Source organism: Pseudidiomarina homiensis (assembly GCF_003987225.1).
Classification (GTDB): Bacteria; Pseudomonadota; Gammaproteobacteria; order Enterobacterales; family Alteromonadaceae; genus Pseudidiomarina; species Pseudidiomarina homiensis.
The window spans coordinates 173,014-230,684 of the sequence record NZ_PIPX01000001.1 but is presented as its reverse complement, the minus strand read 5'-3'; the positions used below and the strand labels follow the sequence as shown (position 1 = coordinate 230,684).

Below are 57,671 nucleotides of genomic sequence, written 5' to 3'. Positions count from 1 at the left end.
GCCAAAGCCAGTCGCATTATTGCGATTGATATCAATGAAAGTAAATTCGATATCGCGCGGCAACTCGGCGCAACTGATTGCGTCAACCCGAACGATTATGACAAGCCGATTCAAGAAGTCATCGTTGACATGACCGACGGCGGCGTAGACTTTTCGTTTGAGTGTATCGGCAACGTTAAAGTAATGCGTTCAGCACTAGAGTGCTGCCATAAGGGCTGGGGCGAATCGGTGATCATTGGTGTCGCCGGAGCTGGCGAAGAAATAGCCACACGACCTTTCCAACTCGTAACGGGCCGGGTGTGGCGCGGCAGCGCGTTTGGCGGCGTTAAGGGTCGTACACAACTGCCGGACTACGTGCAACGCTACCTGAATGGCGAATTTGAATTAAGCACGTTCATCACCCACACCATGGGGCTTAATGACATCAACAAAGCTTTTGAACTGATGCACGAAGGCAAATCTATTCGCTCAGTCATCCATTTTGACAAATAACGTCGAACAACTAACGAGAGCCGCTATGACAGACTTAAAATTAGTGTCGAGTGTGCGTTGTTTTGAGGGCGAACAGCGCCGTTATGAACATCAAGCTCGTACGCTAGATTGCACCATGCAATTTAGCGTCTACTTGCCACCACAAGCACTACGTAGTGAGCACGTTCCAGCCGTATTGTGGTTGTCGGGACTAACCTGTACCGATGAGAACTTTAGTGCCAAAGCGGGTGCACAGCGTGTTGCCGCCGAACTCGGTTTAGCGCTCATTATTCCGGATACGAGTCCGCGCGGCGACCAGGTTGCCGATGACGATGCCTATGACTTCGGCAAAGGTGCTGGCTTTTACGTCAACGCTACTGAGCAACCATGGGCAAAGCACTACCAAATGTACGATTACATTAGCAAAGAGCTGATTGAATTGGTGCATAAGGAGTTACCGCTTAATGGCCGTTTAAGTATCAGTGGTCACTCCATGGGAGGGCACGGTGCATTGATCATGGCATTACGTGAAACAGAACGTTTCGAGAGCGTTTCTGCGTTTGCTCCGATTGCGCATCCAAGCGCTTGCCCTTGGGGGCTTAAAGCCTTTACCGGTTACTTAGGCGAAGACCGAGCTAAGTGGCAAGACTACGATGCAGTGTCCCTTATGCGGCAAGGTCAACAATGCCCGCCTCTGCTCGTTGATCAAGGCAGCGACGATAACTTTTTAGCCGAACAACTTAACTTTTCGCTACTTGAAGAAACCGTGAAATCACTCGATAGCCCCAGTCATTTACGCCTGCAAAAAGGCTACGACCACAGCTATTATTTCATTGCTAGTTTTATTGAGGAGCATTTACGCTTCCATCATTCATATCTAACTAGTTAAGAACTTGTAAAATTCGTACTCCTTGCTAAGCTTTACCCAGCGCGACTGATACTATTGTGCGCTTAAGTTAAGGAGTACGCGCTTTATGTCACCCAACCGAGCTGCTGGCCTTATCGCAGCAGCTTATTTGATTCTTGGCCTCGTATGGATTCGTTATTCTGACCAGTTTTTACTGGCGTTTGCGGCTGACTCGAATTTGCTCACCGAATTACAGACATTCAAGGGCTGGGCATATGTTATCGTTACTGCCGTTATGTTGTTTTTTCTGGCGAAATACGCGCTTGATCGAGAGCGCAACCTGTCCGAACGTGACCCACTCACGCGACTACTTAACCGCCACATGTTCAACCGTGAACTGCATAGTGAGCTCGCATTCTGCGCAGAGCACGAACAGAATCTGACGTTAGTCGTGCTCAATATCGATGGTTTTAAACAGCTGAATAGCAACGCTGGTACTGAAGTTGGCGATCGCTTTTTACAGAGTGTCGCCAACCTACTACGCGACCATTTTCAGCAACGCGTGCTTATCAGTCGTTTTGCCGGCGATGAATTTGCCATCGCCATTCCCGCAGCTCGTTGGCCCGATCAGGTTCTCCCCCAAGCGCAACACTTGCAGCAATTGATTCGCACCATCACTATTCCTGAGTTGCCGGAATCTGCGCTATCAGCATGCTTTGGAATCGCACGCTTCCCTCATGATGCAGCAAATAGCGAAGAGCTTATTGAAGCGGCGCTCATGGCACAGGACGAAGCCAAATCCTTGGGCAGTAACCGCCTACGGGTCTATAAAAGTGAATACGGTGAGAATGCTTCGAAGCGCACTAAATTACTGTTTGATCTAAAAGCCGCTATTGCGAACAAAAAGCTAAGTGTCGCCTACCAACCACAATTTCGTCTGAACAATCATGAAATAAGTGGTGTGGAAGTACTCGCCCGCTGGCATCATCCCGAAGAAGGAATGATCCCGCCTGATGTTTTCATTCCGCTGGCGGAACAACATGGACTTATTTGCGACATTACCGACTTTGTGATGCAAACGGCGATCAAGGAATTGATCGAGAGCGATTTATTGTACAAATACATACCGCGTGTTTCTTTTAATGTTTCCGCGGCTGATTTCAACAACTCACAAAGTTCTGAGCGCTTTTTGCATAATTTAGCCGAGCTCCCTGGCCATTGGTCGGTTGTCGAGCTGGAACTTACCGAAACCTCGGCATTGCTTAATTTAGAAGGTGTCAAAAATGTGCTCAGCGTACTAACCCAGCGCGGCGTCCAAGTCTCTCTTGATGATTTCGGTACTGGTTATTCGTCGCTCAGCACGCTGCGCCTTTTGCCGATCCAAGAACTGAAAATCGACCAAAGCTTTGTACGTGATATCGTGAAGAATGCGCAGGACGCGCGGTTGGTGAAAACCATCTTAGCGATGGCTCAGGCACTGCATTTGCGGGTTGTTGCCGAAGGCGTCGAAAGCCAGCAACAGGCCAGTTACTTAGAGCGCGCAGGCTGTGAAGAAGTACAAGGTTATTTGTACGCCCGCCCGATGAGTCTTTCTGCGCTGCAATCCTTTGTAAAAAACATTAACTCGGCAAAAGCGCAGAGTTGATACGGTTTTTCCCTTGCCGTTTACCAACATACATAGCTTGATCGGCAACACGCATTAATTCCGTCACGGTACAGTGCTCTGAATAACGCTCGCAATGACAAATACCAATCGATAATGACACCTGCCAGCCGTGCTGGCGAGTCACTTCAAGAACCTTTGCTCGCACCCGCTCGAGAATGACTTCAGCGTCACCCACTGTGGTACTAGGATGAATCGTGGCGAATTCGTCACCACCAATACGGGCAACAAAATCACTCCCCCTACAGGTTTCTTTAATCGCATTCGCAATAGCTTGCAGCGCACGATCACCTTCGTCGTGACCAAAGTTATCATTAATCAATTTGAAGTCGTCGAGATCGATTAAGGCGACCGAGAACCGATGGAGGCCAGCTCGCAATTCCGCTATATCTTCGTCAAGCTCTTGGTAAAAAGCACGGCGATTCGCCAATCCTGTCAGGTAATCAGTTAATGCTTGTTTGCGTTCACTTTCCAACTCGCGGCGGATTTTGTCTTCGGTTTGTTTGAACTGTGTGGCGTCACGAATAAAAGCAATCGCATAAGGCTCATGCTTGACTTGCACGTGGCTGAGCATGATATCAACGTGAAACGATTCGCCATTTTTGCGCACGCCTAAAAAACGGAAACCGCGCCCCATAGGTCGGTTTTGCTGGGTTTGAAAGAACTGTAACACATGTTTTTCATGTTGCTCTCGAATTCCTTCCGGTAACAGCTTCGCCAAACTCGCACCATTAAGTTCCGCATGCTTATAGCCAAATAGCTCAGCAGCCAACTGATTCACCAGCACTATCTTACCGTCTTTATTGACAACAAGGGCCGCGTCAGGAATTATTTCAATAAGTTCGCTGAGGTCGCGCTCGTCTTTCATGCCCCTCTCGAATACCATGGAATTGATGCCTTAAGCTTAACGGAACTTTACCCTAATGCCCATAGCCCACCGATTATTCGCAGTGTTTTTTTTACCAGCTTTAGCGCTGGTCAGCGCTGTTACGGCGGCGCAAGACTTTCGCCCGTTGAGCGACCGCGCCATGCGCATCTGGGACACCCAGCACGGTCTTCCACATAACTCGATTAACCACATTACCCAAGACAGCCAGGGCTATCTTTGGATCGCCACATGGCAAGGTCCGGTTCGCTTCAATGGCCGCGCATTCGAAATCTTTGACGATGAAACACAGCTTCCGGATCCGGGTGCCCTATTTATTGGCGAAAACCCTTACACCAATACCATTGTTGCAACGGGTGCTCGCGGTGGCGTGAGTTACTTTAAGCCCGCTCTCGCAGGTGGCGAGTGGCAGGCGCAGCCAAGAGTTTTTGACCGTGTCGACTTCGCGCTATTTGCCACACCTGAATGCACATGGTACGCAACTGTCACCACTGGAGTTGTCCGTGATTGTGAAGGCAAACGCACGCAGTATACGATAAAAGAGGGGCTCCCGAGTGACTCGATCCTTGCGCTAACGAAAGACAGCAGTGGCCGAATCTGGGCCGCTACCGATCGCGGCCCGGCTTATTTTCAACCGGAAACCGCGACATTTATCACAGTCGCTGGATTACCCTCGGGCTACAATTTCGGGATTGTCAGTGATCAAAATACCAAAGACCTCTGGTTAAGTATTGACGAGAGTATTTACCGCCTCGATGTCGCTACCCTAAGCTACGAGCGTTGGCCGGTGACCTACCCAAGCACCGTTACCGAGCTCTATCAAGCACCCAATGGCGTGCTTTGGGTTGGAACCCATGAACACGGGTTAACCCAACTCGATGACCAGTCTGCAGTCATGACGACCGTCGCTAACGGCTTGCCGAATAATCACATCCTGTCGATTTTTGTCGATCGTGAAAACACTTTATGGGTCGGCACCCACCGCGGACTTACACAATTTAGAGAAGCCCCGTTTCATAGCCATCGAAAGGAAGATGGGCTCGACTATGACTATGTTCGAGCGCTCATGCAGCTTGACGACGGAAGTATTCTCGTGGGTGGCTTAGGTGGTATCAAACAGATTGCCAATGAAACAATCCTGCCCTTTCCGACCAACAGCCCAGTGGCAAATGAAAGCATTCTAACCCTTGCACAAAGTGGTGATGGCTTCCTTTATGTCGGTACCTTTACCAACGGTTTGTACGTACTTCGTAACGGCGAACAAATAGCCCATTACAATGAGACGAATGGCTTTCCTGGTAACGATATCCGTAGTGTTTTACTTGCCGATGACGGTTATCTGTATGCGGCAACGTCGCGTGGTGTTTTGCGCGCAAAACGGCGCAGCAATGGTGAACTTGATCAGCCCGATTATTTTGGCGTCGCAGAAGGCCTGCCAGACGAAATTATTTACGCCATCCACCAAAGTCCTACCGGCGATATCTGGATTGGCAGTATGCGCGGCTTGTCTGTGCTGAAAGACCAAGGCATACAGCGCATCGACTTAAGCGCGATCACTAACGCCGAGTTTATGTTTGGCTTTCACGAGTCCGGACAGCATTTGTACGTTGCAAGCGACCGCGGACTCATTTTGTACAACAAGCGAACTGAACAATGGCAAGTTTTCGATGATGATAACGGCCTGCCGTTCGTCAAGTTTTTCGATGTCACTCGCGATCTTAACGGCAACGTTTGGCTGGCGACCGGGCGTGGCCTGTATGTCATCGCCGCCAATGATTTCGAAAGAGCTGTTTTTGATGATAACCCCGCAACGCCGATGCCATACTCGTTCTACGAGTCCTTCCATGGCTTAGCGAGTGCCCAAATTAATACGGGCGGACCGCCTATGCTGGTGGACAACGACGGACACTTATGGCTTGCAACATCGCAAGGTGTCGGCCATTACCTGCCCGCAAATTTAGCAGCACTCAACGGTCAGCCACCCACCCCCGTGATTGAAGCGGTCGAAGCCGACGGCAACAAGATCAAGCCAGAAACTTATCTTGATGCACATACGGGGCGGGTCGAGTTTAATTTTGCGGGGCTTGGCTTTCATCATCCGGAGTCGATAAGCTACCGCGTGCAACTCGCGGGCTATGACGACAGTTGGGTAACACCGAATGACAACCAACTTAGTGTTGCGTACACAGAATTACCGCCCGGAGCCTATATTTTTCAAGTGCAAACCGCTTACCCGAACGGGCAATGGAGCGATGCAGCAACCTTCACTTTTCATAAATTACCGACGCTATGGCAACGTCCTACGACTTGGTTAGTTAGCGCCCTACTCTTGCTGATCACCATTGTCGCGATCATTCGCTTACGCTCCTACCAATTGAAACGCAGCAAAGAGCGACTGCAAGATTTAGTCCGCGAGCAGACGAAGTCGCTCGAGCAACTCGCGCACCAAGACAGCTTAACACTGCTTGCCAACCGCCGCGCCTTTGATCAGTTTCTGCGGGAAAAAGTTGCACGCAATGGGGCGCACCAATTAGGCCTGATTTTGCTCGACCTCGACTATTTTAAAGACATCAATGATCGCTATCTACACACCACAGGCGACAAGGTACTCAAACGCGTCGCCCAAATCATTACAACGACCGCACGTGAAAGCGATATGGTTGCCCGTTGGGGCGGTGAAGAGTTCGCTATTTTATTAACCAACACCGATCGCCAACAACTGACCGCAGTCTGCGAACGCATGCGAAACGCACTCGAAACAGCAGATTTGCATGACTTGGTAAGCGACTTGAATGTGACCGGTAGTTTTGGTGCGGCGCTGCACGAACCGAACGAGACCGCCGCAAGCTTGTTACGCCGCGCCGATAAAGCGCTTTACCAAGCCAAAAGCAACGGCCGCAATCGAACGGAACTTGCGCCAACTCGAGATTAGTGGTCGTGATCAGCTGCTATTGCTGGCACAAACAAGCGCGTTTGATGTACCTCACATTCGCTCTGTTCGCGATCACAGTCGCGCAAAGTGAGCTGAAACAGGTCACCGTAGTCACGCTCAGTTAAATCTTCGCTGTGCCCACCCAAGCTGCGTACCAACGCTGGCACTGTATTACTATGGCCAACGACCAGCGCATTCTCACCCGCCTGTTTGAGTTGTTCGACGAGCTCACGCGCGGCTGCTGGGCGATAGGTCTGTACCGTGATACCGAGTAACCTTGCTAGTGGTTGAACTGTTTGTTGAGTGCGTTGGTAGGGCGTGCTGTAAATAGCTTTGATGTGCGCGTTTTGCAGCATGCCTGCGAGAATTTGGGCGCGCTGTACACCTTGCTCACTAAGTGGCGGATCAGACTCTGCCTGCGCTTTTTCGGCATGCCGTACGACATACACTGTGAATTCATTTGCCATCGTTGAACTTCCCCCCAGTACCGCGCACACACCTAGTAAAATACCGATAACATATTGTTTCATTGATTTTTCTCATTGACACTCAAACCGACGCCACCTATGTTCCTAAATGTAGTGTTCAAACACAATCACCCATTGATGAAAGTATAACTATAACGCATAAAAGGACCCTCTCATGGATCATCATGGCTTTGACAGCTCGAGTACCGTTCGCCTTGGCGAGTGGATGCTCACTATTTTCCTTACTTTTATTCCGATCGTTAACCTGATTGCTCTACTGATTTGGGCATTTTCAAGCTCAACCAAACCTTCAAAACAGAATTGGGCTCGCGCTATTCTCATCTGGATGCTTATCGCCATGGTTATCGGTTTTGGTATGGGAGTGCTGGGCTTAGGTGGCGCTATGATGTTGGGGAATACTTAATCCACTTGGAAACCAAACATGCTCCGCGCCGAGGCCATTAGCAAGATTTACCAAATGGGAGAAGTTGAAATTCACGCCCTACGCGGCGTGAGTCTTCAACTTCACAGTGGTGAACTTGTTGTTCTACTTGGTGCCTCCGGCTCGGGCAAATCCACCCTACTTAACATCATGGGTGGACTGGATACCCCGAGTAGCGGTGAGCTCTATTACCGCGATCACGCTTTACATACCGCAAATGAACGTGAACTCACCCGCTTTCGCCGCGACCATGTAGGCTTTGTTTTCCAGTTCTATAATTTAATCCCAAGCCTCACCGCCCGCGAAAATGTCGCTATGGTGACCGACATTGCACGTAACCCTATGGCGCCAGAAGAGGCTCTCGAAAGAGTTGGCCTTAACAACCGTATGGACCACTTCCCGGCACAGCTTTCTGGTGGCGAGCAGCAACGTGTTGCCATCGCCCGCGCTATCGCCAAACGGCCCGAAATTCTCCTCTGCGACGAGCCCACTGGAGCGCTCGATTCAACTACCGGAGGCTTAGTCCTCGAAGTTCTGCAAACGATCAATCAAGAGTTAGGGACTACAACCGCTATTATTACCCACAATGCGGTCATTGCAGAGATGGCCGACCGCATGATTCGATTGTCCGATGGGAGCATCACTGAAGAACAGCGAAACAGTCATCAGCGCGCGGCACGGGAGTTACATTGGTAAGCCCGCATGTAACCTTGCTGGCGAAGTTGCTCCGCGAGGTTTGGCATGCTCGCGCACAACTCTTCGCTATTGCCATTGTCGTGAGTGTTGGGGTGATGGTGTTGTTGATCATGACCACCGCACGACAAAGCTTAGTCAACGCTCAGCAAACGTTTTATGATGAACACCGCTTCGCAGATGTTTTTGTTGAACTAACTCGAGCGCCGCAGAGCCTGTTAACCACCGTACAAGAGTTACCTGGTGTAGCGATGGCTGAGACACGTATTCGCAGTGCCGCGCGTATTGAGCTGGATGGCTTTGCAGATCCTATTCAGGCGCAACTTGTTTCACTGCCGGAGCAACAGACGCAGTTACTTAACACGCTGCATCTACGCAGTGGCGCATTACCCACCAACAGTCGTCAAGTTGTCGTTTCGGAGCCCTTTGCGCAGGCACACCAACTACAACTTTACGACGCGATAACTGCGATTCTCAACGGCCGCCGTACCGAGCTTGAAATTGTCGGTATCGCCATCTCTCCTGAGTTTATCTATCAAATTGGTCCCGCTGACATTATGCCCGACTATCAACGCTATGGCGTGTTCTGGCTGCGTGAAGACGCACTCGCTGCAGCACTTGATATGGATGGCGCATTTAACAGCCTACTGGTTAAACTTGAGGCGCAAGCCAACAGGGCTCATCACACTGACAAGGGCACCTTACAATTACGCTTAGACCAGTTGTTCGAACGTTATGGCGGGCGCGGCAGCTACACCCGAGAAGAACAAATCTCCCATCGCTTTTTGAGCGAAGAGCTGAAGCAACTGCGCACGAATTCTATTTTCCTACCTATCGTGTTCTTGGGAACCTCGGCATTTTTATTCAATATTTTCATGCAGCGTCAGATTCATACCCAGCAGCAAATCATTGCGATTATGAAAGCCTTTGGCTACCGACCAATGGTGATTTTCTTACACTACTTGGGCTACAGTTCTTTAGTCGTGCTGTTAGGGCTGGTCCTGGGCGTCATTCTTAGCCGCTGGCTTGCTGCGACTATGGTTGAGTTATACGGTACCTATTTCAGTTTTATTGAACTGGGCGTAAAACTCAACTGGCGCAGCTTTGCCATTGCCGTGGTCGTGACCTTTGCCGCTGGCTTTATCGGCACGTGGCGAGCGATTTATCAGGCCGTTCAAGTTCCACCAGCACAAGCCATGCGCCCGCCTAGCCCGGCAAATTTCCAGCAAAGCCGCATCAACCACTTCATAGCAGTGATGGGCTTTGGACAAACCTGGCGAATTATTTTACGCAACCTTGTGCGTCATCCATTACGCAGCACGCTTTCGGTGCTCGGCATCGCCTTAGCTGGTGGCCTTTTGTTGTTCGGTAGCTACCAATTTCAAGCCATCAGCACCATGCTCGACCGTAATTATCGCGTCGAGCAACAGATGGATGTGATTGTTCATTTTACCCAAGTCACCGACGCGCACGGGCTAACCAGTCTTGCCGCGTTGTCAGGTGTAAACTATGTCGAAGGCATGCGCAGTGTTCCGGTGCGCCTACACAATGGCCGACAACTCTACAGTACGTCGATCACTGCCTTTGATTCGGCTAGCCAGTTGCGCCAATTGGCGAGTGTGCGCAGCATGCCGACCACGGGACTAATACTTACCGACCACCTCGCCGATTACTTGCAACTGGAAACTGGAAGCAACGTCACTGTTGAATTCATTGGCGAGCGCCGCTTAACGCGCTCAGTGCCTTTAGTTGCAACCACTAATGAATCCATTGGGGTGGGTGCGTATATGGCACTAGGTGAGCTTAACCACATCTTGTTAGAGAGCTCAGTGTTGAGCGGCGCCTGGTTACTCATCGATGATAGCCACAAAGAAGCGCTTTATGCTGAATTGAACAAGATGCCGCAAGTCGCCGGCTACAGTCACATTCGAGAGGCCGAAACCAAGTTACGCAGTTATATGGATGACACCGTGCTAACCGCCATGAGTATTATTTTTGTTCTTGCTGGTTCGTTGACATTCGCTATGGTCTACAACAATGCCCGCATTGCCCTCGCTGAACGCGAACGTGAGTTAGCGACGCTACGGGTGCTGGGATACAGCTATGGCGAAGTCGCCCGATTGTTGTTTGGTGAGCTTTTACTGCTGGTGCTGATTGCCATTCCGTTGGGTTGGCTTTGCGGCTTTATTTTCGCTGCGGGCATGACCGAGCTCATGAGTAGTGAGCTATTTCGCATTCCCTTTGTTATCAGTCGGCAGCTTTTCGGACTCTCGGCGTTCGGCGTATTGACCGCCGCCCTAATAGCCGTCATCTTTATGTTACGTCGCCTTAAGCACATCGACTTGGTGGCCGCGCTGAAATCGGAATAAAAGAGAACACACTATGAAAAAACCGCTGGCGAAAACGCTCCCATGGTTACTACTTGCACTAGTCGTTATTGCACTCGTGTATAGCCTGCGGCCGGAACCACCACAAGTGGTTGTTACCACAGTCTATGAAGGCCCATTGGCAGCAACGGTGAACGACGAAGGCCGCACGCATTTGCGTAACACCTATCAAGTCTCCGCACCAATAGCAGGCTATTTGCGACGCGTCGTTCTCGAGCCTGGCGATCTCGTACAACAAGGCGATACCGTATTTTTAGTTGAACCCAGCCCAACACCAGCGCTGGATCAACGTAGCCGCGAACAAGCCGTACAGACCTTGAATGCAGCCGAAGCCCGTTTGCAAGCTGCCATCGCACTACAACAAAATAGCGAGAGCGAAGCGCAACTGGCAACGAATGAACAACAACGTATTCAGAAACTACACGACGCCGGTATTGCCTCGACAGTGGATATGGAACGGGCACAAACTGCCCTGTTTCGCGCGCAATCGAATTTACGCTCAGCCACCGCTGCCGTTGCAGTTGCACAAGCTGATGTTAGCAATGCCAAACTGGTCTTAGAAATAGCCGAGGGCTCGCGTAACAGTGATAAAAACCGCGTTCTCGAAGTCCCCGCCCCGATTAGCGGAACAGTGTTACAGCGCTATCGCTGTTGCGAAGGCGTCGTCGCTGCCGGCGAAACCATTCTTGAACTGGGTGACTTGCAAGAGCTTGAGGTACAAGTTGATCTGCTAAGCAGCGCCGCGGTAAAAGTACGACCCGGCATGCCAGCAAGAATCAACCAATGGGGCGGCCAAGAGGTTCTCAGCGGTATCGTTCGTCGTGTTAATCCGGCTGGCTTCACCCGCATTTCTGCGCTGGGCATTGAGGAGCAACGCGTAAGCGTTTTTATTGAATTTACCGAGCCAACTCCTGAATTAGGTAACGATTATCGCGTTAATGCCGACATTGTCGTTGAGCAAGCTGCACAAACTTTGGCCGTTCCGATTACCGCGCTGTTTCGACAAGACCAGCAATGGCAGGTTTTCGTGTATCATGACGGACAAATTGAACAGCGTGCGCTCAAGGTTGGATTTCAAAGTGGGATCTATCGCCAGATTCTACAAGGCCTCGAGCCGGGCATGCGCGTTGTGAACCATCCGAGCAGTGATTTAGAAAATGGCATGAACGTACAGTTATGAAGTATTGGTTGGTCAAAACAGAACCTGATGAATGCAGCATCGATGACATCGGCAAAGCTGGCGACAAGGGCATGGTCTGGGACGGTGTACGTAACTATCAGGCACGCAATTTCTTACGCGATATGAACGTTGGTGATCACGTTTTTATCTATCATTCCAGCTGCGCCAAAGTCGGTATTGTCGGCCTAGCTGAAGTCATCGAAGAGGCGTTTGTCGATCCGCTGCAGTTTGAGCCTAACTCACCCTACTTTGATGCCAAATCAACACACGAAGCCCCGCGTTGGAGCGCGATAAAATTGCGTTTCATACGAAAATTCAGTGGCGTGTTAACGTTACAGCAATTGAAGCAGTTGCCGACACTTGCCGACAACCCGCTAGTGCAAAAAGGCTCACGTTTAAGTGTTGTACCATTTGCAAAAGCCGAATATCAGGCTGTACTAAAACAGCTCACCTAGACCGATTCAACACCCGTGCTTTATTCGTCGAGTGAGCATTGCAAGCAACGCTCCTTGCCGGTGATCAATTTTGAAATACGATTGCGATGTTTGGCAAAACCCAAATAACCTTTGTCAGCGAGCCAACGCACAAGAGGCCAACGTAATGGCGCTGTCAGCCAGCCTCTCCCCACTGCGGACCAGGCTGCATGGGTCACATCCAAGCCATAAAGCATCGTGTCGTCAGCTTGCTGGCCGTGTAAAATACGGTTCGCCTGTGCAGTATCAATATGTGGAAAGCGCTCAGTAAAATCATGCGCCCAGATGTCCTCAAACTGCAGCTGCTGCTGTCGTTTTTGAGCAAGCGCTTTAAGTTGACGCATCTCGTGTACGCACAAGGGGCAACCGCCGTCATAGAACAAAATTAACTGTGCCGCCAAGCTGGCCTCCATAAACAATTGGTCACTCAAACAATGGTTACGAAAGCCAGCTTTTTAGCGATCAGTCTTCACCGTTCACCTTCGCGATAAAATAAATCACATAGAAGATGCAAATACCGATAACTACCGCTAGCCCTGTGAACGAGAAAAAATAACTGGATCGGATACAAACTCTTTAAGTAATTGCATAAAACGCCTCCTTAGAAGCTATAGCGAATACCAAACATAGCCACTGTCGGATCGATATCGACCGCAACAGACTCTGCGGTGGCACCATTGATACGTACATCAGCGACCGTATCTATCGCCATGCGACTGACCATTAAGTGCAAGCCCCAATTGTCTGCTAATTCGATGTTCACACCGGCTTGCAGTGCGAATCCCCAGCTGTTTGAAAGTGCAAGTTCAACCTCATCATCAGCCGTGATCACAGCTAAATCGGTCAGCACGCCACCGAGCTCCGGACTAATTTTCTCTTCAAAGAATGTGGTGTAATTCACGCCAAAACCAACAAAGGGGTCAATCGCATCATTCGATAAAGTGAAGTGATATTGCGCCAATAAAGTTGGCGGAAGATGCTTGGTTTCACCAATTTTCAAGCCATCAATTGCGCCGGTGCCATGAATCTCATGTTTGAACGGTGTTGCAGCCACGAGCTCGAGGCTCCAATTAGGACTTAGACGGTAGTCAAAGGTAATTCCTAACTGGGTATTTTCATCTACGGTGACACCAGTACTGCCAGCGTCTAAGCCAACAACCGATTCAATTACCGGTAACGATGCGCTATCATCATTTGGCATGACGCCAATGGCGCCAACGTTAACCGAAAATGTGTCTGCCGCCGCGAATGGCGACGCAAGACCGGCAATGAATAAGCTACTTACGATCAATGAGGTTTTCATACAGCACTCCTTAGTTAATTCCCCTATAGTTTATGGGGTTATGCTCGAAAAACCTTGATCTCGATCAAGCTTGATTTCTGCTCTATACTGAAAAAAACGACGACAAGTTAGAGGCTTATGGGACACCACCACGGACACCATCACGGCCATCACCACCACGGCGATGCGTCGTCAAAACGTATTGGTTTGGCATTTTGGCTCAATTTCTTTTTTACCATCATCGAGTTTATTGGCGGCGTGCTGACCAACAGTACCGCCATCATTGCTGATGCCGTACACGACCTCGGTGACAGCCTGTCATTGGGGCTTTCATGGCTACTCAATAAACTCGGTGCAAAACAAGCGACGACCGGGTTTACCTATGGCTATAAGCGCTTTAGCTTACTCGGCGCGTTGATTAACGCGATTGTATTGCTAGCTGGCTCGACTTGGGTATTGTTCGAAGCGATACCACGCCTTACCGACCCAGTGATGCCCAATACCGAAGGAATGATTTACTTGGCGATTCTGGGTGTGGTGGTCAATGGCTTTGCCGCCTTCAAACTCTCGGCTGGTGAAACACTTAATGAACGTGTGCTGAACTGGCATTTACTTGAAGATGTTTTGGGCTGGGTCGCGGTTCTGATCGGCGCGATTGTCATGACTTTTGTCGACTGGCCGATTATCGATCCCCTACTATCGATCGCATTCACCGCCTTTATACTGATTAATGTTGTACGCAACCTTATCGAGACCTTAAAGCTGTTTAGCCAAGCCAACCCTAATCCTCAGCTCTATCAAGAAGTACAAGACGCGATACGGGCGGTCGAGCAAGTAGCCAACATTCACCACATGCATTTGTGGTCACTGGACGGCGAGTCTCACGTGCTCACCGCACACGTCGAGTTGACCGAAGACTTCAATGACAGCGAACACTACTTCGCCGTCAAAGAAGCCATCAACCAAGCGGTCGCCGATTTTGACATCTTCCACACCACCATCGAACTGGAGTTTAAATCCGAGGCCTGCCGACTAGACTAGTCGGCATTCTCATTGGCGTAACTTAAGTCAGCGATGCTATGCAACTTACCGAAACGCATCACATGGGTAATGCTGCGGAATGCTGAGACGTCTTTGCCTGGGTCTTCTTCGAGCACCACTAAATCAGCGTTCTTGCCAACTTCAACCGTGCCGAGTGTGCCCTCTAGCCCCATAGCTTTGGCACCGTTTTTAGTGGCCATGACAATCACATCACCCGCAGGTACGCCAGCTGCCTGGATGAGTTCCATCTCACCGTAGATCGATGGCCCATGATAAGTTTGGGGATTGCCCGCATCAGTGGCGGCCGCCACCGTCAGGCCAAGCTCATGCAGTTGTTTTAAATTATGTTGTGCGCGAAAGATCCTTGCACCGGTATCTAGAATTAACTCTTCTTCATCCGCTCTTGTGAAGTTCTGCGAAAAAGGTCCAGTCAATTTTTTATAACCATCTCTTACTAAAGCACGGGTACGCGGTGGAATGCAGTGATTGGGATCATCGAAATAGGGTTCGCTACCCGTCATCAAATCAAGCACGCTAGGAGCATCAAACATCACTGTCATGGTTGTCTGATAGACCACATCATGCTGCCTCATTAGTTCTATAAATTCGTCGTCAATAAGGGTATTTCGAACTCCGTGAACCAATACATCTGCACCAGCAACAACTGCAGCTTTAGCATCCTCAAGGCTGTCTGTGTGGACGATAAATAAAAGCTTATTACGTTTTACAGCATCACCAATCACACCCAGACGTTCACGTAATTCCAGCGCACGTTCGGGCGCTGGTCTGGTGAACCAGACCTTCACAGCACTCGCTCCGCTGGCAGCGATAGTTGCCACACTACTCAATGCTGCATCGTCAGAGTTCATCGGCAAGAACTCATGAGTGCCCTCATATTTTTGGTGTGTAAGAACATCTTTACCTATCCAGTTGGTAGCATGCGTAATTAATTGACCAGCCGCAACGAAGCGCGGTTTACTGTCACTCCCAACCGATGTTTGCTGCAATGACACAGTCCACGGAAAGCTCCCAGTGTCAAATACCGCCGTAACTCCTGAACAGAGATAACTTTGATCAAACTCCTCGATGTTGTGCTTTAAAGCATCTTGTGCCTCATTTAAATCATAGGCCCCTCGCAGCATTGGAAATATTCTTCGAGTATCAAACCAACCGCTGGCGGCATAATGCACATGGGAATCGACCAAACCTGGAGTGAGGTACTTTCCTGAAACATCAATAATTTCAGCATGTTTTGGAATAGTACAGTCAGAACCAACGCAGCTAATGGTGCCCTTTTCGACTACCACAACGCTATTTTCGATAGGCTCGCCACCGTTTCCATCGTATAGCGTTGCACCTTTAAGGACTTGTTGTTGAGCAAATGCGCTGGCGGTCATTAAGCCCAGCGTGAGTATAAGAGGTAAAGAAATTTTCATGCTGTTCCCTCGCTTATTTTTGTTCTTTTAAAGCCAAAGAAAAGGCGCCCTACGGACGCCTTTAAATGTTAAAAATAAGCTTAGGAAAGATTACTTAAATTGCAAATTATTCACTTAACAGCATTTCACGTGCTTCATTAATTCATCATAGCCGTGTGGTTTGATCAGCGGCTGCCGCTCAGCCACTTTATAATTACCTTGATGCACGATGGTACCGCGTGCGACTTGCGCTAATGCTTGCCAGAATTGTTTTGATACTTTCATGTCAATCTCCAAAAATTAAATAGTGTGTTTCGACATGAAGAAGTATATTGTTTCTAAATTAAATGATTAGATGGTCTTTATGAATAACATTGTTTCCATTTGGAAACATTATGAGAGGCATTATGCTTGACCGCATGAGTGACATGGCGATCTTCGCTGCGATTATCGACCAAGGTAGTTTTACCCGCGCCGCTGAGAAACTTGAGATCTCCAAGAGTGCGGTCAGTAAGGCGATTACCCGCCTTGAAGCTGAGCTGCAAACCAAGTTGCTGACGCGCACCACCCGCAAGCTCAATCCAACCGTGGCTGGACTCAATTTCTATCAACACTGTCGCGATATCGTCGCCGAAACCGAACAAGCCTTTGAGCACATTAATGCCATGCGCAGCTCGCCAAGTGGCCGCATCACGTTATCGGCGCCGGTGAATTTCGGTTCTACTCAGGTTGCGCCACTGATGCCCGAATTTCTTGAACGTTTTCCTGAAGTCGACGTTGATCTGCAACTTAGTAACAGACTCACCAATTTGGTTGCCGAAAACATCGATATTGGTATTCGCTGCGGCACTTTAAAAGACTCAACTTTGTACTTTCGTAAGCTCGCGCCTTTGCAAATCGTTCTGGTCGGCTCCAAAGGCTACTTTGAGCGCCACGCAAAGCCGCAACATCCCCATGAATTAAGCTACAAAGAAGGCAAACATCAGTGCATCACCGACAGCGCACGCGTGACTGATCGGCAATGGCGTTTCTATGACAACGACGAACTGATTCAAATCACGGTGAATGGGCGCTTTTTCGTTTCCGACAACCGCGCCATGCGCTCCGCATTGCAAGCCGACTTAGGCTTGGCCTATATGCCGAGTTATTCGCTGAATGAACTTATAGAATCTGGTGAGATCGAAACTGCGCTCGAAGACTTTATGCCACAACCGGTGCCCGTGCATCTGGTCTACCCCGAACGCAAATACATGTCCGCAGCCGTTTCTGCTGCGCTTGATTTTTTACAAGAGAAGCTCGGCTAGCTTAGCAGGTTCACCTCGAATAACAATTTACGCAGGCTTTGCCGTGTATCCATAATGAGCAACAGTTCGACCACTTTTCGACTCTCGTCGAGGCGATAAAAAACAATGTTATGTTGGTCGATGTGCCATTGCCGATAGTGTTGCACACCTAACTCTAGAAGCCGTTCACTTACCGGTGCTATGCGCGGATGCTTAGGCAGGGCCTGCCCGATTTTTTGCTGCACCTCGAGTAACGTCTTATCGGCTAATTCGGTTGAGTACTGATGGGACAGAAACCCTTTGAGCCGCTGCACAGATAGCCTAAAAACACGTGAAGCAACAATACGATACTCAGACATCGAAGGCTTCACCAAGACTCAACTCGCCATTTTGCAACGACTTCTCTGACAAACTCAAAAGCTTCAGTAAAGCAATCGTCTCCTGTTGAAACTCATAATCATCATAAGATTGAATGACAAATGCTGGTTTACCCTTTTTGGTCACCAGCAACTCTTCTTTCAACTCAAGATTATTCGCATTTTCTTTTAAATACGTCACTGTTTCAGTTTTCATAGCCGCCTCTTAAAAGTCTTTTTAAAGACCGTTTAATATTAGCAGCAGTTGTTAGATATTCCAATCGCATCCGCCATATAACCAAATCAGATTGATCGCATTGCCCAACAGCGCTGTAATACATGCACCATCAATGGCGCAGAGGTAAGCATGAAAGAAGTCGTAGTGATTCACGAGAACGATGAGTGGTTGGTGCCATTACGTGCTGAGTTCGCAAAGCGTGGCGTTAGCGCAACCGAATGGTTCCTTGACGAAGGTGAAGTGCGTTTTAGTGACACACCAGCCGACGCCATCTACTACAACCGTATGAGCGCGTCGTCGCACACCCGCGGCCATCGATTTGCACCAGAACTAACGAAGGCTGTGTTGACCTGGTTACAGAGTGCTGGACGTACCGTGGTGAATAACACCTCGGTGCTTGCCCTCGAAGTGTGTAAGCTATCGCAGTATGCGGCGCTGGAGCGCGCTGGGCTAAAGGTTCCGCGAACTCATGCTGTGGTCGGTAAAAAGCATTTATTGGCCGCCGCTGACGCTTTTCAACAGTGGCCACTCATTCTCAAGCCCAACCGAGGTGGCAAAGGCCTCGGCGTGCAACGCTTTGATGACTTGGCTAGCCTTGAAAGTTACCTGAATAGTCCGAGCTTAGAAGAGCCCCTTGATGGCACGTGGTTATTGCAAGAATACATTCAGCCACGCGAGCCGTTTATTACTCGCGCTGAGTTCATCGGTCGCAAGTTCCTCTACACCGTGCAAGTCAATACCGAGGACGGCTTCGAGCTATGCCCAGCCGACAATTGCTCGATTGAAGATCAGTTCTGCCCAACGGACCAAACGTCAGAGAAATTCACTATCACTCAGCGGTTTGACGAGCACCCGATTATCGGCAAGCTGGAAGGCTTCTTAAACGACAACGCCATTGACGTTGCCGGTATTGAGTTCATTGAAAATGCCGACGGTGAATTGTTTGTCTATGACGTGAATACCAATACTAACTACAACCAAGGCGCGGAGCAACGTGCTGGCGTACCGCGCACTGGTATGGGGGCGTTGGCGGATTACCTTATCGCAAAAGCTATTGCGTAAGGCTCGATAGGCATCATTTCCCGCGCTTTATAGCTGTTTTGTCTTCGTACATGCGTAAGTCGGCGAGTGTTAAAAGTCGCTCAATTGAGTTCTCTCGCTCACTACTGCAAGCTACGCCAATACTGATCGATGGCTGAATAGGAATACCATCGATTACAATCATATCTAGCTCGACAGTGTTACGGATTTTGGTGACAATTCGCTCTAGTTTTCCGGGATCCTTGATACGATTTAAGACAACCAAAAATTCGTCGCCCCCCATGCGCGCCACTTCATCAGCACCGCGAACAGCTGATTGTAAACGACGAGCCACAGCCTGTAGAACCTCATCGCCAATGGCATGACCAAAGTTATCATTTATCTCTTTGAAGTGATTGAGATCTATGGCGAGAAGGCAAAACTGATCGTTGGTCTTCTTCGACGCAAAGCGGCGTGAGAGATAACCTAACATAAATCTCCGATTGGCTAGGTGGGTCAACGAATCTTCGTTCGCTTGTCGTCTTTCAGTTCGGTAAAAAGCCCACAATAAAGTTATGAGACCAAATAGCAAAATATAGACAACGATCAATCCCCCAAGTACTAACTCTAGAAATAATTTTTGCTGTGGCGTTAGCTGAGGTGAAAAATCAGCTGCAACCCACCATTCACCATTGGGGATAATCAGTTTTCCGTTGTAATCCGCCTCGTTAAATAGCGCTTCATTGCCTTCAAATACATCACCAAATTCGCCAGTGCCATCAATACCCCTCAAGGCAATTTTGGTGTTTTTAATCCCAAGCAAACCCGCTTTTTTCATGAGCTTATCGTAATCGATCACTACGCTTACGGTGCCCCAATAATCTAAATTTACTGGATAATCATTAAAGATAGGTATGCGGGCAATAAGAGCTCTTCCGCCCTGGATAAGCTCAACAGGTCCAGACAAGAAGATATCCTCCCTTTCTCGAGCCTTTTGCACGGTTGCATATTGTTTTGGAATCGTACGGAAATCGAGGCCTACTGCTTTTTCATTATGCTTAAGTGGAATAACCCGCTCTATCACATCATTTGGTGCGATACCTACATTTCGAATGTTGTCTGATTTTTGCAGTAAGTGTTGCCCAATTTCATCGAAGTTTACGACAGCCTCAACGGGATCAATATTGAAAATCGTCGCGAGGCTATCGACCAGAAATACATCACGGAATAATTCCGACTCTAAATTTGATTTTGCTAGCAATAGTTCGGCAAGAAGTTCATCTTCACGTTCAGCTTTGAAACTATCGTCAAGTAGATCTACAACTGAATTAGTGAGGTTCAGTACACCAACAAGTCCAACTCCAAATAAGGCCAGCACTCCAGCCTTTGTGCGTTTGCGTATAGTCAAAAGCAATCCTATATCAGGTAATAAAACGATTTCTTTTTAGGTGTACCTTGAAATACAATTTATCGCAACTCTTGTGTCCAATAATTAGACATATCTGGGATTCGAATCCGCAAAACCGTTGTAACTTAACCCTTAAAACTGTATAAATGTACAGTAATCACTTAATTAGCCAGAAGGAAGAACTATGGCAGTCGTAACTCAATACGTTGTTATGCGGGACGGAGAGGAAAAAATGACATTTACCACCAAAGCGGAAGCGGATGCCCACGACAAGATGTTGGACATGGTGGATGAGCTCCTCCCTTTACTCGAACGTAGCGAAACCATTACCGAAGAGAAGCAGCTTGAAGACCTTGCGTTTTTCTTGGCGCGCGAACGCGAGCAAGTGCTTATCGCTCTCGGCGCGAAAAAACCGACTAAGAAAAAAACTGCAAAAGCTGCTGAGCCCGCGAAGCCTGAGGAGCCAGCAAAAAGTAAAGAGAGCGAGGCTGCTTAGCAGTCTCCATACGACTCGGCATAGCTCTTACCAAAGCAGGCCACAAAGCCGTCGACCACTTTTAGGTTCGGCGGCCAATCAATCTCAACTGGGTTGCCGTCAGCATCTGTCATATTCATACCCGAGGGCTTAGGTAAGGCCGCGAGCTGCTCTCGTGCTGTGCTTAACGCTTCGCGATCTTGCTCAAGAAAAGCGATGGTTGCAGCAACATAGTAATTCCAGCCGAAACTGTCGTGTTCTTTATCTTTGTATGTCGTCTCGAACAGTGCAATCGCTTGCTCATTTTGCCCCGCCTCTGCACGCATCTGGCCTTCATGCCAACGCATCGTGCTCAGCATACCCTCGCTTAAGTCAGACTTCGTCGTTCGGTAGTCCTTGATAAGGTCGGCCGCAGCAACCGCGCACCCCTCACGATTTGCAACTTCGCGCCAACCCGCTTCCATGGTTTGATCGAATGCCATAAAGTCGAGTGCCAAGTAATCGGTGCCAGGCGTTAAGCATACGTCAGTCGCTTCGTTGCTCGCCGCTGCGCCCGATAAACAAGCGAGAATGGCACACATTGCGATAGCGCGTTTATCCATCAACATCATTCGTCCTCGATATAATAAGTGTGGCTCACCACCGCTGGCCGAGCCTTTAGCTTCGCCAGATCGTAAATCGGCGTGTAATCCGTTATCTTTAAGGCATCGCTGAAGCTTGCAACCTCGCGAATCTCACCTGCCGTATAGCGATACATCAGCGCTTCGTCAGGCGTTAGCAAACGCGCGCCGCAAGAAAAAGTATTGCCATAATTCGCCTGAATATAAGCACCAAATTTCGCTTTCGCAGCATTGATATTGGCGTCGTGTGCGACCACAGTCTCGGCAGCTTTTTCAGTTGCATTGTCTCCAGATATCGCATTAGCGAAAGCCGGTGTTGTTGCCGCACATGCCATCAGTACTAAGGCGAATTTTCGTATTTCCATAATCCTGCTGTCCTTTATAGCGAACCAAGATTTTTACGACCTTCGATGAAATAACAACATAGTTTTGAATGGATTGCAGCTATTTGTGAGCTGTTTTGCTAACTATTCCAATTAATTTCATATTTCATCGCTTTAGTTGAATGCTAATTGACGCACCGTGAATGTAATGCATCAATATTGGTTCATGCTCTCCCTTACACCCCAAAATTGACACGCACCGAGCGCATTGCTTCATTTTCGCGGCATGGTTTCAAGAATTTAAAAAGATGAGCCAACAGGTATAGAAGGTTACGGCGGCATTGCTGTGGTGGCGCGACAGGCATAAAAAAAGCCGCTCGGTGAGCGGCTTTTTATGGAATGTGGTGGAGCTGGCGGGAGTTGAACCCGCGTCCGTAATACCTACATCCTCGGTCCTACATGCTTAGTCAGTCTTTTAGTTAATCACCAAGTCGCCGACAGACAGGCTACTTAAGGTGACGATCCCGATTGGTTTTAACGCTTTGGCTACGGGCGAAGCCTCCACGCGAGTCTGCTTTGGGGTGAACCGACTGATCCTAGTCTCACAGACAAAGCGCTAGGGGTCGGACTCAGCGGGTTATTAAGCCGCTAAAGCGTAGTTGTCGTCGTTTGCAACTATTAAGTTGAGGCTTTTTACGAGGCCAGCCTCACCTCGGCATGCACCTTGGGTTTCGTGTATCCCGTCGAATCCAAATCAGCCCCAGGGTTTTCTTTCTACAACGTGCTTACTATACCTAAGACTGCGCTTGAGTGCTAGAAGTTCCGCTCGCAAGCGCAGATTTTTTGCGCACTCAGGCCCCATTAAGAGGCCATGTAGAGCACTTTCTCAACCAGTTTGCTGATGCCCTTCTCGGCATCGACTAAATTCGTCGCCAGCATATAGGCTGGCGTGGTCACCAAGCGGTTGGCGTCATCAACAACGATGTCGTCAACTGGGCATTCGACGTGCTTACCACCCATTTTCTCAATCGCACTGGCGACGTCTTTGTCAAAGCCAATGGTCGCCCGCACGCCTTCGCCATAAATATGCGGTAGCAAGACTGGAGCAATACACATGTAACCTGCGGGCTTGCGCGCCTCTACAAAGGCTTTACCCACAGCTAGCACCTGCTCATTAACGGTCATATCGGCACCGTTTACGGCAAAATCACAGAAATTCTTCGCTACGCCGAAGCCGCCGGGCAGAATCAAGGCATCGAATTCGGCGGCATCGAGTTCGCTTAGTGGCTTCACTTCGCCGCGTGCAATACGCGCAGACTCAACCAGCACGTTGCGTTTCTCTTCAGTCACGTCGCCGCTCAAGTGATTGACCACGTGCAACTGGTCAACGTCCGGAGCGAAGCATTGGTAACTCGCTCCCTGCTTACTAATGTGCAAAAGCGTCAGTACCGCTTCATTGACTTCGGCGCCATCAAACACGCCAGAACCTGAGAGTAATACTGCTACTTTTTTCATGCTTAAATTATCCTTTTCTTGCTCGCTTAACCCTAAATATGGTGGCGGAAACCATCATTTCAAGCCGTATGCTTGGGATTAAAAACCACTTCCCATAAATGTCCATCAGGGTCCGCAAACACACCGCCATAACCGCCCCAGAAGAGTATGCGGGCTGGTTTCACCACAGCCTGCTCCGGCAACGCCGCCATCAACTCGTCAACTTCTGCTGCACTGCTGACATTATGGGCCAGCATCAACGCAGTGGGGTCAGGCGTGCCAACCACGACACCGCAGTCAGCGGCAATACTCTCGCGCGACCACAACGCAAAGGTGAGCCCGCCAGCCATCTTGAAGAAGGCTACAGCACCGTGCTCAAACTCCTCGCCAATAATGCCTTCAGTTGGCAAGCCGAGTACATCGCGGTAAAACGCCACAGAGCGCTCGAGATCATCGACGCCCAAGGTGATATAGCTAATCTGTGGCTTCATCTATAGTCTCCTTTTTTGCTACACGCTCGCGCACTTTAATGTCCTTAATCAGCGTCACCAGTACAAAGCTCAGTAACATCAGCAAGAACCAAGAACTTAACTTCGCCAATGGCACCATTTCCCAGCCATTGCTCTGATTAGGATAAATCCAAATGTTCGCAAAGGTCGCAATGTTTTCCGCAAACCAAATAAACATCGCCACTAAGAACCAGCCCACCAATAACGGCATACTGCGATGCTTGGAAATCACCTTGAAATAGATTGTCGTGCGGTAGAACATCAGCAGTGTCGCCGCTAATAAAACCCAGCGGATGTCCCAAATAAAATGATGGCTGAAGAAATTAACGTAGACCAAGGTCACCAACACTACCGTCGCCCATTTCGGCGGATAATAAGAGTACTGAAAATCGAACAAGCGCCACACTCGCGCTAAGTAACTCCCAACGGCGCTATACATAAAGCCAGTAAACAGCGGTACATTGGCGATGCCGAACACGTAGGCTTCGGGGTAAACCCAGGCGCCAATGGCATCCGAAGTCTTAAACAACTCCATCACCGTAGCGACTAAGTGAAAGACGATAATAACGAAGGCTTCGCGGAGGGTTTCAAGCTTAAAAGCCAATAGGAAAACTTGGAAAGCGATTGCCGCTAAAAAGATAAAATCGTAGCGGTGTAACCCTTCAATGGGATACCAATAGCGGGTGATCAGCATGACGGCGAGTAAAAACCCGCCGAACATGCAGGCGTTGGCTTGTTTTAAGCCAAATCGCCAAAACTCAATAATAAAAGTCTTCACATTTTAATCTTCTTGCTCAGCGCGCCAGCGCATTTCGTTTTCAACGTTGGCGATAGGCTGCAACATGGCAAAGTCCAGTGCGTCAGGCTTGTCGCCGTCTTCTACTTTCTTAACGAACTGCGGATCAGCCAGCGCCGCTTTGCCCAGTGCCAATAACGCGCCAGGATAATGTGCCGCCATCTTGGCATAATTTGTGCCATCAATACCACCGTTCACAATCAAAGGAATGCCAGCATCACGCACCACTTCAGCTAACGAACGCGCGCCATCTTTGAGCGCCGGTCGATTCGCATCATTATCAGTCGTATGAATATAGTCAATACCCGCTTCAGCAAGCGCTTGTACTAACCAGTTAAAGCCCTCTTCGCCTTCTGGCCACTGATAGTCAGGATCAGTAATGGTGATTTGCGACAAACGTATACCCAGCACAAAATCATCGGCAACCATTTCACGGGCAGCTTTTACCACGTCGATGACAAACTGTGCACGGCGTTGCATTTCACCGCCCCACTTGTCGTCACGGGTGTTGAAGTGCGTGCTTAAAATTTCATTGAGCAGATAGCCATTGGCGCCGTGTAACTCAACACCGTCGAAGCCAGCTTCAACGGCGCCACGAATACCATGCAAGAAGCCATTAAGAACCCGCTCAAAGTCACTTTCGTCCATTACTTTCGGCTCGAGCCACGCTTCTTGGTCGCCATAAAGGCCCAACGGCTTGCCCACAGGTTTCTGTGCGGTCACACCCAGCGGTTGTTTATCGAAACGGTTGTATTGCATCTGCGCACCGGCGTGCATCAGCTGCGCAATGATCTTCGCACCTGCGCCATGCACTGCCTTAATCACCGGCACCCACGACTCCACTTGCAATGCATCCGCAAGACCAGGCTGATTCTCATAGCCTTGGCTCGCGTCTTGGTCTGGGTAAATGCCCTCGGTAATAATGAGCGAAAAGCCGCCTTCAGCGTAGCGTTTATAATGATCGACCATCAGCTCATTAGCGCGGCCATTGGCCTGTGCGCTAACTCGTGTCATCGGCGCCAAGGCAAAACGGTTGGCAAGCTTCATGCCGGCAAATTCAATACTCGAAAACTCTGAATCAAACATAACATCCTCAACTTAGAAAAGTTTTAGCATAACTGTACGCTAAGTGAGTTACGCTATTTGATCAAGCACGGTTCAGAACCAGCGCGGCTTTTTGTTTGCGCCGCCCAAAGCCGAAGGCCCGCCGAAAGGTCGCCAACGGAATCGGCAAGTATTGGCGCTCGGCCGGTGACTGCCACGGCAATGAGTCCTGATCAGGGTCATTGATGTAAATATAGTTTTCGTCAGCCGCACAAATCACCACCCAGTGCGGCGCTTTACTCTCGTCAAACACGTAAGTACTGATAAGTGCTACGACAACTTTACCTGCCGCAAGATCTTCCATTAACTGCGCCAAACTGTAGTCGCCTACCACGATCGGTACGCGGGCTGCTCGCAAGGCCGCAATGTCACTTTCTTGAATGCGTGCCATGATTTGTTTCTTTTCCGCACTACGTACCGAGTCCATCAACACCGGACCATCATGACTCACATGCAAGATAACCTTCATGCCCCGCCGCAAGGCCGCGCGAGCAAGCCCGTGAGGGCCACAGCCACCGTGCCCAGAAGTCATGAAAATCGTGGTTGCCTCACGCCAGATCTCCAACTCCTCATGCTCAGGGTCCGTCGAAGGAATATCAAAAAATGCCATGGCCATCAGCAAGCTTGCTGGGCCGCAGGTAAAATCCGTCGTTTGGGTACGATACGGCACTAAACGTTGCTCGCCATTTTGCCCTGCTAGCGGCTCAAATCGCGGCAATAGCTTTTGCAATACCACGGCATCAGAATCGTCTTCGTAATATTCCGGACGGATTTCCATATCGTAGTAACCAGCGCTATGGTAAAGCGCGAGCGCAGCTTCGTTGTCGGTTTTTACTTCAAGCCGCATAAATAAACAATGACGTTCATCCGCTGCATGTTCTGCCGCAGCGAGTAATTGCCGGCCAAGCCCCCGACGACGGTACGCAGGATCAACCGCTAATGAATAGAGGCGCGCCAACTGTGTCGCCTGCCGATACAGCACAATGTAGTAACCCACCACCTCGCCGTCCTCCATTACGACTTGGAAATCACCAATACCTTGGTCGATAAAACGACGGAAGCTGCGACGACTAATACGGTCGGTGCTAAAGCTTGCTTCTTCAATACGCTCAAGGGCGTCAAGGTGATGACGCTGGGCGGCAAGGAGTTCGGTATGCATAGGGCTGTGTGCCATGAAGTGGAAATGCCTGCTTAGTATATCGCAGTTGTGAACAGAAAGTGCTAAACTAGCGCGCAAATTTTTCGCACCAATTGAGGACCTTTCCGTGAGTGATCAAAAAAGCGATCAAAAACCTTCTTTGAGCTACAAAGACGCCGGCGTTGATATCGATGCAGGTAATGCTTTAGTCGACCGTATTAAAGGTGTTACCAAGCGCACTGCGCGCCCAGAAGTCATGGGCTCAATTGGTGGTTTTGGCGCCTTATGTGAACTCCCTACCAAGTATAAGCAGCCGGTACTCGTAGCGGGCACCGACGGCGTCGGTACCAAACTACGACTGGCTATCGACCTTGGTAAACACGATACCGTCGGAATCGACTTAGTTGCCATGTGCGTGAATGACCTTATCGTGCAAGGTGCAGAGCCGCTTTTCTTCCTTGACTACTACGCCACCGCTAAGCTCGATGTCGACGTTGCTGCAGATGTGGTAACAGGGATCGGCGAAGGCTGTGTGCAAGCTGGCTGCGCCTTGATTGGCGGTGAAACTGCCGAAATGCCAGGCATGTACGAGCAAGGCGACTATGACATCGCTGGTTTCTGCGTTGGCGTCGTCGAAAAAGCAGACATCATCGACGGTAGCAAAGTAGCACCTGGTGACGCCTTGATTGCGCTAGCATCAAGCGGTCCACACTCCAACGGATACTCGCTTATTCGTAAGATCATCGAAGTCAGTGGTACCGACGTTGCGAACGAAGAACTCGATGGTAAACCGCTCGCAGAGCACTTAATCGCACCGACGCGGATTTACGTGAAATCAGTACTGAAAGTGCTTGAGCAACATAGCGTGCACGCTATCTCACACATCACCGGTGGTGGCTTCTGGGAAAACATCCCGCGCGCATTGCCTGACGATGCCAAAGCGATGATTGATGATAGCAGTTGGGAATGGCCGGCGGTCTTCAACTGGCTCCAGCACAATGGCAACGTTACGACTAAAGAAATGTACCGTACCTTCAACTGTGGTGTTGGCTTAATTATGGCAGTGCGTCAGTCGGAAGCTGACGCTATTGTCGAAGAGCTGCGTGCGCAAGGCGAAGATGCTTGGGTGATTGGCCACGTTGCGGCTCGACAAGGTGACGAAGCACAGGTAGAAATCACCGAATGAAGCGCATCGTTGTCTTAATTAGTGGTTCTGGCACCAATATGCAGGCTATCGTTGACGCCTGCGCGCAACAGCGTATTGATGGCGAGGTTGTTGGCGTCATCAGCAACAAAGCCGATGTTGGCGGCCTTGAAAAAGCCGCAGCTGCGGGTATCCCTTCAGCAGTTCTATCCCATAAAGATTACGAGACCCGCGAAGCCTACGATGCCGAATTGCAACAACTCATCGACGGCTTCAAGCCTGACATTGTAGTGCTGGCTGGCTTTATGCGCATTCTAACCGCCGAATTTACCAAGCATTATCATGGCCGCATGCTGAATATTCACCCGTCGTTGTTACCGAAGTACCGCGGCATCAACACGCACCAGCGTGCGCTCGATAACGGTGACAAAGAACATGGTGTATCGGTGCATTTTGTCACCGAAGAACTCGATGGTGGGCCGGTTATTCTGCAAGCGCGCGTGCCCGTTTTCGAAGGCGACGAAGCAAGTGACCTGCAACAACGGGTACATGCGCAAGAGCACCGCATTTATCCGCTGGTGGTGCAATGGTTGTGCTCAGGTCGACTGAAGCTGACGGATAAAGGTGCAGAACTTGATAGCACCTTACTCGGCCCGCAAGGTTACGCAGCCGACTAATCCAACTGCTGCAATAAGAGGGTGGCAACTTCATCACCCTCTTTGCGTTGCTGCATTTTCACCAGCACGTAATCTAGTTCTGGCGCAAACCAATACATCGTTTCACGTTTTTTGGATTCCCGTACGCGTTCAACTTTTAATGCTGCAATGTCACCATAGGGCAAGCTCAGTTGCTCGATTGCTCCGCGGCGGAACTTCTGCACGTCATTATTCCCTTTGTCATCAATAATTTGAAAACTAAAGTCTTGTGCGTCCGTATGCTGCAGCTCATAACGCAACTGCTCCAACATACTTGCCTCATCCAACAGGCCAGCATGCCACGTTACCGGTAACGGCGCTTCTGCCTCAACATCGATAACTTGCTTTGCCACAGTATCAAAACGCACGCGAATGCCCTTATTACGTCCAGTTCCTGAACGCTTGAAAGCAAAGGTTTGCGGTTCTACTCGGCCGTCGCTAAAACCGAAGGTCGAAGCGTAACGCCGCACATCCGACAAGAACAAAAACGAGATCTCGGTTTCATTTTCGAGTTGATAGCGGCCACTGTCATCACGCACAAGCGCGCGCAAGGCTTCGCCATAATTCGAGCCACCACGCTGAACCTCGTATCGCGCGTCGTAAGTGCTCAGTTCTGGTTGCTTTTCAGCAGCCGCAACCACGCTGTTCGCAAGTAACAAAGACAGACTCAAAAATGGGACTACACGTTTCATATTCACTCCTGTGCGTCGATCTTCAGCACGTTCATCCACGTATGGATTTATACTAACTTGAAAGGTCTGACCTTAACATCGTGAAAAAGTGCAATCAGGGTTGAAAATGCCGCCCAAATTGACTACTCTCAATGCATAACTTTACTGGTCAGACCTCTAACCACAACGACGGAGTATCAATATGAGTGTCGCCTTATGGATCATCGCCACCTTGCTAGTGTTTGGTGGCTTACTTTACTACCGCAGCTCGCTACTCGTGACCAGCCTTGGCTTGGTCGCAATGTTTGCGATTGGTAGTTTCTTCGATATCGTCGGCCCAGTGCTATGGATACTGTTAGCGATTGTCTTAGTGCCGCTTAACATCACTGCCGTACGCCGTGGTTTTATTAGTAAATCACTGCTGGCGATGTATCGCAAAATCATGCCAGAGATCTCGGAAACCGAGAAAGACGCTATCGATGCTGGCACGACCTGGTGGGAAGGAGAACTCTTCCGTGGTGCACCTGAGTGGAAGAATCTACATAGCATTCAAAAAGCTGAGTTGAGCCGCGAAGAACAAGCTTTCCTTGACGGCCCAGTCGAGGAAGTTTGCAAGATGCTCAACGATTGGGAAGCCACCCATGAACTTGCGGACATGCCAGAAGAAGTTTGGCAGTACCTAAAAGACAACAAGTTCTTCGCCATGATTATCAAGAAAGAGTATGGCGGTTTGGAATTCTCAGCTTACGCGCAATCACGCGTATTACAAAAGCTCGCGGGCGTTAGTACTATCCTAGCCAGTACCGTTGGCGTGCCAAACTCTTTAGGCCCAGGCGAGCTATTACAGCACTACGGTACCAAGGAACAGAAAGACTACTACTTGCCGCGCCTCGCGACCGGTGAAGAAGTACCGTGCTTTGCCTTAACCAGCCCAGAAGCAGGTTCAGATGCTGGCTCTATTCCTGACACCGGCGTGATCTGTAAAGGCGAATGGGAAGGCAAAGAAGTTGTGGGTATCCGCTTGAACTTCAACAAGCGTTACATCACCTTGGCCCCAGTTGCCACCGTACTTGGTTTGGCGTTCAAACTGTACGATCCCGAGCACCTTATTGGCGACAAAGAATCATTAGGCATTACCGCGGCTCTCATTCCGCGCGACACCAAAGGTGTTGAAATCGGTCGACGTCACTTCCCGCTAAACGTGCCTTTCCAGAATGGTCCGATTCGCGGTGAAGACGTATTTGTACCACTTGATTTCATCATCGGTGGTAAAGACATGGCTGGTAAAGGATGGCGGATGCTGGTTGAGTGTTTGTCGGTTGGTCGGGCGATTACCCTGCCGTCGAACAGTGCTGGTGGCGTCAAATCGATCGCTTTGGCAACTGGCGCCTATTCTTACATTCGTCGCCAATTCAACCTGCCAGTCGGTAAAATGGAAGGTGTGCAAGAAGCCATGGCCCGCATTGGTGGTAACGCTTACCTGATGGACGCGGTGACCAGCTTCTCCACCAAAGGCATCGACTTAGGCGAAAAGCCGTCTGTCATTTCGGCGATTGCCAAGTACCACATGACCGAAAAACTCCGTGCCTGTATGGATGACGCCATGGATATACATGGTGGTAAAGGCATCTGTTTAGGCCCTAATAACTACTTGGGCCGCGGTTACCAAGGCGTACCTGTTGCTATTACCGTGGAAGGCGCGAACATTCTTACCCGTAGCTTGATGATTTACGGTCAAGGCGCAATCCGCTGTCATCCTTACGTGCTCGAAGAAATGCTGGCGTCAGCCGAATCAGGCTCTGAAGCCTTGAATCGCTTCGACAAAGCTATCTTTGGTCATATTGGCTTTGCGATGAGCAATTTTGTGCGCTCATTAGCGCTCGGTCTTGGCGGTTATCGCTTCAGCAGCGCACCACACAAAGACAGCACCAAGCAATACTACCAGCAAATGAACCGCTTCAGCGCTAACTTAGCATTGTTATCAGATGTTGCCATGGGCGTACTTGGTGGCTCATTGAAGCGGAAACAGCGTATTTCTGCACGCTTAGGCGACATGTTGAGCTACTTGTACATTGGCTCGGCAACCCTGAAACGCTTCGCTGACGAAGGCCGTCAACACGAAGACTTACCGCTGTTACATTGGGCGATGCAAGACACCCTGCACAAGTTGCAAGAGTCGCAATTGGACCTGCTCGATAACTTCGGTTTCGTCGGTAAAGCTATGCGCGTCATCATGTACCCGTTTGGTCGCTTCGTGAAACGCCCATCGGATCGCTTAGACAGCAAAGTAGCGAAGATCTTATTGAAACCAAATGCGAGCCGCGAACGCCTAGGCGCCGGCCAGTTCTTGGCGCCAGAAGGTCAGTTCGGCTATCTCGAGCAAACCCTGCTCGACATTATCGAAGCCGAACCGCTGCATGACCGTGTACAACGTGCCGCGAATAAGCGCATTCCGTTTATCTTCTTGGACAAAGTGGCCGAGCAAGGTAAAGAACTTGGCGTCTTAAGCGACGACGAAGTTGCCCTACTCAAACGTGCCGAAGAAGGCCGTCTGCGTGTTATCAACGTTGACGACTTCGCTCACGAAGATCTCATGGCCGGCAAAGCCGCACGCGAGTGGGCCCTCGAGAATCAAGGCAAGAGTCAAGGAAAGAAGTCTGACGCAGCTTAAGTGCTAACTTAAGTGCTCGTTATAGACAAATAAGAACGGCGCCTATTGGCGCCGTTTTTTTATGCTTGCTGTTGATCTATTTCACGAACTTACTTCACGGTGGTATAACGCAAGTAAGGCTTAACGGTTTTGAAGCCCTGCGGGAATTTCTTCTCGGCTTCTTCCATCGATACACTTGGTGGAATGATCACGTCGCCGCCAAGTTCCCAGTCTGCTGGCGTCGCCACACCGTGTTTATCACCGGTTTGCAAAGCGTCAATCACCCGCAAAATCTCGGCAAAGTTACGTCCCACGCTCATTGGGTAAGTCATGGTTAAACGAATTTTCTGATTCGGATCGATAATGAATACAGAACGCACCGCAGCTGTTGTGCTTTCGCCTGGGTGAATCATTTCGTACAACTCGGCAACCTTCTTGTCTTTATCGGCAACAATTGGGAAGCCCACAGTCGTGTTCTGCGTTTCATTAACGTCGTTCATCCAACCTTTGTGTTCTTCCACAGTATCGGTCGACAAACCAAGCGGCTTCACGCCACGTGCAGCAAATTGCTCAGCAAGCTGCGCGGTACGACCCATTTCAGTCGTACAAACTGGCGTGTAGTCAGCCGGATGGCTGAAGAAGAACACCCAAGAACCTTTTGCCCAATCGTGGAAATTGATCTTGCCTTCAGTGGTATCAATCTCAAAGTTAGGTGCTGTATCACCAATACGTAGTCCCATTTCTAATACCTCTCTTGTCAGCTTTCAATTAAAACTTATTCGCCGGAATCTTAAAGTAACGATGACCGTCCGCTTCAGGTTCTGGCAATTTTCCCGCGCGCAAGTTCACTTGCAACGCATGTAACATGCGATCGGGTAACGCTAGTGTTGCGTCGCGTTCGTCGCGTTGTTTTCGATAAGCCGCTTCAGTTACATCACCCGCTAAATGAATATTACTGGCTTTGTGTTGCGCTACTGTGGCTTCCCATGAAGGGTCGCGGCCATTTTTGCCATAATCGTGTCCGACAAAAAGGCGCGTTTCATCAGGTAGCGCTAGAATCCGCTGCAAGCTGTCCCACAACTCTTTCGATGAGCCACCGGGAAAATCTGCACGCGACGTGCCACTGTCCGGATACATAAACGTATCGTGAACAAAGGCCGCATCACCAACAATATAAGTGATCGAGCCCAGCGTATGCCCAGGTGACAACCATACCTCGACGTCTAACTCACCTATTTTGAAGGTATCCCCCTCAGCGAAGAGATGGTCGAAGTCTTCTCGCGGCGCAAAAGCATTCGGTAAATTATAGTAGTCGCGCCACAATTCAGCGATCTCACACACTTTTTCGCCAATCGCGTTTGGCGCTCCTGTTTGCTCTTTTAAGTAGCATGACGCCATGAAATGGTCGGCGTGCGGATGCGTATCCAACACCCAAGTGATTTTCAGATCGTTTTCCTTGGCCAGTGCCAAGACCTGATCTGCACTGCTAAAGTCTGTTTTCGCCGAACGCGGGTCAAAATTCTGCACCACGTCAATAAGTGCAGCTTCATGCGACTTAGGATCTGCTACGATGTACTGAATCGAGCCCGTATCGGCCTCGTAGATGCCCCATACATCAGGAGATCCAGCCCCCGTTGATGGGCTATAACGTACAATGTTCTTCATGTCGCCTCCTTATTTCGCCTTTATCTAAAATAGGAAATCAGTTAGCATTGTTCAAGGCTTACAAGGTTAAAGTAAGGCGATTATAGCAATCGTCTTCAGCGAGTAAGTTTTCGCATATAAAACAAATTGGCATAAGTTAGATAGCTTAAAGCAATAGGGATTCAACATGATTGGAGCAATACTAGGCGCAATTCTGATTGGCATCAGCCTTGGTGTATTCGGCTCAGGTGGTTCCATCCTTACCGTGCCTGTATTGCTTTACTTGGCCGATATGCCGGGCAATATGGCGATTGCTTCATCGCTGATTATCGTCGCCTTTATCAGCTTGTTCGGTGGCCTTATCGCCACTCGCAAAAAGCTCGTATCATGGCGTCACGTCTGGCTTTTCGGCGTACCTGGTATGCTCGGCGCCTACCTCGGCGCTTGGCTCGGTAGCACCGTCGATCCGCGCCTGCAATTACTCGTCTTCGTTATCTTGATGGTCATCGCAGCCTTGATGATGTGGCGGCGCAAAGCGCCACAAGGCGTAACCATTCAAAAAGTGAAAGTCTTCAAAATTACCCTAGATGGCTTAATCGTTGGCGCTATCACCGGCTTTGTCGGCGTCGGTGGCGGATTTTTGATTGTCCCCGCATTGGTACTGCTCGGTGGCGTTCCCATGTTCCTTACCATCGGCACCAGCCTAATGATCATTGCCCTGAAATCCTTCGTCGGCTTCGCCAAATACTTCACCGCACTCACCGATCAAGGCTTTGCTTTCGACTGGACCACCATCGCCATTATTACCGTAGCAGGAATCGCTGGCAGCTTTGCCGGCGCGTGGATCAGCGCCAAACTGCCGCGCGACAAGTTACAAAAAGGCTTCGCAGTTTTCTTGATCATTATGGCCGTGATTGTACTCACTCAATCCGTGCTTTAATCGAACAACAAACAACAAATAGCGAACAACAAAATCTAGCCATTTTCGTGTACAATCGTCGGCTTTGATAAAAAACGACGACAGGAGCCGTATTGCATGACGCAATCAAACTCAGCCGCAGACCAACAGAAACGCGGCGCCTTCACCCGCTTTCTCGACACCGTAGAATGGTTAGGTAACCTCTTACCGCACCCCATTACCTTGTTCGCCCTGTTTGCCCTCGGCGTGATTGTCGCCAGCGGCATCGCCTCCTACTTTGGCGTTAGCGCACAAGATCCGCGCCCCGGCGGTGAAGTCATCGAAGTCGTCAGCTTACTTAATGCCGAAGGCCTACAACGCATCGTCACCGGCCTCGTCACCAATTTCACCGGCTTTACCCCACTCGGCACGGTATTGGTTGCCCTCTTAGGTGTAGGTATCGCCGAACGCTCAGGCTTACTATCAGCCGCCATGCGCGGCCTCGTCATGAACGCCCACCCACGCGTCGTTACCCTAGCCGTCGTGCTCGCTGGCGTTATATCCAACACCGCCTCTGAACTCGGTTACGTCGTGCTCGTGCCCCTATCGGCCATGATCTTCCACTCGCTCGGTCGCCACCCATTGGCCGGCCTAGCCGCAGCATTCTCAGGCGTATCCGCTGGCTACAGCGCCAACTTATTGATCGGGACCGTCGACCCATTACTCGCCGGTATCACCACCAAAGCCGCGAACCTGATTGATCCGGAATACTACGTCGGCCCAGAAGCCAACTGGTACTTCATGATGATCTCAACCTTCCTGATCGCAGCAATGGGTACCTTTGTAACTGAGAAAATCGTTGAACCCAAACTCGGCAAATACGATACCAACGAAGCCAGCATTAACCTTAGCGAACAAAAAATCGAAGCCCTCACTCCGCAAGAGAAACGCGGGCTAAAAGGCGCAGGTTTGAGCTTCTTATTACTTGGTGCCCTCCTCGCGCTAACCATCGTTCCAGAATGGGGTATTTTGCGTAACCCAGAAGATGGCAAAGTCGCCGGCTCACCGTTCCTGAAAGGCATCGTCACCTTTATCTTCATCACCTTTGCCATTCCAGGCTACGTCTACGGGCGCATCACCAAAGTCATGAAAACCGACCGCGACGTCATCGACGCCATGTCCGAATCCATGAGCACCCTCGGCATGTACATCGTGCTGGTATTCTTTGCCGCCCAGTTTGTCGCCTTCTTCGGCTGGACCAACTTCGGCTCCATTTTTGCCATCAAAGGCGCCACATTCCTACAAGAGGTTGGCCTCACCGGCCCATCAGTGTTCATCCTATTCATCTTGATGTGCGCCTTCGTCAACCTCATGCTCGGCTCCGCATCTGCACAATGGGCCATCACCGCGCCCATCTTCGTACCCATGCTCATGCTCATCGGCTACGCCCCCGAGGTCATCCAAGCGGCCTACCGCATCGGTGACTCCGTCACCAACATCATCACGCCAATGATGAGCTACTTCGGCCTCATCCTCGCCGTCGCCGCGCGCTACAAAAAAGACATCGGCATCGGCACCCTCATCGCCACCATGCTGCCGTACAGCATCATGTTCCTACTCGGCTGGAGCGTCCTATTCTTCATCTGGGTCTTCGCCCTCGGCATGCCAGTCGGCGTCGAAACCCCAACCTACTACACCCCGTAGGTTGGGCGGCTTTGCGCTTCGCGCTTACGTTCCGTTCGAGGGTCTAGCTTAACGGGACGCCGTGAACCCATCCATGGGGGCTTGTGTGCCGCATCCCTGCGGCACGCACCCGTTAAGCTAAACCCTCGAACGAAACTCCGCCCTCCGCACAACTAATGCCATCTAAATTAAATTCCCCTCTCAACCCTCAACGCCGCCAGCCAAAGCCCAGAAACCACCCTCGAGAAATAAATCCCGAAGATGCGAGTGTGCGTGGCTCGGAGCTGGAGTTCCAATTCCTAGGGTGTCTGCCGCATGGATGCGGCAGGCAAGCCCCCAGGGAAGGGTTCACGGCGTCCCTTGGAATTGGAACTCCAGCTTCGAGCTACAACGCACGCGAAGTATCGAACGGGTTTATTTCTCGAGGGTGGCTTCTGGGCGACGCAGCAGGCGGTAAAGTAAAGTGGCGGTGAGGCCGCAGGCGCCGATGACAAAGAGCATGCCGAGGGGGTGTTGGTGGCCGACGATGTTGACGACGGCGGAGATGATGCCGGCGATGAGGAATTGCAGGCTGCCGGTGACGGCGCTGGCGGAGCCGGCGCGTTCTTGTTGTTCGGCTAGGGCGCCAGCCATGGCGTTGGGGAAGACCATGCCGAGGGTGCTGACGTAGGCGAAGACGACGAACAACACGAACCAGAAATTGGCATTGAGAAGCCCTAGGGCTATGGTCGCGATTGAGATCAGCGCTAGTACTGGCAACGATTTGTTGAGAATCTTGCGGGCGTCGCGGCGGCGCAATAGCCACGCGTTGAATTGCGCCATGCCGATAATGCCAATGGCGTTGAAGCCGAACAGCCAACTGTAATGAGTTGGGTCGAGGTCAAAATGTTCGATGAACACTAGCGGTGAGCCGGTGATGTAGGCGAATAGGCCCGATTGGGCAACGCCGCCGGCGAGCGAATAACGCAAGAAACCGCGATCCTTGAGCACATCCCAATAGATTGGCAGGCTGCGCCGCATACGCACAGCGCCATTGTACGAACGCGTTTCTGGCAAACGAATATGCACGATCGCCATACAGGCGACCGCAAGCGCAGCTACGATTAGAAAAATCGCCTGCCAGCCGAATGCTTTCGTGACATAAGCACCCGCCAGTGGTGCTAGTACCGGCGCGATACCCATGACCAAAATCAAGAACGAGAACACTTGCGCTGACGCCTGCGGCGTATAGAGATCGCGCACCATCGCGCGGGCAATCACTAAGCCAGCGCAGGAACCAATGGCCTGTAAAAAGCGCAAGACGATTAAGCTTTCAAGATTTGGCGCGTAAGCACAGGCCAGCGACGACAAAATATAGATCGTCAGGCCAAAATACAGCGGCGGTTTGCGCCCCCATTTGTCGGACGCAGTGCCATACAATAGCTGGCCGATAAACAGGCCAAGAAAAAACGAAGTAAGGGACAATTCGACACGATTAGACTCAGTGCCGTAGCTGGCGGCGATGTCGCCAAACGCTGGCAAATACATGTCAATCGACAATGGCCCAAACATGGTAAGTAGGGCCAGAACAACAACGACGAGATCAAATTTTGCTTTATCAGAGACCGGCGTTACTGTCATTCGTCCGCCGTCCGATAGCGCTGCGTGCTATGTTCGGTCGGCCGTTTTATTGTTTTAGTTTTGCGGGCCCAATCGACGAACGATTGTGCGTAATTAACGTAAGTATCTTGCACTAAACCAGCTTGTTTCAAGTCGCCCAACAAACGCCAACCATCAGCACCACCCGCCAAGAAGCTATTAGTGATCATGGTATACGTCTGCTCAGCCTGCATGGGTTGCCAACCCGTTTTAGTTTTAACTTGAAGGTTGCTAAAACGCTCACCATTCGCGGCACTACTATCAACGTTAAAACGAATTCCGGCACCATGCGGATAAGCACCGTCAGACCCCGAGTCTGACAACGCATACTCAACCGCTTGCTCGAGCACCGTTTTCACCTCTGCGCCGCTGATCTGTACTTCTACCAAAGTATTTGCGAACGGTAATAACCGATAGGCATCAGCAATAGTTAACGCGCCCGCATTTAAGTCCGTACGCACCCCACCGCCGTTTTGCAAAGCGAAATCCGCTTGTGGTGCGCTCGCCAAGAAAGCTGCGGCCACGACCGCATGTACGTCAGACTGGCGACCTAAGCCACAGTCCGCAATGGTCATCGGGCCCATACGCTTCATGCACAGCCGCTCGTCGACCGTGGCAATGGTTGTTTGGGTAAGCTCATCCAAGCTTTCTTGATAAGTTTCCAATAATTTCTGTGCCGCAGGATCCTTAGCGACAGCGGTGAAACCTAGTGATTCTGTAACTGCCGCAGGTGCATCCGTACCGACCAGCAAGTGAGCTTCGCCGCCACAACTGGCCACTTCGTCTCCTGCGAAGCTTACCTTAAGTTCGCCAACGACTTGGCTGTACTGCCAAGCATGGGCAACACAAACCGGCGCGCCATCGGCGTTGGTCACTCGCATCGGATACGGGCCAACGGTCGGCAACCCATATGCGGCGTAGTCACCGAGCAAGGTATGTGAATCACCGCCGACAATAAAATCAACGGCAGGTAAAGCTTCGGCTAAGCGTAAATCGTTTTTATATTGAATGTGCGTCAGTAAGCCAATTTTGTGAATGCCTTGGTTTTGCAGTTCGGCAATATAGTATTTTGCAGTTTCGAGCTCGTCTGCAAACATGGTCGTCGCATCAGGCTGCGATGAATTCTTCGTTTTAACCGCAATATCAAGGCCAATCAAACCAATCTTTTCGCCACCAACATTGAAAATCGTATAGGGCTTAAAGCTGTCCCAACGGGTCTTCGGGGTTAGTGGTGAAACACCAACTTCTGGCTCAACATTCGCCGCTAACACTTCGGTACGACAGTCTTGCGTCAACGCTAAGCTGTCCAAGAAGTGCTTTAAGCCAGCATCGCCGTTGTCGAACTCATGGTTGCCAAGAGCAAACGCATCAAAACACACTTCATTCATTAGTGCGGCGTCAGCTTCACCGTTGAAGATGGTATAAAACAAGGTGCCGGTAATAGCATCACCTGCATGTAATGCCAGAACATTGGTGTTCGCTGCACGAATTGCATCAACTTGACTGACGACGCGGGCAAAACCACCGGTTTCAACCTCGTAGTCCTGCCCTAACACATTGATTTTCGTAGCTTGGCGTGGCAACAGGTTGGAATGGTGATCGTTCACATGGGCTACGGTAAGCTCAAACGCCGCCGATGGCGCTTCGCTCGGTGCCTGTGCACACCCCACCAGCAACAAACCAGCACATGCCAGTGTACCTAACTTACCTAACCCATGTTGCCGCATCATCGTCGCCCTACTTAACCAAGCCAATTTCGCGTAAACGTTCCATCAGATAGTCATCAGAAGAAATCGCGTCCCAACGCTTCGGGTTCTCTTCAGTAATGCAACTGTCCAGAGGGTCAATCACCACGTCTGGATTAAAGTGCAAGAAGAACGGAATGGAGTAACGTGATTTCGAACTGTACGGCGCTGGCGGATTTACCACACGGTGCGTGGTTGACGGCAATACGCCATTGGTCATGCGTTGCAACATATCGCCGACGTTACAAATGATCGCACCCTCAATAATCGTCACTGGGATCCATGAACCATCTTTGGCCAACACTTCCAAGCCGGGTTCACGTGAGCCTACTAATAAAGTCAATACGTTGATGTCTTCGTGCGCACCGGCGCGTACCGAAGGTGTTCCTTCGTCAACAATCGGCGGATAGTGCAACGGGCGTAAAATCGAGTTGCCTAAATTAACTTTATCGTTAAAAAAGTCGCGCGGCTGGTCAAGAAATACCGCTAAAGCTTCTAATACACGCAACCCTAACGCGTCGAGCGAGCGGTAAAGCTTAAGAATCTTTTCTTTAAATTCAGGCAGCTCTTTTGGCCAAATATTAGGAGTAAGTTGCTTGAATGGCGGCTCACCTTCAATTTCACGACCCACATGCCAGAACTCTTTTAAATCAACATGTTTCGCGTCTTTGGCAATTTCAGTACCGAACGGCGTATAACCACGCGCACCACCACCACCAGGAATATGATATTGCTTTTTCACGTCTTCAGGCAGCGCAAACAAGTCGCGACACGTATCCAGCGCTTCTTCAATAAGCTGCTGGTCAACGCCATGCTTGGTTAATGCTACGAAGCCGTTTTGTTCGTAACCTTCGCCAACGTGCTTGGCAAACGCCTCAAAATCTTGGTCGTAGAGGCTCATATCAATGTGTGGAATGGATTTCATCAGTAACCTTTCGAAACGAGTAAAAACAGCCGTCTATGGTATGAATTTTAGGGGCTTTTGACAAATAAAAACGGCAAAACCCACTGGGTAAATCTTTGGTAAACCGTCTTTTCAAGTTGCCATTGTCTTTGCACACTTAGATTCGAATTCATTGCAACGAGGTAAACAACCATGAAAACGTTCAGCAAAGTGTTATCAATTACTGCAGTTACCAGTGCCTTAGCCTGCGCTGCACCGAGCTTTGCGCAGACGCAAGACAATACCCCGTTTGAAACACCGCAAACGAACCGCGCCTTCAATTTTCTGAGTGCAGGTGTGGCGGATCATGATGGCGGTGGTGACAGTATCATCTTAGAAGGTAGCTACCAATTTAACTCTCCCTGGTTTATTAGTGGCTACCTTCGCGATGGCGATGACGGTCCATTTGGCGACAGCCGTGACGCCCAAGGCCTAAAACTAGGCCGCTACGTTTGGCTCAGCGACAACCTAGTTGCGGACTTTTCAGGTCGTTTCGGTCACGTTGATTTTGGCCCTGAAGACAGTGCATTCTGGGGCGTAGAAGGTAACTTACGCACCCGCATCGACCGCTTCGAAATCTACGGTGGTTTGGGCTGGGTCGATTACACCGATGCCGGTAGTGATAACCAATACCAATTTGGTACACGCTTCTACATTACCCCTGAGTTTGCTGTAGGTGCGCGTTACCAAGATAGCGAATTTGGTGACGGCATCCGCATCGAAGCTAGTTATCACTTCTAATAAAATCGGGTATGCTGTGACATTCCACACGCAAGTTCTGGAGTTTTGTGATGTCACAGCTACCCCCGTTTCTGACCCTTTATCGTGAACTTATTGCGACGCCATCGGTGTCGTGCCTTGATCCACATTGGGATACCAGCAACAAAGCTGTCATCGATAAACTTGCCAATTGGCTAACCACCCTCGGTTTTCAGGTTTCCGTGAACGAACTCACCCGGCAGCAAGGCAAGTACAACTTGCTTGCCAAGTACCTTCCCACCGGCTCCGATGGCAAAGGCGGTCTCTTACTCGCCGGTCACACCGATACGGTGCCATGGGATGAGGGCCGTTGGACCAAAGATCCCTTTCAACTGCATGAGGCAGACGGCAAACTTTACGGATTAGGTAGCGCCGACATGAAAGGCTTCTTCGCTTTTGTCCTCGAAGCTTTGCGTGACCTCGATTTAAGCAAATGCACCAAACCCTTATACGTACTGGCCACCGCAGACGAAGAGACGACGATGGCCGGAGCGCGGGAATTAGCTGCATTCGGCGAATTGAAACCCGACTTTGCTATTATTGGTGAACCCACTTCGATGACGCCAGTGACCATGCACAAAGGCCACCTAACTGAAGGTATTCGGGTTACCGGTAAGAGTGGACATAGTTCGAACCCTGCCGGTGGCATAAATGCCATTGAAATTATGCACGACGTCATCACTGGCTTGCGTGAATTACAACGGGACTTCCAACAGCGCTATCACGACGATAACTTTGCGGTACCCTACCCAACCTTAAATTTTGGCAATATTCATGGCGGGGATGCCGCTAATCGCATTTGTGCCTGTTGCGAGATGCACATCGACTTGCGTCCGCTACCGGGTATGCGCATGGATGAGCTTTACGGTTTACTCGACGCGAAACTTAAGCCTTTACAGCAGCAATTCCCTAATGCCATCTGTCTTGAACACCTGCATGAAGCCATTCCCGGCTACAAATGCGACCCTGATTCCGCAATTGTGCAACTGGTACAAGACGTCACCGGCAACAGCGCCGAACCAGCGAATTACTGTACTGAAGCGCCGTTTGTGCAAGACCTCGGCTGTCAGACAATCGTCATGGGCCCTGGTTCTATCGCCCAAGCCCACCAACCCGATGAATTTATTCGCTTGGACGAGATCGCGCCAGCGCAACAACAACTGCGCCAGATCATTACTCGGGTATGTGGCCCAGCACGCGCATAACAGGTTTAAAACTACGGCGGTGAATCGGACACACGCCGTGTTCTTTAATAAGCGCTAAATGAGCCGGTGTGGGATACGCTTTGTGTTTCGCAAAGTCGTAGTGCGGGTAGAGCTCATGCCACTCGAGCATCTGCCGGTCACGTTCAACTTTCGCCAGAATTGACGCAGCACCAATGCACGCATGCAAAGCATCACCACCGACCACAGCCTCGGCAGGCACGGCTAGCTTAGGTAGCTTATTGCCATCGACCAATACTTTCTCTGGCGCAACTGGCAGCGCTTCTACTGCGCGTTTCATCGCCATCAGCGAAGCTTGCAGAATATTCAACTGGTCAATTTCGTCCGCATCGCACTGCGCAATAGCCCAATACAACGCTTTCGCTTTGATTTCTTCACTCAAGGCTTGGCGCTTTTTCTCCGAGAGTTTCTTCGAGTCGTTGATCCCCTCAATCGGTTGTTGCGGGTCAAGAATAACCGCCGCGGCCACCACCGGTCCGGCAATGGGTCCACGCCCTGCTTCATCGGTTCCACAAATCATTTGATCTCACGTTCTTCTGTTGTGCTTCTGGGTTGATGGGGTATGATACTTTCGTCTAACAAATAATAACAATAGAAAAGGGGTATTCTCATGTCCGAATCATCCTCGTTACTCAACCGCATGCTCGATAAAGTCGAGAAGGTGGGTAACAAACTTCCTGATCCGGCAGTCATGTTCTTTGGCTTGCTGATTATTGTTTGGGTATTTAGCTTCTTGCTCTCTGGTATTGAGTTTGATGCCAAGCATCCACTCACGGGCGAAAACGTACAAGTTGCCAACTTACTTAGTGGCGAAGCCATGGCGGATTTCTTAGCCAATATGGTCAACACCTTTATGGGCTTTGCACCGTTGGGCGTGGTGCTCGTCGCAATGCTAGGTGTTGGGGTTGCTGAGCGAAGCGGCTTTATCAATGTTGCGATTAAGCTCATGTTGAACGTCACGCCGAAAGTATTGCTGACACCTGTGCTGATCTTGATCGCGATTGTCAGCCATACTGCAGTCGATGCCGGTTATGTATTGGTCATTCCGCTTGGTGGTGTAATCTACTATGCCGCAGGCCGTCACCCACTCGCAGGTATTGCTGCAGCTTTTGCTGGTGTATCTGGTGGTTTTAGTGCCAACTTTGTACCTTCAGCGATTGACCCACTATTACAGGGCTTCACGCAGTCGGCGGCACAAATTCTTGATCCGCAGATTCAATTAAACCCGCTGAACAACTATTTCTTCACCGCAGCATCATCGATTATCGTTGTGCTTGTGGGTTGGTACTTAACTGACCGCGTAATTGAACCACGCTTAAGCAAAACACCAATTGATGGCGATCAGGAAGACATGCCTGCGCTTGATGATGTCACCCCACGTGACCGCAAAGCATTCTACCTTGGTGTTGCGACTATGGTCGTTGGTTTGATTGGTTTGTACTTTGCGGCGAGCGCAGAAAATACGCCATTAGCTGATCCTGTGACGGGTGAACTGGCATCATTTAGCGCCCCGCTCATGCAAATGATCGTGCCGCTTATTTTCTTGCTGTTTATCTTGCCAGGTATCGTACACGGCTATGTATCAGGTAATTTCACCAACTCGCAAGACGTGATCGGCGCAATGACCAAGTCGATGGAGGGCATGGCCTACTACATGGTTATGGCGTTCTTCTGTGCTTTGTTTATCAAAGCTTTTGGTGACTCAAACCTTGGTATTTTATTATCGATTAAAGGCGCAACCTTCTTGAGCTCGTTACAGCTGTCAGGTGGCGTGACCATGGTCGGTATCATTCTGTTGGTTGCCTTTATTAACTTGTTCGTCGGTTCAGCTTCGGCCAAGTGGGCGCTGATTTCACCGATTTTCGTACCTATGCTGATGCAACTTGGTTACTCGCCAGATTTAACTCAGGCTGCGTACCGCGTTGGTGACTCCACCAGTAACATCATCACGCCACTACTACCCTACTTCCCGCTCGTGGTGTTGTACTGCCAACGTTATGTGAAGAATACTGGTATTGGCTCGTTGGTGGCACTGATGTTGCCGTTTACCGTTAGTCTGTTGGTGATCTGGTCAGCCTTCCTTGTGCTGTATTGGATGGCGGGTATCCCGCTGGGTATTCAAGCCAACTACATCTACCCAGCAGGTTAAACCATGGGTTATTTTTCGGGTAAAACCGTCTGGCTAACCGGTGCCTCCTCAGGCATCGGTTTAGCTATGGCGCAGCAACTCGCTGAAGCCGGTGCGCATTTGATACTTACTTCGCGCCGTGCCGAGGTGCTGGAAGATGTTCGTAGCGAGCTTGCTCACCCCGAGCATCATCAAGTATTAGCGCTCGACTTAAGCCAACCCGAAGCTGCCGCGGAGCAAGCGCGGGTTGCGCTTGGTGACCAAGTGATTGATATCCTGCTCAACAACGCCGGTGTCTCACAACGATCGATGATTCTCGACACTGACCTTAAGGTCTATCGACAGTTGATGGAAATTGATTATTTTGGCGTCGTAGCTTTAACCAAGCTGGTTTTGCCGCGTATGGTAGAGCGTCGCAGTGGACACATCGTCACAGTGTCTTCGGTAGCAGGTAAAGTCGGTACTAAGCTACGTAGTGGCTATAACGGCGCAAAATTTGCGGTGCTTGGCTTTATGGATTCGTTACGTGCCGAAATGAACCAACATGGCTTGGTGGTGACTTCAATTCTACCCGGCTTTATCAATACCGCGATTGCGCACAATTCGCTATCAGGCGACGGCTCTGCGCTTGGTAAAGAAGATCCCGACAACGCTGGTGGCATCTCGGCTGAAGAATGCGCCCGCCAGTCTCTGCAGGCGATAGCAAAAGGCAAAGCCGAAGTCGTGGTTGGCTCCGGCATGTCCAAGCTTGCCCCGTTCTTGCAGCGCATCTCGCCGAGCTTTGTGCGCCGCATGGTGGCTAAGCGTTAATTTGACTTTTGGATACTAAAATCAAGTTGTACGGTTTCGTCTTTCACCTTAATCGGTTGACCATTTTCGTAGGCCGGAACGTACAACCACTTTGATAGCGCCTTAAGTCCCTCGCGACCGAACTCAGGTGCACTCTCAGATTCAATGCGAATATTTTCGGTGCGCCCTGAAGTATTAATATCGAACTTCAATTTAACGTGACCACCGTCATCTGAGTTCAGGTGCTCTTGTGGATAAGATGGATTGACTCGGTACACAACTTCATTTGTCGACTCGACACCTAACTCCGCGCTCATCTCGGCAATGCGGGCCAAGGCACGATCGACAGCTTCTTCATTCTTCTCGTTTGCATAAAGCATTACTAGTCGATGACTTGCCGCTAACTGCAATTGCGATATCGCCTTCCGGCCTTCTGCATCAACCGCAACAACCTGTTCAAGCTTTTCAATTGCATCATCGACATCGCCCTCTCCGGCATCTTCCATTGCCGCATAAAACGCACTGGTGACAGTCATGACATGACTCGCTCCATTGCGTTTCACATAAACTTCGTACAGTGAAGACCAGAGTTCAGGTCGAGTTTGGTTCAAGCGCAAAAATTCTTTTGCCATTGCCGTTTTGACCGCCAAAACCACATCAGGATGGGCCGCTTCTTGCGCTACGAAGACTTCGGTGATGGCCAATTCGTAATGGGATATTAGCTCCTCGTTAGGACTTGGCATGGTCTCAAACGCAAGTAGCAGCGGTTCAAGCAGCTCGATTGCCGCAGAATCGTACTCGCGCTGATAAATTCGCACGACTAAAGCAGCTAGAGCATGTGCTTGCTCACTAACGCGCTCCTTAGCACTCAATAGAAATAGATAATTAAGCGCTAGGTTTGCGGTATTTAAATGTTCGCTACCAAAGTAATCGCGACCCGATAAATAGGCCTCAAAGGCGAGTTTTTGCAATTCGCTGCTAGGTGTCGAAGCTTCAGCATTTGCTGTTTCATAAGCTTTATACGACTGCTGAAACGCTTGTTTTGCGTCGACTTGCTCGAATGCGAATGTTGGTGAGTTAACTTGTAGCGCCAAAACACCGAATACTGCCGCATACAATGCGGTTTTGAATTGAGGAGAAAGAGACTTCAACATGTACACCTTGTTGTTATTTTTCTTTAAAAATTCAACATATCAGAATAAATTTAACAAGTCAGTGTAAAAGAACAAAAAAGCCAGCCTTGAAGGCTGGCTTTCGTTTGCATGCTAGGTAGTTAAACCATATGCACCAACATCGAGGTTGGGTCTTCCAAGTATTCCTGCCAACGCTTGTTGAAGCGGGCTATGGTGCCGCCATCAATGATGCGATGGTCGCCTGACCAGCTCACATTCATGATTTTGCGTGCGACCACGTTACCCTGAGCGTCAAAGCGCGGGAGTTCTTGAACTTTACCCAGTGCCACAATAGCGGCTTCCGGTTTGTTGATGATTGGCGTCGCTACGGTACCGCCAATCACACCAATGTTCGAGATGGAAATGGTGCCACCTTTCATATCTTCTTGCGCGACACGGCCTTCACGAGCCGCTTGCGTTAAGCGCGTGACTTCGTTGGCAATATCGATAATGCTCTTGTTCTGTACCTGTTTGACGTTAGGTACCAACAAACCAATCTTGGTGTCTACTGCCATGCCGATGTTGTGATCATCAAAATAAGTGATCTCGGTGCAATCGGCATTTACTTGCGCGTTCATGATCGGGAACTCTTTCAACGCAAGTGACAACGCTTTGATGAAGAATGGCATCATAGTGATGCGAATACCTTCATCTTTATAGCGTTCTTTCAACTGTTTCTGCAGCGCCATGACGTTGGTCAGATCGAACTCATCGGCATAGGTAAAGTGCGGAATGGTGCTGACCGATTCGGTCATCGCTTTTGCCATGGCCGCTTTCACCCCACGAATGGCTTCGGTGCGGGTGCCGCCAGAAGTGGCAGTTGGTTTTGCCGACACTTGTGCTGATGGTGAAGCTTCCCCCGTGGTAGAACCACGGGCTACGTAATTTTCGACGTCTTCTTTCATCACGCGGCCTTTGGCGCCGGAGCCGGGGACTTGGCTGATGTCGACGTCAAGTTCGCGGGCACGTCGGCGAACCGCCGGGCTCGCAATGGCTTTGCCTTGGCGCGCCGCTTGTGGGGCGTCGGCTTGACTTGGGTTGGCGGCGGACGAGTTGGCGGCGGAAGCTTGAGCATTGCTGGCTTGAGCATTGTCGTTGTGGCTGGTTTGACCCGTAGTAGAACTACGGGCTACTTCGCCTTCGACGCGGACGGCGAAGAGTGGTTCGTGTACTTTGGCGATGTCGCCTTTGGCGTAATAAAGTTTTTCGACGACGCCGTGTTCTTTCGCGGGGATCTGTACCAAAGCCTTGTCGGTCATTACGTCAACGACCGGCTGGTCTTCTTCGATGACGTCACCTTCTTTGACTTGCCATTCGACAATTTCGCATTCGACGATACCTTCACCGATATCGGGAAGGATGAAGTCGGTGACGGTGCTTCCTGAGCTGGCATTGCTGCTGGGTTCAGGTTCCCCCGCAGTAGAACTGCGGGCTACGTCGTTGTCCGCCGATCCATTTGAATTGGAATCGTCGGTGCCGGTGATGGCAAAGAGCGGTTCGTGGACTTTGGCGATGTCGCCTTTTTCGTAATAAAGTTTGCTCACCACGCCGTCTTCTTTGGCGGGGATCTGCACTAAAGCTTTATCGGTCATCACGTCGACCACCGGCTGGTCTTCTTTGATGGTGTCGCCTTCAGCAACAAGCCATTCAACGATTTCGCACTCAACGATGCCTTCGCCGATGTCCGGTAAGATAAAATCTTTACTCATGGTCTACGGCCCTCTTAATAGAACATCGAAGCTTTCACGGCTTCGTACACTTTCAGGTGGTCGACAAAGTATTCTTTCTCGTGACACAGCGGATAAGGCACATCAAGGCCACATACGCGTGCAATCGGCGACTCTAAATACAAGAAGCACTTGTCTTGAATGGTCGCTGCAACTTCACTGGCAAAACCATTGGTCAGTGGCGCTTCTTGCGTCACCACTAAACGGCCAGTTTTCATCACTGATTTCGCTACGGTGTCGATATCCCACGGTAACAAGCTCACCAAGTCGATCACTTCACAGTCAATGCCGTCTTCGGCAGCTTTCTCAGCCGCTTTCTCGGCCATTTCAACCTGTGCCCCCCAAGCGACGATGGTCAAATCTTTACCTTCGCGGACAATGTCAGCTTTGCCGAGTTCTAGCGTGTACTCTTCTTCAGGTACTTCGCCAGTTGACGCACGATACAAACGCTTCGGCTCCATAAAGAGCACTGGATTTGGATCAAAAATCGCGCTTAACAACAAGCCTTTCGCCATGTATGGGTTGCGCGGCATGACAATTTTCAGGCCTGGCGTATGGGCAAAATAAGCTTCTGGTGACTGCGAGTGATAGTGACCACCGGCAATACCGCCACCGTATGGTGTGCGAATGGTAAGTCCGCCGACGTTAAACTCGTTACCCGAACGATAGCGGAACTTCGCCGATTCATTCACGATCTGGTCAAATGCTGGGAAGATGTAGTCACCGAATTGAATCTCAGCAACCGCATAACTACCTTGCGAGGCCAAACCATTGGCAAAACCAAGGATGCCCTGCTCGACCAATGGCGTATTAAAGTTACGGTCACGACCGTACTTATCCGTTAACTTAGACGTCGCGCGGAATACCCCACCGAATGCGCCAGTATCTTCACCAAAGCTATAGACTTTGTCATTTTTTGCCATCGCAATGTCGAGTGCACTATTGATGGCTTGTAATAAGTTCATGTTCGCCATTATTTGTCTCCCCCATCAATACGTGACGCTGTTTTCGGATACGCCTCTGGGTATTTGCGAATGTGCGCCTTCAACTGCTCAAGTTGCTCTTTAAGCTGTTGCGTTGGGGTGTCATAGACGTCATTAATCAACTCATCAATATGCGGAGCTGGAACTTTCTCTGATTTCTTCAGTGCTGCCAAGACTGCTGCTTTCTTCTCGGCGAAGATCTCTTCAGCATCTTTCTCGGTCAGCCATTTTTTCTTGATCAAGTAGGTTTGGAAGCGCGCGAGCGGATCTTTTGCACGCCAAGCGTCTTCTTCATCACGGGTACGGTAACCGGTTGGATCATCTGAAGTTGAGTGCCCAGCCATACGGTACGACATACCTTCAATCAACACCGGCTCGTTCTCTTCAACGGCAAGTTTACGCGCCATTTGAGTCGCTAAATAAACGGCCAAGATATCGTTACCATCGACACGAATAGTTTTCATGCCGTAGGCGACACCGCGTGGCGCAATGCCGTCACCAGCATACTGCTCGCCTTGCGATGGCGTCGAGATGGCATAACCGTTGTTACGGCAGAAGAAAATCGCTGGAACTTTGTAGACCGCGGCCATGTTCAACGCGGCATGGAAGTCACCTTCAGAAGCAGCGCCTTCACCGAAATAACAAATGGTACAGTTGCCGGTTTTGTCCATCTTCTGGCCATAAGCGTAACCCGTCGCTTGCGGGATCTGGGTCGCTAGTGGTGAAGCGATGGTCATAAAGTTAAGGTCTGCACAGCCGTAATGCACCGGCATTTGGCGGCCCTTACCGAGATCGCGCTCGTTTGAGAACAATTGGTCCATGAACTGTTCAACGGTAAAACCACGGTACGCCAACGCGCCCTGCTCACGGTATTGCCCCATGATCATGTCGCCGTCATCCAACGCGGCTGCCGAACCGATACTTGCCGCTTCTTCGCCAAGCGAAGACAAGTAGAAGCTAATACGCCCCTGGCGCTGCGCGGCAATCATGCGTTCGTCCAGAATGCGGATGAATTGCATGGTATCAAACATCTTCAAAGCAAGATCTTTGTCAATCTCAGGTGCCTTAGCACCCTTGTGCACGGTACCGTCTTCTTTGAGGATCTGAAGCATTGGAATCTGCAACGCAGAACCGTCTAAAAAGCTCGGTTTGGTCACGATTTCTAGCTGATGTTGTTTATCCTGTGCCATAACTTTCTCGTTCTCAGAAAAATTGCGCTCACTTTACCTTTACGTCAACTGACATGCAAATAAGCGACTACGCATTTGCGTAAAAATCAGACCAGTTGCAATTGCGCAAAAGGTACTTCGACAACGGTCAACAATGCCCGCTGGCCTAGGGCCACCTTGGCATTCGGGAAAATAATTCGTTCCCCCGACTGTTCCACTAGGTACTCTTGGTCACCATCGGTAGCCAACAACTCCCCCTTCTCAAAGGCAGTAAAATTGGCTACATCATCGGGAAAATGCAGGGTGAAATTCTCAACTGTACGGTTAATTGTACGGCAGACGTCAAAAACGCGGGTACGATTTGCATCAAATTCCGGCAATTTCAGCTCACGCTCGCAAATAAGCTTAGTGAACATTGTTTGTGCGGCGGCAAATTTACTATGGTCATTTTCGCCAAACGGCCGCACTTTACCAAGTTCAACGGTAAAAGCGTCAGCTCCATGGGTACGCACACTGTAATAGCTGAAGGTTGTGGTAGGTGCCTGATTCAGTAGAATCGTTTCAACCCCACATTCGGCTAAGAAAGTGAGTTGCGCTTTTTTATAAGGCGCACCGTGAGTAAACGGATAAACCGCAAACTTCTCAAATTCCGAGTCACGAATTGCCGTGTGCAAGTCGTAATGATAGCGCTCTCGCTGTCCCTCTGGCGCGGCGGCGAAGAAGTCAGTAATCACCTGTTCAAGCTGCGCAGCGCGTTGATGTTCGCGGCTGTTGCCTTCTTGGTGAGCGCCGCTGAATAAACGATTCATGTTCATTTCAACAAAACGTTTGCCAATGGCTATTGCTGCAGGGTTGGCGATCAGAAAGAGCGTGCGTTGCACCGGCTTAAGTTCACCGCGCATAATGCCGTGTATCATGTCACGAACAATCTCTATCGGGGCGGTTTCGTCACCATGCACGGCACACGACAGCACTACATCTTTGCCACTTGGCTGCTCAGGTTCAACGATCACAATGCCATAATCAGGGAAATGAAGTTCGCCACCGTCGTACTTCAAGGTAGCATTGAGCAGCTGTTGATTGGCGGCAACGGTGTTGCCGTTATACCCGGCAAGCGTCCAATCTAAGACGTTCACGGCGGCTAGCTCATTTGTCTTCTGATTCACTTTCTGACTCCTGTTGCTTAATTCGTCCAGGTTCTAACCCTTTGGTCGCTAATAACGCACGTAACACTCGTGAACGATATTCACGGCGGTACAACACGGACACAACCACAATGGTGGATACAATGAAAAGTATCGGGTGTAAGAACCAAGTAAGAAACGCTAAGGCAAAATAGTAAGCGCGCAGGCCATTGTTGTACTCATGCCCGGCTTGGTCTATCACCTTGGCTGATTGCCGCGCAAAGACTTCACGTTGTTCATCAGTGAATTCCGTACTGCGGTATTGAGGTGCGGCGCCAAGCAACACCGAGACAAAGCCAAATTGGCGAATCGCCCAGGTAAACTTGAAAAAGGCAAAAACAAAAATAAGCGCCAGCACGGCCAGTTTGAACTGGACTTTTTCTGGGGATGTATCAGCAGTTAACGGCAGTGATTGCAGCACTGTCACCACTTTATCTGCCGAGGCCAATAAAGTAAGCACACCGGCTAACACCAGTACCGTAGAGGACGCAAAAAAAGTCACCGTGCGTTCGACGTTGCCAAGTAGCGCCGCGTCAGCAATCTGGTGTTCTTTGCGGGTTAAGGTGGTCATCCAATCAATACGCAGTTGCCGCAGAATATGCGACAAACTATAAGTACTGCGCGCACGAATACGCGCAAACTGCGTGTAAAAAACCCAAACCGTCACAAAAAACGCCAAGGTGACGATATCAAGTGTACTTAGGTTCATGCTCTAGACCTTGTGCTAACGTGACACGCACGAAAGCCGCAGTGTGGACCTGATGGTCTTAGCTGCGGCTTCGATAATTAGTTTAAGGTCATTAGTTTACCATTATGTGACGATGTTGTCCGACTCTGATTTTGGTGCCGGCTTCTCAGCCAGACCGTACCATGACAACATGGTTTTGAAGCCACGTTTGGTGTCATCCAAGATTAAATACAAGCATGGAATCAACAGCAACGTAATCACCGTGGCGAACAGAATACCGAACGCCAACGAAATCGCCATTGGAATCACCATTTTCGCCTGCAAACTCTTTTCGAGGACGATGGGCAGCAGACCAAAGAAAGTCGTCAAACTGGTCAGGATGATTGCTCTGAAACGCGCTGAGCCTGCATCTTGTACCGCTTGGCGTAACTTCACTCCATCGCGGCGCGCTTGGTTGACATAATCCACCATGACCAAAGAGTCATTCACCACCACGCCTGCCAAGGCAATGATCCCGAACAGACTCAGAATCGAAATCGGCATGCCAATAATCCAATGCCCGATCACCGCACCGATCATACCGAACGGAATCACCGACATGATGATAAGCGGTTGGCTATACGACTTCAGCGGTATTGCCATTAGTGCAAAGATTGCGAACAACGCCAGCACGAAACCAATGGCCAGCGAGTTCGTGGCTTCAGCTTCATCTTGTGAGGCACCTTCAAGTTGGAAGCTCACTGATGGATAGTTATCTAAAATCGGCTGAATATGTTGTTCACGAACTTGCCGCACAACTTCAAACGGTTCGACGCGCTCTTTATCAACCCGAGCACGCACCCTTACGGAACGCTCGCGGTCGATACGGGTGATGGTGTTATAACCCTTCGCAAAGCGAATGTCGGCAAGCTCAGTAAACGGTATCAACGCACCGTCACTGGTACGCAACTTCATATCTTCAAGGTTGCCTACCGACTGACGCTCATTGATCGGGTAGCGCACCATCACGCGAACTTCTTCGTCACCACGCTGAATACGTTGAGCTTCAGCACCATAGAAGGCGTAACGCACTTGATTAGCGAGATCGCTTAGGGTGATCCCCATAGCCGTCGCCAGCGGTTTGGTTTCTAGAATAATTTCGTCATTGCCGGCACCAAAGGTGTCTTCAATATCATAGACGCCGTCAAACTGGCCAAATACTTCTTTGAGATCATTGGCGGCCGCCGATAGCTGCTCAAGATCGTCACCGGCAAGTTGAAACTCAACGTCAAAACCGCCACCGCCGCCGATACTTCCTTGGAAGTTAATCGCTTTAACACCGGCAATTTCAGGGGTCTCTTGGCGCCAACGATTGATAATGCCAAAGCCGTCAATTTCGCGATCTTCGCCTTTTTGCAGCTCGCTCATGATCATGCCGTTGGTGGTACCCTGCAGCCACACGTTGGTATGACGCACCACGCCTTCGCCCTCTTCCTCCTTGATTTGCTCGTTCACGCGCATCAAGGCATCTTCAATGGTTTGCAGTGCACGAATAGTGGCGTCTTCGGACGAACCAGGCTGCATTTCAACGCTGGTTTGAATGAAGTCACTAGGAATATTAGGGAAAAACACCCAACGCACCACGCCACCGCTGATCAAGCCGATCATCAGAATGAACATGCCGATAAAACTTGCGAGTGTGGTGTAACGGTAATGCAAGCACTTGGCGAGGAACGGACGGTAATAACGCTCCACGAACACTCGTAGGCTATCGGAGATTTTATTGCGGCCACGTTGGAAGGCATTGAGCTTCTCTCCACCGCCCTTGCTGAATTTCATTGCCGCAATATGCGCCGGTAGAATGAGCTTTGACTCAACCAGCGAAAACGCCAAGCAAAGAATCACGACCCAAGCGATGGATTCCCATATCGCTCCCATGCCGCCATCAACCATCAGCATCGGAATAAATGCGACCATCGTGGTAAGCACGCCAAAGGTTGCAGGAATCGCGACTTTCTTCGCCCCCCGCACCACGTTGTCGGTACTCTTGCCGTATTTTTCAATTTCGGAGTAGGCACTTTCGCCTATAACTATGGCGTCATCCACCACTATCCCGAGCACCAATATGAAGCCGAACAAGCTGATCATATTGATCGAGATATCGAACATCGGCAGCGGCATTAAAGCAATGGTACCCAAGAAACAAATCGGAATGCCGATCATGACCCAGAAAGCCAAACGCAACTGCAAGAACAACGACAGCATTAAGAACACCAAAAAACCACCGGTGATCATGTTGTCTAGCATCAGGTCGAGGCGACCTTGCAGGTAATACGACGAATCGCCCCAGTGTGCAACGTTGACCTCTGGCGGCAACTCTTTTTGCTTACGCTCAATGTAGTTCCGTACTGCTTCTGCCACGGCTAAATCGTTTTGATTGCCGACTGAGTCCACTCGGACAAACGTCGCTGGTTTACCGTCAAACCGAGTAAAGCGGCGGCGTTCGATAAACTCGTCTTTTACCGTGGCAATGTCGCCAAGCGTCAGACGTGTTCCGTCAGCGCGGTTGATGAGGACAATCTTTTCAAATTCCTCGCCATAGTACGCTTGATTATTGGCACGCAGCAGAATGTCGCCATTTGGCGTGCGAATAGAGCCACCGGCCACATCAATAGAGGTACCGCGCACAGCGTTGACAACCTGCTGGAAACTCAAGTTATAGCGCTGTAAATCATGCTCAGAGATCTCAATCGAAATTTCGTAGTCACGCGCCCCCACCGTCTCAACCTTAGTGATGCCACCAATATTTTTCAGGTCGTCACGGATTTGTTTGGCGAGCTCTTTTTGGTTGCGCTCGCTCATATCACCGAAGACACTAATCCAAATCACTTGGCGCTGTGGTCGAATTCGATAAATATTTGGATTTTCAATTTGCTGCGGAAAGTTCGGGATGGCGTCAACGAGCATCTTCACTTCGTCCATCACCACTTGCGGATCATAGCCACTTTCCACTTCAACAGTTACCGAACCGCCTCCTTCACGCGCCGTCGACGTTAATCGTTCAACGCCATTGACGTCTTCCAAGGCATCTTCGATCAATACGATAACGCCTTGCTCAACTTCTTGAGGTGCGGCCCCTGGAAACGGAACTTGAATACTGATGGTGTTAAGCTCGATCTCGGGGAACATCTGCTTACGAACTTCAAACACCATGAAAATACCGGTGATGATGATGAGCGCCATCAATAGGTTAGCAGCAACCGTGTTATTGGCCCACCAAGCGATCAGTCCCGTTTCGCGACCTGATTCTGGCGAATTTTGTGGTACTTGCATTGCTAAGCTCCTTATTCGCCGCTGGCGTCAGCGTTATCTTTCGCTGCCACTGCAGTATCATCTTCTGCCGCTTTTGGCTGTTCCATTTGTTGCGGCATTGGATCGCCTGGTAGACGTACTTTCATGCTCGGTAAGGCGTTGGCTAACTGGGTTAACACTACTTTATCGCCAGCTTCGAGGCCATCACTCACGATGACTTGGTTTTCTTCAGCTCGGAGCACCTCAACATGTTGGCGCTTTAAGCGACGCTCTTCGTCAACCAACCAAACGTTGCCGTCGGTATTGAGTGCGTAACGTGGAATGCGGTAAACATCTTCAACATACTTACCTTCAATTTCGAGTTGCACAAAGCGACCGAAGCGTAAAATTTCTGCGTGCGACTCACCCGCGCGGTTATAGGGGTCTTGCACTTCGACCACACCGTAAATAACTCGGCTCTTACTGTCTAAAACACCTTCGCTACGTACCAAACGACCTTGCCATTCATACTTTTCACCTGCAACAAATGAGCTCAAGCGCACACGTGGAAAGTCTGTTTCTTGTTCGCGACGAGGCAAGTTTAAATAAGCGAGGTCACGATCGCTCAGCGGCACACGAACCTCTGCCACTTCCGTTCCCATCAATTGTGCGACTTGGCTACTGACATTCACAAATTGGCCGAGATCGACATTTTTGCTTTGTAATAAACCGGCGAAAGGTGCGCGGATCACGGTCCGATCAAGGTCACGTTGCGCTTTCGCGACAGCTGCTTCTGCCGACTGCATGGCGGCAACAGCACTGGCAACCTGAGGCTCACGCAAACCTAAAGCAGGAATTTCTCCCAGTTGTAAGGACTCCCACTCTTCCTTGGCGACTTTTGCGCGGGCACTTTCTTCTGCAAGTGCAGCTTTAGCTTGAGCCAAGTTGGCTTTCGCGTTCTGTAATGCCACTTCGTAGTCACGAGGATCAATCTTGACCAGCATGTCGCCTTCATTGAAGTAGCCGCCATTGTGGAAATTAGCTGCGATCTCAATTACTTGACCACTGACTTGCGTCACTAAGTTGGTCGTATGCTTGGCCATCACGTTACCTTGCCCGCTGACTAACAAATTGATGTCTTCGGGTTGTGCCTCTTGTACTTCAACAAGTACCGCTGGGCGTTCCATTGAGCGCATCGGTAGCTGCGGACGCAACATTCCGAGCAAAACCACAAGGGCAATCGCCACAATGATGATCAGAGGGGGAAGTAAAGCACGTTTCTTAAAAGCCATTGAGATCATTCCATTCGAACATGAAGATGGCGCATAGTATGCGCCACCTTTAAGTGATTATTAAGGCAGATTATGTTGCGAGTTGTAACAACTGTAACATTAACCGTTCAGTAGGTAACTTTCGCCCGCTTCTATTGCGCGTGGACCACCGGCAAGCAAAACCACGTCACCCTTCGCCAAGCTAAAGTCACCGTGTACCTCACTGAATTCCTCGTCACCACGGCGTACCGACTTAACTTGTACGGCGAGTTCATCCAGACCGAGCTGGCGAAGTTCTTTACCGCACGCATAAGCATTGTCGCTGAGTTGTACCGCATGTAAAAACAACAGTCGGTCAATTTTTTCTGGATCCATATCGGTGGTTTCACCAGGGTAAAAGCCGTGCATGTCGCCATAGTGTGAACGCCGAGCCTGATCCAAGCGCGACAAAATTCGGCGAATAGGAATGCCTGAGCGACTCAAGACTTGCGATACCAACATGAGGCTCGCCTCTAAGGTATCAGGTACGACTTGTGTCGCCCCAGCCGCCATCATTTCTTGTAATCGTAGGTCATCACGCGAGCGCACAATGATTTCGGCGTGGTCGTTGACCTCACGAATCGCTTTAAGTACTTCTAGAGCTTTATAGTCTTC

Annotated in this window: 54 protein-coding genes and 1 other RNA gene (2 of these 55 only partly in view); 22 read left to right on the top strand and 33 right to left on the bottom strand. The window is 50.1% G+C overall.

What is annotated here, in order from left to right:
- The 3 genes from CWI70_RS01080 to CWI70_RS01070 all read left to right on the top strand — a co-directional run.
- Positions 1-492, top strand: partial view of an S-(hydroxymethyl)glutathione dehydrogenase/class III alcohol dehydrogenase gene (locus CWI70_RS01080; protein WP_126769761.1) — the 3' portion only. 633 nt of this gene lie to the left of the window's left edge; 492 of the gene's 1,125 nt are visible here — the last part of the coding sequence; its start codon lies off the left edge, out of view; the stop codon is at positions 490-492.
- A gap of 25 nt (positions 493-517) precedes the next feature.
- Positions 518-1,360, top strand: a complete 843-nt coding sequence (gene fghA / locus CWI70_RS01075) for an S-formylglutathione hydrolase (RefSeq protein ID WP_126769759.1) — start codon at positions 518-520, stop codon at positions 1,358-1,360.
- Between the two features lie 85 nt (positions 1,361-1,445).
- Positions 1,446-2,963 (top strand): putative bifunctional diguanylate cyclase/phosphodiesterase, encoded by a 1,518-nt coding sequence (locus CWI70_RS01070; protein ID WP_126769757.1) that lies wholly within the window; start codon positions 1,446-1,448, stop codon positions 2,961-2,963.
- On the opposite strand, the gene CWI70_RS01065 is transcribed toward CWI70_RS01070, so the two are convergent.
- The gene (locus CWI70_RS01065; protein WP_198677632.1) at positions 2,938-3,849 is read right to left on the bottom strand and encodes a sensor domain-containing diguanylate cyclase; all 912 of its coding nucleotides are present in this window, start codon (positions 3,847-3,849) and stop codon (positions 2,938-2,940) included. The genes CWI70_RS01070 and CWI70_RS01065 overlap by 26 nt on opposite strands.
- Positions 3,850-3,904: 55 nt before the next feature.
- Here CWI70_RS01065 and CWI70_RS01060 point away from each other — a divergent pair, with 55 nt between their 5' ends.
- Complete coding sequence (locus tag CWI70_RS01060; protein WP_126769753.1) at positions 3,905-6,799, top strand: ligand-binding sensor domain-containing diguanylate cyclase; 2,895 nt, start codon at positions 3,905-3,907, stop codon at positions 6,797-6,799.
- Here the strand turns inward: CWI70_RS01060 and CWI70_RS01055 are convergent.
- Positions 6,796-7,329, bottom strand: a complete 534-nt coding sequence (locus tag CWI70_RS01055; protein WP_198677631.1) for a phosphoglycerate mutase family protein — start codon at positions 7,327-7,329, stop codon at positions 6,796-6,798. The genes CWI70_RS01060 and CWI70_RS01055 overlap by 4 nt on opposite strands.
- Positions 7,330-7,441: 112 nt before the next feature.
- Here CWI70_RS01055 and CWI70_RS01050 point away from each other — a divergent pair, with 112 nt between their 5' ends.
- The 5 genes from CWI70_RS01050 to CWI70_RS01030 are packed head-to-tail and all read left to right on the top strand — an operon-like array spanning position 7,442 to position 12,423.
- Positions 7,442-7,690 (top strand): hypothetical protein, encoded by a 249-nt coding sequence (locus tag CWI70_RS01050; protein WP_126769751.1) that lies wholly within the window; start codon positions 7,442-7,444, stop codon positions 7,688-7,690.
- 18 nt (positions 7,691-7,708) lie between these two features.
- Complete coding sequence (locus tag CWI70_RS01045; RefSeq protein ID WP_126769749.1) at positions 7,709-8,404, top strand: ABC transporter ATP-binding protein; 696 nt, start codon at positions 7,709-7,711, stop codon at positions 8,402-8,404.
- Positions 8,398-10,770 carry an ABC transporter permease gene (locus CWI70_RS01040; RefSeq protein WP_126769747.1) on the top strand — a complete coding sequence of 791 codons (2,373 nt, stop codon included), beginning with the start codon at positions 8,398-8,400 and terminating at the stop codon, positions 10,768-10,770. Before CWI70_RS01045 ends, CWI70_RS01040 begins: the two co-directional genes overlap by 7 nt.
- A gap of 13 nt (positions 10,771-10,783) precedes the next feature.
- Positions 10,784-11,968, top strand: coding sequence for an efflux RND transporter periplasmic adaptor subunit (locus tag CWI70_RS01035; RefSeq protein ID WP_126769745.1), 1,185 nt, complete (start codon positions 10,784-10,786; stop codon positions 11,966-11,968).
- Positions 11,965-12,423, top strand: coding sequence for an EVE domain-containing protein (locus tag CWI70_RS01030; RefSeq protein ID WP_126769743.1), 459 nt, complete (start codon positions 11,965-11,967; stop codon positions 12,421-12,423). Before CWI70_RS01035 ends, CWI70_RS01030 begins: the two co-directional genes overlap by 4 nt.
- Positions 12,424-12,443: 20 nt before the next feature.
- On the opposite strand, the gene CWI70_RS01025 is transcribed toward CWI70_RS01030, so the two are convergent.
- The gene (locus CWI70_RS01025; RefSeq protein WP_258240556.1) at positions 12,444-12,842 is read right to left on the bottom strand and encodes a thiol-disulfide oxidoreductase DCC family protein; all 399 of its coding nucleotides are present in this window, start codon (positions 12,840-12,842) and stop codon (positions 12,444-12,446) included.
- A 200-nt stretch (positions 12,843-13,042) separates the two neighbouring features.
- Positions 13,043-13,744 carry an OmpW/AlkL family protein gene (locus CWI70_RS01015; RefSeq protein ID WP_126769741.1) on the bottom strand — a complete coding sequence of 234 codons (702 nt, stop codon included), beginning with the start codon at positions 13,742-13,744 and terminating at the stop codon, positions 13,043-13,045.
- Positions 13,745-13,861: 117 nt separating this feature from the next.
- Between CWI70_RS01015 and CWI70_RS01010 the strand changes: the two genes are divergently transcribed.
- Positions 13,862-14,764, top strand: a complete 903-nt coding sequence (locus tag CWI70_RS01010; RefSeq protein ID WP_126769739.1) for a cation diffusion facilitator family transporter — start codon at positions 13,862-13,864, stop codon at positions 14,762-14,764.
- On the opposite strand, the gene CWI70_RS01005 is transcribed toward CWI70_RS01010, so the two are convergent.
- Positions 14,761-16,200 carry an amidohydrolase family protein gene (locus CWI70_RS01005; RefSeq protein ID WP_126769737.1) on the bottom strand — a complete coding sequence of 480 codons (1,440 nt, stop codon included), beginning with the start codon at positions 16,198-16,200 and terminating at the stop codon, positions 14,761-14,763. The genes CWI70_RS01010 and CWI70_RS01005 overlap by 4 nt on opposite strands.
- Before the next feature lie 114 nt (positions 16,201-16,314).
- Positions 16,315-16,464, bottom strand: a complete 150-nt coding sequence (locus tag CWI70_RS12390; RefSeq protein WP_157980841.1) for a hypothetical protein — start codon at positions 16,462-16,464, stop codon at positions 16,315-16,317.
- Between the two features lie 110 nt (positions 16,465-16,574).
- On the opposite strand from CWI70_RS12390, the gene CWI70_RS01000 reads away from it, so the two are divergent.
- Positions 16,575-17,483, top strand: coding sequence for a LysR family transcriptional regulator (locus CWI70_RS01000; RefSeq protein WP_126769735.1), 909 nt, complete (start codon positions 16,575-16,577; stop codon positions 17,481-17,483).
- Here the strand turns inward: CWI70_RS01000 and CWI70_RS00995 are convergent.
- Both CWI70_RS00995 and CWI70_RS00990 read right to left on the bottom strand, forming a co-directional pair.
- Positions 17,480-17,821 carry a hypothetical protein gene (locus tag CWI70_RS00995; protein ID WP_126769733.1) on the bottom strand — a complete coding sequence of 114 codons (342 nt, stop codon included), beginning with the start codon at positions 17,819-17,821 and terminating at the stop codon, positions 17,480-17,482. The two genes, CWI70_RS01000 and CWI70_RS00995, sit on opposite strands and share 4 nt — an antisense overlap.
- Complete coding sequence (locus CWI70_RS00990; protein WP_126769731.1) at positions 17,814-18,035, bottom strand: type II toxin-antitoxin system Phd/YefM family antitoxin; 222 nt, start codon at positions 18,033-18,035, stop codon at positions 17,814-17,816. The genes CWI70_RS00995 and CWI70_RS00990 overlap by 8 nt, the downstream gene beginning before the upstream one ends.
- Positions 18,036-18,185: 150 nt before the next feature.
- Here CWI70_RS00990 and CWI70_RS00985 point away from each other — a divergent pair, with 150 nt between their 5' ends.
- Positions 18,186-19,118: an ATP-grasp domain-containing protein gene (locus tag CWI70_RS00985; protein ID WP_126769729.1), complete on the top strand. Its 933-nt coding sequence runs from the start codon at positions 18,186-18,188 to the stop codon at positions 19,116-19,118.
- Positions 19,119-19,131: 13 nt separating this feature from the next.
- Here the strand turns inward: CWI70_RS00985 and CWI70_RS00980 are convergent, their stop codons facing one another.
- Complete coding sequence (locus tag CWI70_RS00980) at positions 19,132-20,484, bottom strand: diguanylate cyclase (protein WP_126769727.1); 1,353 nt, start codon at positions 20,482-20,484, stop codon at positions 19,132-19,134.
- Between the two features lie 184 nt (positions 20,485-20,668).
- On the opposite strand from CWI70_RS00980, the gene CWI70_RS00975 reads away from it, so the two are divergent.
- Positions 20,669-20,980 (top strand): YebG family protein, encoded by a 312-nt coding sequence (locus tag CWI70_RS00975; protein ID WP_126769725.1) that lies wholly within the window; start codon positions 20,669-20,671, stop codon positions 20,978-20,980.
- Here CWI70_RS00975 and CWI70_RS00970 read toward each other — a convergent pair.
- The 8 genes from CWI70_RS00970 to rimI all read right to left on the bottom strand — a co-directional run bounded on the left by CWI70_RS00970 (position 20,977) and on the right by rimI (position 26,979).
- A complete protein-coding gene (locus CWI70_RS00970; RefSeq protein WP_126769723.1) occupies positions 20,977-21,561 on the bottom strand; it encodes a hypothetical protein in 585 nt (194 codons plus the stop codon). The genes CWI70_RS00975 and CWI70_RS00970 overlap by 4 nt on opposite strands.
- A 5-nt stretch (positions 21,562-21,566) precedes the next feature.
- Positions 21,567-21,944, bottom strand: a complete 378-nt coding sequence (locus tag CWI70_RS00965; protein WP_126769721.1) for a hypothetical protein — start codon at positions 21,942-21,944, stop codon at positions 21,567-21,569.
- A 360-nt stretch (positions 21,945-22,304) separates the two neighbouring features.
- Positions 22,305-22,664, bottom strand: a transfer-messenger RNA (tmRNA) gene (gene ssrA / locus CWI70_RS00960).
- Between the two features lie 99 nt (positions 22,665-22,763).
- Complete coding sequence (gene elbB / locus CWI70_RS00955; protein ID WP_126769719.1) at positions 22,764-23,417, bottom strand: isoprenoid biosynthesis glyoxalase ElbB; 654 nt, start codon at positions 23,415-23,417, stop codon at positions 22,764-22,766.
- 59 nt (positions 23,418-23,476) lie between these two features.
- Positions 23,477-23,887: a VOC family protein gene (locus CWI70_RS00950; RefSeq protein ID WP_126769717.1), complete on the bottom strand. Its 411-nt coding sequence runs from the start codon at positions 23,885-23,887 to the stop codon at positions 23,477-23,479.
- On the bottom strand, positions 23,871-24,683 hold the full coding sequence (locus CWI70_RS00945) for a DUF817 domain-containing protein (protein WP_241967798.1): 813 nt from the start codon (positions 24,681-24,683) through the stop codon (positions 23,871-23,873). The genes CWI70_RS00950 and CWI70_RS00945 overlap by 17 nt, the downstream gene beginning before the upstream one ends.
- A gap of 3 nt (positions 24,684-24,686) precedes the next feature.
- Positions 24,687-25,787, bottom strand: a complete 1,101-nt coding sequence (locus CWI70_RS00940; protein WP_126769715.1) for an oxidoreductase — start codon at positions 25,785-25,787, stop codon at positions 24,687-24,689.
- A gap of 61 nt (positions 25,788-25,848) precedes the next feature.
- Positions 25,849-26,979, bottom strand: a complete 1,131-nt coding sequence (rimI, locus tag CWI70_RS00935; RefSeq protein WP_241967797.1) for a ribosomal protein S18-alanine N-acetyltransferase — start codon at positions 26,977-26,979, stop codon at positions 25,849-25,851.
- 91 nt (positions 26,980-27,070) lie between these two features.
- Between rimI and purM the strand changes: the two genes are divergently transcribed.
- The gene (purM, locus tag CWI70_RS00930) at positions 27,071-28,129 is read left to right on the top strand and encodes a phosphoribosylformylglycinamidine cyclo-ligase (protein WP_126769713.1); all 1,059 of its coding nucleotides are present in this window, start codon (positions 27,071-27,073) and stop codon (positions 28,127-28,129) included.
- Positions 28,126-28,764 (top strand): phosphoribosylglycinamide formyltransferase, encoded by a 639-nt coding sequence (gene purN / locus CWI70_RS00925; protein ID WP_126769712.1) that lies wholly within the window; start codon positions 28,126-28,128, stop codon positions 28,762-28,764. The genes purM and purN overlap by 4 nt, the downstream gene beginning before the upstream one ends.
- Here the strand turns inward: purN and CWI70_RS00920 are convergent.
- The gene (locus tag CWI70_RS00920) at positions 28,761-29,474 is read right to left on the bottom strand and encodes a DUF3108 domain-containing protein (RefSeq protein WP_126769710.1); all 714 of its coding nucleotides are present in this window, start codon (positions 29,472-29,474) and stop codon (positions 28,761-28,763) included. The two genes, purN and CWI70_RS00920, sit on opposite strands and share 4 nt — an antisense overlap.
- A gap of 181 nt (positions 29,475-29,655) precedes the next feature.
- On the opposite strand from CWI70_RS00920, the gene fadE reads away from it, so the two are divergent.
- Positions 29,656-32,124 (top strand): acyl-CoA dehydrogenase FadE, encoded by a 2,469-nt coding sequence (gene fadE / locus CWI70_RS00915; RefSeq protein ID WP_126769708.1) that lies wholly within the window; start codon positions 29,656-29,658, stop codon positions 32,122-32,124.
- 89 nt (positions 32,125-32,213) lie between these two features.
- Here the strand turns inward: fadE and CWI70_RS00910 are convergent, their stop codons facing one another.
- Together CWI70_RS00910 and CWI70_RS00905 are read right to left on the bottom strand one after the other, a co-directional pair.
- Positions 32,214-32,843 (bottom strand): peroxiredoxin, encoded by a 630-nt coding sequence (locus CWI70_RS00910; protein ID WP_126769706.1) that lies wholly within the window; start codon positions 32,841-32,843, stop codon positions 32,214-32,216.
- Positions 32,844-32,871: 28 nt separating this feature from the next.
- Positions 32,872-33,768 (bottom strand): MBL fold metallo-hydrolase, encoded by an 897-nt coding sequence (locus CWI70_RS00905; RefSeq protein WP_126769704.1) that lies wholly within the window; start codon positions 33,766-33,768, stop codon positions 32,872-32,874.
- Between the two features lie 166 nt (positions 33,769-33,934).
- Between CWI70_RS00905 and CWI70_RS00900 the strand changes: the two genes are divergently transcribed.
- Complete coding sequence (locus CWI70_RS00900; protein ID WP_241967796.1) at positions 33,935-34,687, top strand: sulfite exporter TauE/SafE family protein; 753 nt, start codon at positions 33,935-33,937, stop codon at positions 34,685-34,687.
- Between the two features lie 96 nt (positions 34,688-34,783).
- Positions 34,784-36,349 (top strand): AbgT family transporter, encoded by a 1,566-nt coding sequence (locus CWI70_RS00895; RefSeq protein WP_126769702.1) that lies wholly within the window; start codon positions 34,784-34,786, stop codon positions 36,347-36,349.
- 393 nt (positions 36,350-36,742) lie between these two features.
- Here the strand turns inward: CWI70_RS00895 and CWI70_RS00890 are convergent, their stop codons facing one another.
- The 3 genes from CWI70_RS00890 to CWI70_RS00880 are packed head-to-tail and all read right to left on the bottom strand — an operon-like array spanning position 36,743 to position 40,636.
- Positions 36,743-37,948 (bottom strand): multidrug effflux MFS transporter, encoded by a 1,206-nt coding sequence (locus tag CWI70_RS00890; RefSeq protein WP_126769700.1) that lies wholly within the window; start codon positions 37,946-37,948, stop codon positions 36,743-36,745.
- Positions 37,945-39,696: a bifunctional metallophosphatase/5'-nucleotidase gene (locus tag CWI70_RS00885; RefSeq protein WP_198677630.1), complete on the bottom strand. Its 1,752-nt coding sequence runs from the start codon at positions 39,694-39,696 to the stop codon at positions 37,945-37,947. The genes CWI70_RS00890 and CWI70_RS00885 overlap by 4 nt, the downstream gene beginning before the upstream one ends.
- A gap of 7 nt (positions 39,697-39,703) precedes the next feature.
- Positions 39,704-40,636: an isopenicillin N synthase family dioxygenase gene (locus CWI70_RS00880; RefSeq protein WP_126769698.1), complete on the bottom strand. Its 933-nt coding sequence runs from the start codon at positions 40,634-40,636 to the stop codon at positions 39,704-39,706.
- Positions 40,637-40,807: 171 nt separating this feature from the next.
- Here CWI70_RS00880 and CWI70_RS00875 point away from each other — a divergent pair, with 171 nt between their 5' ends.
- Positions 40,808-41,395 carry a hypothetical protein gene (locus CWI70_RS00875; protein ID WP_126769696.1) on the top strand — a complete coding sequence of 196 codons (588 nt, stop codon included), beginning with the start codon at positions 40,808-40,810 and terminating at the stop codon, positions 41,393-41,395.
- A 50-nt stretch (positions 41,396-41,445) separates the two neighbouring features.
- Positions 41,446-42,618, top strand: coding sequence for an acetylornithine deacetylase (gene argE, locus CWI70_RS00870; protein ID WP_126769694.1), 1,173 nt, complete (start codon positions 41,446-41,448; stop codon positions 42,616-42,618).
- Here the strand turns inward: argE and rnhB are convergent.
- A complete protein-coding gene (rnhB, locus tag CWI70_RS00865) occupies positions 42,587-43,156 on the bottom strand; it encodes a ribonuclease HII (RefSeq protein ID WP_126769692.1) in 570 nt (189 codons plus the stop codon). The two genes, argE and rnhB, sit on opposite strands and share 32 nt — an antisense overlap.
- Before the next feature lie 90 nt (positions 43,157-43,246).
- On the opposite strand from rnhB, the gene CWI70_RS00860 reads away from it, so the two are divergent.
- Positions 43,247-44,785, top strand: coding sequence for an AbgT family transporter (locus CWI70_RS00860; protein ID WP_126769690.1), 1,539 nt, complete (start codon positions 43,247-43,249; stop codon positions 44,783-44,785).
- Positions 44,786-44,788: 3 nt separating this feature from the next.
- Entirely contained in the window at positions 44,789-45,574 is a 786-nt protein-coding gene (locus CWI70_RS00855; protein WP_126769688.1) for an SDR family oxidoreductase, read from the top strand.
- Here the strand turns inward: CWI70_RS00855 and CWI70_RS00850 are convergent.
- The 9 genes from CWI70_RS00850 to CWI70_RS00810 form a co-directional block, all read right to left on the bottom strand.
- Positions 45,571-46,707 carry an energy transducer TonB gene (locus CWI70_RS00850; RefSeq protein WP_126769686.1) on the bottom strand — a complete coding sequence of 379 codons (1,137 nt, stop codon included), beginning with the start codon at positions 46,705-46,707 and terminating at the stop codon, positions 45,571-45,573. The two genes, CWI70_RS00855 and CWI70_RS00850, sit on opposite strands and share 4 nt — an antisense overlap.
- A gap of 119 nt (positions 46,708-46,826) precedes the next feature.
- A complete protein-coding gene (locus tag CWI70_RS00845; protein WP_126769684.1) occupies positions 46,827-48,434 on the bottom strand; it encodes a dihydrolipoyllysine-residue acetyltransferase in 1,608 nt (535 codons plus the stop codon).
- A gap of 14 nt (positions 48,435-48,448) precedes the next feature.
- Positions 48,449-49,426: an alpha-ketoacid dehydrogenase subunit beta gene (locus CWI70_RS00840; protein ID WP_126769683.1), complete on the bottom strand. Its 978-nt coding sequence runs from the start codon at positions 49,424-49,426 to the stop codon at positions 48,449-48,451.
- Positions 49,426-50,625, bottom strand: coding sequence for a thiamine pyrophosphate-dependent dehydrogenase E1 component subunit alpha (locus CWI70_RS00835; protein WP_126769681.1), 1,200 nt, complete (start codon positions 50,623-50,625; stop codon positions 49,426-49,428). The genes CWI70_RS00840 and CWI70_RS00835 overlap by 1 nt, the downstream gene beginning before the upstream one ends.
- 86 nt (positions 50,626-50,711) lie before the next feature.
- Positions 50,712-51,770, bottom strand: a complete 1,059-nt coding sequence (astE, locus tag CWI70_RS00830; RefSeq protein ID WP_338053104.1) for a succinylglutamate desuccinylase — start codon at positions 51,768-51,770, stop codon at positions 50,712-50,714.
- Positions 51,751-52,497, bottom strand: coding sequence for a DUF599 domain-containing protein (locus CWI70_RS00825; RefSeq protein ID WP_126769679.1), 747 nt, complete (start codon positions 52,495-52,497; stop codon positions 51,751-51,753). The genes astE and CWI70_RS00825 overlap by 20 nt, the downstream gene beginning before the upstream one ends.
- A 102-nt stretch (positions 52,498-52,599) precedes the next feature.
- The gene (locus CWI70_RS00820) at positions 52,600-55,788 is read right to left on the bottom strand and encodes an efflux RND transporter permease subunit (RefSeq protein WP_126769677.1); all 3,189 of its coding nucleotides are present in this window, start codon (positions 55,786-55,788) and stop codon (positions 52,600-52,602) included.
- An 11-nt stretch (positions 55,789-55,799) separates the two neighbouring features.
- Entirely contained in the window at positions 55,800-57,038 is a 1,239-nt protein-coding gene (locus tag CWI70_RS00815) for an efflux RND transporter periplasmic adaptor subunit (protein WP_157980839.1), read from the bottom strand.
- 99 nt (positions 57,039-57,137) lie between these two features.
- Positions 57,138-57,671 carry the 3' portion of a cation:proton antiporter gene (locus tag CWI70_RS00810; protein WP_126769673.1) on the bottom strand. It continues 1,434 nt past the right edge of the window, so 534 of the gene's 1,968 nt are visible here — the last part of the coding sequence; the start codon falls outside the window, past its right edge — the gene reads right to left on this strand; its stop codon occupies positions 57,138-57,140.

Coding starts and splice junctions, on each gene's coding strand:
- CWI70_RS00900 (WP_241967796.1), top strand. CDS start 33,935: ATGATTGGAGCAATACTAGGCGCAATTCTGATTGGCATCAGCCTTGGT.
- CWI70_RS00995 (WP_126769733.1), bottom strand. CDS start 17,821: ATGTCTGAGTATCGTATTGTTGCTTCACGTGTTTTTAGGCTATCTGTG.
- CWI70_RS01070 (WP_126769757.1), top strand. CDS start 1,446: ATGTCACCCAACCGAGCTGCTGGCCTTATCGCAGCAGCTTATTTGATT.
- CWI70_RS01000 (WP_126769735.1), top strand. CDS start 16,575: ATGAGAGGCATTATGCTTGACCGCATGAGTGACATGGCGATCTTCGCT.
- CWI70_RS00820 (WP_126769677.1), bottom strand. CDS start 55,788: ATGCAAGTACCACAAAATTCGCCAGAATCAGGTCGCGAAACGGGACTG.
- CWI70_RS00875 (WP_126769696.1), top strand. CDS start 40,808: ATGAAAACGTTCAGCAAAGTGTTATCAATTACTGCAGTTACCAGTGCC.
- CWI70_RS00835 (WP_126769681.1), bottom strand. CDS start 50,625: ATGGCACAGGATAAACAACATCAGCTAGAAATCGTGACCAAACCGAGC.
- CWI70_RS00985 (WP_126769729.1), top strand. CDS start 18,186: ATGAAAGAAGTCGTAGTGATTCACGAGAACGATGAGTGGTTGGTGCCA.
- CWI70_RS00885 (WP_198677630.1), bottom strand. CDS start 39,696: ATGATGCGGCAACATGGGTTAGGTAAGTTAGGTACACTGGCATGTGCT.
- CWI70_RS01010 (WP_126769739.1), top strand. CDS start 13,862: ATGGGACACCACCACGGACACCATCACGGCCATCACCACCACGGCGAT.
- CWI70_RS00910 (WP_126769706.1), bottom strand. CDS start 32,843: ATGGGACTACGTATTGGTGATACAGCACCTAACTTTGAGATTGATACC.
- CWI70_RS00860 (WP_126769690.1), top strand. CDS start 43,247: ATGTCCGAATCATCCTCGTTACTCAACCGCATGCTCGATAAAGTCGAG.
- rnhB (WP_126769692.1), bottom strand. CDS start 43,156: ATGATTTGTGGAACCGATGAAGCAGGGCGTGGACCCATTGCCGGACCG.
- CWI70_RS00895 (WP_126769702.1), top strand. CDS start 34,784: ATGACGCAATCAAACTCAGCCGCAGACCAACAGAAACGCGGCGCCTTC.
- CWI70_RS01050 (WP_126769751.1), top strand. CDS start 7,442: ATGGATCATCATGGCTTTGACAGCTCGAGTACCGTTCGCCTTGGCGAG.
- CWI70_RS01030 (WP_126769743.1), top strand. CDS start 11,965: ATGAAGTATTGGTTGGTCAAAACAGAACCTGATGAATGCAGCATCGAT.
- CWI70_RS00920 (WP_126769710.1), bottom strand. CDS start 29,474: ATGAAACGTGTAGTCCCATTTTTGAGTCTGTCTTTGTTACTTGCGAAC.
- CWI70_RS00965 (WP_126769721.1), bottom strand. CDS start 21,944: ATGGAAATACGAAAATTCGCCTTAGTACTGATGGCATGTGCGGCAACA.
- CWI70_RS00950 (WP_126769717.1), bottom strand. CDS start 23,887: ATGAAGCCACAGATTAGCTATATCACCTTGGGCGTCGATGATCTCGAG.
- argE (WP_126769694.1), top strand. CDS start 41,446: ATGTCACAGCTACCCCCGTTTCTGACCCTTTATCGTGAACTTATTGCG.
- CWI70_RS00840 (WP_126769683.1), bottom strand. CDS start 49,426: ATGGCGAACATGAACTTATTACAAGCCATCAATAGTGCACTCGACATT.
- purN (WP_126769712.1), top strand. CDS start 28,126: ATGAAGCGCATCGTTGTCTTAATTAGTGGTTCTGGCACCAATATGCAG.
- CWI70_RS00990 (WP_126769731.1), bottom strand. CDS start 18,035: ATGAAAACTGAAACAGTGACGTATTTAAAAGAAAATGCGAATAATCTT.
- fghA (WP_126769759.1), top strand. CDS start 518: ATGACAGACTTAAAATTAGTGTCGAGTGTGCGTTGTTTTGAGGGCGAA.
- CWI70_RS00880 (WP_126769698.1), bottom strand. CDS start 40,636: ATGAAATCCATTCCACACATTGATATGAGCCTCTACGACCAAGATTTT.
- CWI70_RS00815 (WP_157980839.1), bottom strand. CDS start 57,038: ATGGCTTTTAAGAAACGTGCTTTACTTCCCCCTCTGATCATCATTGTG.
- CWI70_RS00890 (WP_126769700.1), bottom strand. CDS start 37,948: ATGACAGTAACGCCGGTCTCTGATAAAGCAAAATTTGATCTCGTCGTT.
- rimI (WP_241967797.1), bottom strand. CDS start 26,979: ATGGCACACAGCCCTATGCATACCGAACTCCTTGCCGCCCAGCGTCAT.
- CWI70_RS12390 (WP_157980841.1), bottom strand. CDS start 16,464: ATGAAAGTATCAAAACAATTCTGGCAAGCATTAGCGCAAGTCGCACGC.
- CWI70_RS01045 (WP_126769749.1), top strand. CDS start 7,709: ATGCTCCGCGCCGAGGCCATTAGCAAGATTTACCAAATGGGAGAAGTT.
- elbB (WP_126769719.1), bottom strand. CDS start 23,417: ATGAAAAAAGTAGCAGTATTACTCTCAGGTTCTGGCGTGTTTGATGGC.
- CWI70_RS01035 (WP_126769745.1), top strand. CDS start 10,784: ATGAAAAAACCGCTGGCGAAAACGCTCCCATGGTTACTACTTGCACTA.
- CWI70_RS01055 (WP_198677631.1), bottom strand. CDS start 7,329: ATGAAACAATATGTTATCGGTATTTTACTAGGTGTGTGCGCGGTACTG.
- CWI70_RS00855 (WP_126769688.1), top strand. CDS start 44,789: ATGGGTTATTTTTCGGGTAAAACCGTCTGGCTAACCGGTGCCTCCTCA.
- CWI70_RS00940 (WP_126769715.1), bottom strand. CDS start 25,787: ATGTTTGATTCAGAGTTTTCGAGTATTGAATTTGCCGGCATGAAGCTT.
- CWI70_RS00905 (WP_126769704.1), bottom strand. CDS start 33,768: ATGAAGAACATTGTACGTTATAGCCCATCAACGGGGGCTGGATCTCCT.
- CWI70_RS01065 (WP_198677632.1), bottom strand. CDS start 3,849: ATGAAAGACGAGCGCGACCTCAGCGAACTTATTGAAATAATTCCTGAC.
- CWI70_RS00845 (WP_126769684.1), bottom strand. CDS start 48,434: ATGAGTAAAGATTTTATCTTACCGGACATCGGCGAAGGCATCGTTGAG.
- CWI70_RS00975 (WP_126769725.1), top strand. CDS start 20,669: ATGGCAGTCGTAACTCAATACGTTGTTATGCGGGACGGAGAGGAAAAA.
- fadE (WP_126769708.1), top strand. CDS start 29,656: ATGAGTGTCGCCTTATGGATCATCGCCACCTTGCTAGTGTTTGGTGGC.
- CWI70_RS01005 (WP_126769737.1), bottom strand. CDS start 16,200: ATGAAAATTTCTTTACCTCTTATACTCACGCTGGGCTTAATGACCGCC.
- CWI70_RS01060 (WP_126769753.1), top strand. CDS start 3,905: ATGCCCATAGCCCACCGATTATTCGCAGTGTTTTTTTTACCAGCTTTA.
- CWI70_RS00850 (WP_126769686.1), bottom strand. CDS start 46,707: ATGTTGAAGTCTCTTTCTCCTCAATTCAAAACCGCATTGTATGCGGCA.
- CWI70_RS01015 (WP_126769741.1), bottom strand. CDS start 13,744: ATGAAAACCTCATTGATCGTAAGTAGCTTATTCATTGCCGGTCTTGCG.
- CWI70_RS00970 (WP_126769723.1), bottom strand. CDS start 21,561: ATGGATAAACGCGCTATCGCAATGTGTGCCATTCTCGCTTGTTTATCG.
- CWI70_RS00825 (WP_126769679.1), bottom strand. CDS start 52,497: ATGAACCTAAGTACACTTGATATCGTCACCTTGGCGTTTTTTGTGACG.